Below are 57,671 nucleotides of genomic sequence, written 5' to 3'. Positions count from 1 at the left end.
CGCGACTGACCGGACTCGTCTATCAGGGGCTGGGCATCATCCGCATCCAGCGTGGCGACGTCGACGGCGGCATGAAGTACCTGGGTCAGTCCCGTGTCTGGATCCAGCGCTCCGGAGATCTCGTTTTATTGGGCGCGGTTGGACACAACATTGGCCGGGCCGAAATCCTGCGTGGCAACTATGCGCAGGCCTTGAGCGAATTCGACCGTTCGATCGAGACATTCGAACGCTTTCGGGTCAACGACTATCTCGCGAATTCATTGGGCGAAAAGGCCGAGTTGCTACTCGCATTGGCCCGGCCCGCCGATGCCTGGGACACCATTCGCCGCGCGCAGCCGCATTTGCCCAAGTTGGAAGACACCCATCTGGCGGCCGAGATCCTGGCGACGACGGCCAGGATTCAGATGGCGCAAGGGCGGATGAGCGACGCCGGCGACACGTTGGCTCGCATCCGGTCGCTGGGCGTACGCGACACCGATCCTGCGCTCCTGGAGTCGTTGCTGCGCCTGCACCTGGCACAGGGCGAGATGGTCGGGGCGCGGAAGCTTGCCCGGAATGCTCCGCCCGCGGCAGGCGGCGACGACAGGTTGATGCTCGTGGCCGTCCAGACCGCGTTGCGCGCCGGCGACCTGCCGGCAGCGAAATCGTGGCTGTCCAGTGACTCGTCGGTTGGCGAGCAGGATGCCCGCTATCACGCAGTGGCCCTGGAGTTGGCGCGGGCACTCATTGCGCGAGCCGAAGGCAATGGGGCGAGTGCGCTTCAGCATGCGGAGCGGGCCGCGGGCGTGACGGGAGTGTCCCCCGACGCAGAGATCCAGACAGGCGTCATGCAGGCGAAGGTCTTGCTCGATGCCCGGCAGTACGACGCTGCTTCGGCCATCATGGGAAGGCTGGAGAAGTACGCGGAAACGGACTATCGCGTCGCCTGGACGATGCTGACGCTCTATCGGGCGCTGGGAGACCAGCGAGCGGCTGCTGCGGCACTTGAGCGCGCAAACGCGCTGCGTGGAGATCGCGATCTAGCGGTTGAGCCGGTGCTGTGACTTGAGGTTTGAAGGGTGGGGCCGCGTCCGAGACCGACAGCGAGACCCCGAACCCCCTCGCCCCGCTTGCGGGGAGAGGGACAGCGTCGCGCCGCGACGCAGGGTGAGGGGCCGTGTCGCGAGCGCGACAGCAAAAGCAAGAGCGCCCCTCATCTGCCCTTCGGGCATCTTCTCCCCGCAAGCGGGGAGAAGAGCTAATAACGATAGAGCGCCGCCCGTCTTCGGGAGATCGTTTCGTCAGCGACCACAAACACAGGTCCGTCGCTGCGTTCGGGCGACGTCTGCGAATGAGTACGCTTGAGTACGGAAACCGCATTGCCGCCTCCTTGGTCATGTATTACGGCGACTGTGAATGAGCTCAGGCATCACCCGCGCGTGAACGCTCCAAGGCCTGGCTGACCAAGGCATCTCCGCTCCATTTCCTTTTCATGACCGCGCCGTTTTTCCCTCTTGTGGGGCAGATGGGCCGGGGCCGAACGTTGATACCCATCGCGATCCCGCACAGACGGGACGCCGTGATGCAGCTGCCTTCGCACTGCGTCGGACTTCGACTCCGGGGAGCGTTCATGCGTCTGAATACCAAGCTGTATGCCGCGGCTGTGCTGGCCACGGCCGTGGGCAATGCGTTGGCGGCCAATTCTTCGCCCACCGGGCGCGCACTCGACCTGCTGAGCAGCCACCCGATCGAGGCGCGATCGTCCTCGCATGACCGGTTCGTCGCCAATGACGTCGTAGTCGACCGGGATGGAACCGAGCATGTCCGATTCGGTCGCACCTACGCGGGCCTGACCGTGATCGGTGGCGATCTGGTGATGCACTCGCGCAAAGGCCAGTACCAGGGCATTTCCGTGACGCAGGGCAGGCCGCTGTACCTGTCGGTGCGGCCGAGCTTCGATTCGAGTGCTGCGATCGTCGCCGCAGGCGCGGAGTTCGGCGCCGACTTCACCGGCACTCCGGAAACCGCTCTGGTGGTGTACGCCCGCGGCCGCGCGCCCCGATTGGCGTGGCAGGTGCGTTTGCAGAACGAACGCGCGGACATGACCTACATCATCGATGCGCAAGGCGGCCGGGTACTAGATCGCTGGAGCAATCGTGAGGGCGCGGTCGCCAACGGCACGGCCCGGACCCTGTATTCCGGTGACGTCGCCCTGACCACCAATTCCACCTTGAGCGGCTTCGAGATGCGCGACCCGACACGCGGCGGCACTCGCACCATCGACGCGTCCAACAGCCGCACCTCCGGTCAGATCTACAAGGATGTCGACAACGTCTGGGGCAACTACGCGGTCTCCGATCTGGCCACCGCCGCCGCCGATGCGCAGTACGGCACGAACGTCACCTGGGACTACTACAAGAACACGCACGGCCGCATTGGCATCGCCAACGACGGCAAAGGCGCCTACAACCGCGTGCACTACGGGTTTTCCTACAGCAACGCCTATTGGTCCGACGGCTGCTTCTGCATGACCTATGGCGACGGCGACGGCGTCCACCTCAACCCGCTGGTTGCGCTGGACATCGCCGGCCACGAGATGAGCCACGGCGTCACCTCTCGCACGGCCAGCCTGATCTACTCGGGTGAATCCGGCGGCCTGAACGAAGCGACCTCGGACATCCTGGGCACGATGGTCGAGTTCTATGCCAACAATCCCAAGGACACTCCGGACTATCTGATCGGCGAGCAAGTCTTTATAGGCAACGTGGCGGGCAGTCCCAGCCAGCGCGCACTGCGCTACATGTTCAATCCATCCGCCGATCACGCCTCGCCCAACTGCTACTACAACGGCATCGGCAATCTGGACGTGCACTACTCCTCTGGTGTCGCCAACCTGTTCTTCTATCTGTTGGCCGAAGGCACCGACGCCAAGACGTATAGCGGCGTGAACCACACACCGCAGCCGACCTGCAACGGCTCGACCTTTGCAGGTATCGGTCGCGCCAAGGCCGAGAGGATCTGGTACCGCGCGCTGAGCGTGTACTTCACTTCCGGCATCGACTACGCCGGTGCGCGCACAGCCACGATCAGCGCCGCGAACGACCTGTACGGCTCCACTTCGGCCGAAGCGAGCGCGGTTGCGACCGCCTGGTCCGCCGTCAGCGTCAACTGAACCTAGGGGGGGCGCCGCGGGGCGCCCGGGAAATCGGGCGTCCCGCGACGCAATGCCCCACCTGGCACCTACAAGAACGATAACGCTCAGCAGGGGAAGCAATGACCGGATCCAGCCCGCAACACACCGGCGCGCGTAAGCAGCGCGTTCGCACGACCCCTGCGGTCGCTCCCGTTACCCGCGCCATCCGCGCCGCCCTGGCCATGTCGGCCACGATGCTGGTGCTGTCCGGACCAGTGCTGGCGGCCGATACCTGCAGCTACACGGCGGTTGCACGCAACAGCTACGTTTGCGACGGGCGTTTCGTCCAGACCGGTCACGATGCAGGCTTGCTGCCGCCCATCGATCTGACCCGGGTGCGGGGCGAAGAGGCACCTGTCAGCGTGATTCCGGCGGTGGGGGCCGCCGGTTGGGCCGGCGATGTCTCGCGCCCCCACCTGGGCAGCCTCGGCGAAGAGGCTGACGCGAGCATCGCAATTTTGGAAGCCGGCACGGTCGACGATGTCACGGTGATCGGCGGTAATGGCATTGACGCCGCAAGCGCGGCCCAGCTCTTCTCGGTCGCCAACAGCAATGACATCAGTGTCAGCGGCTCTGACTGGCAGTACGGCATCCGCGAGAACGACTTCTACTACGACGTCACCGTCGTCAACAGTGGCGACCTCGACGTCGATTCGTCGGGTGTAGGCGGCCCGTATTCGCCCGGCAATCATGCGTTTGGCATCCGCGCGAGTTCCTTCTACGGCAACGTCGATGTAACCAACATCGGTGCGATCAGCGCCCGCGCCAGCAATGATCCCGACTCTGGCTACTCCTATGCCAGAGGCATCGTCAGCCTGTCCTATTACGGGGACGCCAGCATCACCAACGCAGGCGCTATCGACGTCGCCGCCGATGGCGAGGATTGGGCGCTCGCGTTCGGCATCTACAACATCGCTTCGGGCTTCCACGAATCGACGGTGGACAACAGCGCGTCGATCACCGCGAGCGCCACCACCGATGGCAGCGGCAATTACCAGTGGGCGTGGGCCGCCGGTGTAAGGGCCACAGCCATTTATCCCGCATACGGTGCCGTGGCGGGGTACGACGACGTGCTGCTGCACAACTCCGGCGACATCACCGCCTCGGCCAGCGTCGAAGGGCACGACGGCAACGCCGTGGCCTGGGGTGCCTACACGATGTCGCTCAATCCGGGCGGCACGTCCACGCTCGTCAACGACGGCACGATCTCCAGCTACGCCCATGCCGGCGTCGCGGATTCCAGCTACAGCTACGCCGCCGGCATCATCGCCGCCAATCGCCACGGCAGCTCGGTAGCGGTGAACAACGGCTATGTGGATGCCGTCGCCCGCAACGATGCCGCGGACGGCGCCGCCCAGGCCATCGGGATCAAGTCGATCTACCTCAGCATCGGCTACGGCGACTCGAGCATCATCAATGATGGAGACGTCGAAGCGCATGCCTCGGGATACGGCGGCCGTGCCCTGTCGACCGGTCTCTCCACCGGGGGCTCCTACAGCGGCAGAACCAGCACGATCGACAACTCCGGCCGTGTGATCAGCACGGCCGACATCGACACCGCCGGCATCGCCTTCGCGACCGGCATCAGCGGCAGCAGCAGTTACGGCGCCGATGTCCTCAACAGCGGTTACGTCACTGCGGACGCGACCGTCGTGGACGGTCGCGCCTTCGCCACGGGCGTTTACGGCAAAAGCGACAGCGGCGGCTACACCACGATTACCAACCTGGGCGACATCGATGCCAACGCGGTCGTCACCGGCAGCGACGCCTACAACCTGAGCCACGCTACCGGCATCCGCGCATCGGGCTACGACGCCGCGTCCGTCAACAACGCGGGGCTGATCGACGCAAGCACCATCGCCAACACCGGTGATGTCACGGCCTATGGTGCGGTCAGTTCCTCGTATCACTTCGCTTATCTGACCAACGCTGCCGACGGCATCATCGACGTCAGCGCCAGCACCCTGGACGGCAACGCGCTCGCCGTCGGTGCCCTGGTCGCCGGCTACGATGTGGCCACGCTCAACAACTACGGTGACATCTCCGCTCTCGCCACCAGTGCGGACGGCAACGCGCAGGCGTATGCCGCTGTCGTCAACGGCACCAACGTGGGCATCGGCCTGCTGATCAACGGTGGCGATCTCAACGCCGAGGCTTCGACCGGTACGGGCGGTACCGCGTACGCAACCGGCGCCTACGTGTACGGAAACGTCGCAAGTGTCTTCAACGACGCACACAGCAGCGCCACGGCCACGGCTGGCGCCGGCGGCACGGCCACGGCGCGCGGCGCACGCGTCTACGGCATGTACACGGCGGTCTCCAACTACGATGCGCTCACGGCCAGCGCTACCGCCGACGGCGGCACCGCCATGGCCAAGGGCGCGGAATCGATCGGCTATTTCGGGTCGTCCGTTGACAACGCCGCCGACATCCTGGCGGTCGCCAATGCAGATGGCGGTGTGGCGACGGCGATGGGTAGCTATTCGCTGGGCTTCATCTTCAGTTCCTACACCAACAACACCGGAACGATCGTTGCCGATGCCAGTGGCGCCAGCGCCGATGCGCTGGGCGTCCTCAATGCGGCCCTGTACCTCGGGGATGCAATCACGACCAACGACGGCGACATCCATGCGATCGCCGAAGGCACGGTGGCGCCTTACGGAGAAGAAGAGGCCGTAGCCATCGGCGTCTACAACTTCGCGATGTACTACGACTCGGCTGTGGACAACCGCGGGTCGATCTTTGCCAGCGCCGAGGCGACGGAGGACATCTTCGGCACTTACGGGTTCCTCCAGGCCAAGGCAATTGGCGTGCAGGCGCTGGCTGCGTATGGCTACGGCGAGACGTCGATCGTCAATACCGGAGACATCAACGCGGCGGCCCTCACCAGTCAGGGCTATGCATCCGCCTGGGGCGCCGTTGCCCAGTCGGGCGCGTACGGCTCCGCGGCGATCGAGAACGACCGTCTGATCACCAGCTATGCCCATTCCGAAATCGGTATCGGCACCGCCATCGGCGCCTACGCCCTCACTGTGGCTGGCACCTCGCAGCTCATAAACCATGGCGACATCGTCGCCACGGCGGATGCCGAACGCGGCATCGTCAACGTAACCATCGATTACGCGGATGCAACCGGCGTGCGGGTGTTGAGCATCCCGTACGGCGCCGGCGAAACCATCGTCGACAACTACGGCAACATCCAGGCGCACGCCAGGATCTACGGCGGCTTCGGCTACGCCACGGGCGTCGAGGCGTACAGCCAGAACACGTCGATCCACAACGCCACTGACGCCAACATCCTGGCGACCGTCAACGCTGAACTCTTCGGTGCTGCATTTGCCATGGGCATTGAGGCCGGCGGTACGTACAGCGTCGACGTCGCCAACGACGGGGCGATTACCGCCTACGCCCACGCCAACGCCTATTCGGACGCCAACTACGGTTTCCTCGGTACCACCGCCGCCACCGGCGTCTATGCCAACGCCAGCTACAAGGGCGATGCCATGGTGGTGAACAATGGCGACATCAATGCGATCGCCCTTTCCGAGAACAGCGTCGGCTGGGCCCAGGGCATGGCCGGCGCAACCGGTGTCAACGCCTACGCCAAGTACGACGCGACCATCGTCAATGCCGGCGACATCAACGCCATCGCGGAGTCCGAATTCGGCATCGTCGGTGCCTACGGAGCGGTCGCCCGCGGCAAGTACAGCAGCAACATCATCAATCAGGCCGGCTCCAGCATCGTCGCGTCGGCGACGGTCGGCAGCCTGGCGGGCGACCAGTCCTCGGGGCGTGCCGTCTCCTTCGGCACCCAGATCTTCAAGCGAGGGATGGAGGACGCCGTCACCTACAACGCGGGCAGCATCGTTTCCCACGCCGTGGTAACTCCGGACGGAACGGGGGTGCCGATTGGCAGCATCGCCACCGCCTTCGGCAGTTCCATCGGCTACAACTCCGCGGTCATCCGGGGCGAGGTGACCAACGTCGGCAGCATCGAGGCCCTTGCCAGTGCCGATTTCGGCTACGCATCGGCGTACGGCGCCTTCGTGGCCACCGATCGCGAGGCGCTCATCACCAACGACGGTGACATCCAGACGGGCGCTTCCGCGACCGGCGGCAACGCCTTCGCGGTCGGCACCTACGCGTATGCCTTGCACCGGACGGTGAGCTACAACTGCGACGCCTACGGCTGTGACTGGGCGAATCCCATCGTTGTGATAGACGACGGCAGATCGCTGATCGAAAACACCAACCAGATCACCGTGGCGGCAGCGGCGCAGGGCGGCGTGGGCTACAGCTACGGCGCGGTCGCGCTCGGCGCGTTGAACGCCGACGTCAGCAACTCGGGGCGGATCAGCGCGGTCACCGATGCTGAGGACGCCCTGGCAATCGGTGTCCTCGCGAACAGCTTCTATGGTTCGGCCGGATTGCAGAACGACGGCGACATCATCGCGATCGCGGATGGCGACATTGCCAATGCCTACGGTGCGCAGATCCTGGGTGCCTACGGTGACCTCAGCAACGGCTACCTCGCGGCGACGCTCACCAACTCCGGCAGAATCCTCGCCCGCGCGGACGGCACCACCGTGACCGCCACCGGCGTGCAGGTCACCGGCCGCAACGGCGACGGCATCCGGATCGACAACACCGGCACGATCATGGCCGCGGCCTATGGCGCCGATGCGACGGCTACCGCAATCGCGATGGATTCCTACGGCAGCAACACGCTGACCAACACCGGCACCATCGCCGCGTTCGGCGATGGCATGCGGATCGCCATCGCCTCGGGCAGCGGGGCGATCGCGAACATCAGCAATGGCGGCTCGATCACCGGCGCCATCCTCACCGGTGGCCTGGACGACAGCTTCGACAACACCGCCGGTGCCACCTGGCATGTCGTAGGCGACTCCGACCTCGGTAACGGCGACGATCGCATCGTCAACAACGGCGCGATCTTCCTGGACAACGCGGCGATCCGTCTGGGTGGCTACGTCAACGGCAACACCTTCGACAACTTCGGTCTGATCGGCGTCTCGGGCAGCAACGTGCTCGACATGGACAATCCGTTCCCAGTTTCCAACAACGGCACGATCAGCTTCGTCGACGGCGCACCCGACGACACGCTGACCATCGTTGGCGACTTCGCCGGTGACGGAGCGATCAACCTCGACGTCAGCACGCTGAATCTGGCCAGCGACCGCCTCTACATCGACGGTAGCGTGATCGAACCAACGACGCAGACGATCAACGTGAACCTGACCGGTGCCATCAATGCACCGAGCACCGCTATTCCGCTGGTGAGCGTCAGTGGCAGCTCGACGGCAAGCGACTTCGTGCTGGGTAACGTCGGCTACGGCGCCAACGGCTTCCTGACCCTGGGGTTCAACCTGGAATCCAGCATCGATGCCAGCAATGCGCGCGACGACGTGTTCTCGCTCGGGGTGGACGTCACCGGTCTGAACGACGCCGGCTCGCTCGCCGCCGCCATCGCGCCGGGTGCACAGAGGCTGGTCGATGCGCAGGTCGGGACCTGGCGCCAGCGCATGGGCGTTCTGCCCACCACGAGCGATACCGTGGCGGCCCCGTGGTTGCGCATGTTTGCCAGCAGCGGCGATGTGGATGCGAAGCACGACTCCAACTTTGGTGCGGGCGGCGTGTTCGGATTCCATCAATCGAACCACGGCTGGGAATTCGGCCTGGACTTCCGTGCGTCCGAGCATCTCGCTATTGGCGTGCTGTTCGGCAAGTCGGACGGCAACCAGAGTCTGGACGGTGGCGGCAATGACCGCCTCGATGGCACGGCGTTCGGCGTGTACGCCACATGGCTGAGCGCCAACGGCTTCTACGTCGATCTGTCGCAACGTCGCGTCGATGTAGATGCCCGCCCACGCATGTCGAACGCGGCGGTCCCGAGCGATGCGAAGGCCGATGCATTCAACATCGAGGCCGGCTTCACCGCATGGAAGCTCGCAGGCGTGAATGTGGTGCCGCAGCTGCAATACACCCGCACCCGCATCGACGAACTCGATCCGGTGCAGGACGGCGCTTCAACTTTCGTCAGCGATGGCGGCGTGTCCTCACGCGGTCGCCTGGGTGTGGCTTTCGATAAGAGCTTCCAGGCATCGGGCTTCACGCTGACGCCGTACGGTTCGCTCAACGTCGTGCGCGAATTCGATGGCGAGTACGACTACTCGGTCAACAGCGGTCTGCTCGGGTCGACCCGCACCGATGGCACCAGCTCCATGCTCGAACTGGGCCTGGGCGTGCGCAAGGGCGGGTTGTCGCTGAGCGGCGGCATGAACTGGACCGACGGTGGCGCTCAACAGGGCGTCATGGGCGGTCAGGTGGTGGTGCGTTACGGCTGGTAAATGCGAAGTGCGGGCCGGCGAACGAAATCGCCGGCCCGTGATATCGAAGTTTCAACAACGCCAGACGCTGCGTCTGGCTGGAATCAGGAGTGGCAACACGTGGTAAGCAAGCATCCGCCCGAGGGCAACCAGGACATCGATACCAAGGACGGAAGCAGTGAAGCGCAATTGGAGACAGTAGGAGCCGAACCGGTCGTCGCTTCACAGCAGGCGGCAACGGCCAAGCCGCCGTTGAATCTGGCTCAGCTGAAGGTCGAGAAGAGCTGTTCGCGAGGCTTGGCCGCGTGGCTGGCGGGCAACCGAATTTCGCTTGCCATTTCGTCGTACCAGACCGGGCGTCTCTACCTGGTCGGCAGCGACAAGCAGGGGCGCGTGTCGTTCTTCGAACGCATCTTCGAGCGCGCGATGGGTATCGTCGGCAACGCGCAGCGCATCTATCTCGGCGGCCTGTATCAGTTGTGGCGGTTCGAGAACGTGTTGCGTCCCAACGAGACGATCCGCCAGCAATTCGACAAGTGCTATGTGCCGCGCAACGCACAGACGATCGGCGATCTCGATATCCACGAGCTCGGCATCCGCAAGAACGGCAAGGTGGTGTTCGTCAACACCAAGTATTCGTGCCTGGCCGAACTCAGTCAGACCCACAGCTTCAAGGCGATCTGGAAGCCGGACTTCATCAGCAAGCTCGCGCCCGAGGACCGCTGTCATCTCAACGGCCTGGCGATGGTGGATGGCGAGCCGCGCTATGTCACCGCGGTATGCCGCAGCGACACCGTCGACGGTTGGCGCGATCGGCGTCACGATGGCGGCGTGGTGATCGACATCACCACCAATGAAATCGTGTGCGAAGGTCTGTCGATGCCGCACTCGCCGCGCTGGGCGAACGGCAAGTTGTGGGTGCTCAACGCCGGCACCGGTCATCTGGGTTGGGTCGACTTCGAAACCAGGAAGTTCGTGCCGTTAGTGTTCGTGCCGGGCTTCGCGCGCGGCCTGTCGATCGTCGGCAACGTCGCGGCGATCGGGCTGTCCAAGCCGCGCAATCAGCGCTTCGAAGGGCTGCAACTCGATGAGGAGCTGCGCAAGCGCGATGCCGATCCGTGGTGCGGTGTACAGATCGTGTCGCTGGCTACTGGCGACGTATTGAACTGGATCCGTTTCGAAGGCGACATCACCGAGATCTTCGACCTCAGTTTTCTGCCGAACGTGCGTAATCCCATGCTGGTGGGCCTGCGCACCGCGGAGATCCGCGAACTCATCACTTTCGAATCGGCACTGGACGCGGTGGAGGCGGAGGTCGCATGAGTCGCATAGATCGATTCATGGCCGTGATGGCCGCCGGCATGCTGTTGCTGACGATCGCGGTGGCGAGCCTGCTGTTGTTTGCCGGAACTTCCGGCGCCGCGCAGGCCGCCGAAGCCACCGTTCCGGCCGCCGGCGCGCAACCGGCATCGTCTTCGCGCCTGTTCGACTCGCTGGATCGCAACAAGGACCAGGTGCTGTCGCGCCAGGAATTCCAGTCCGGCTACGCCGGATTGCAGCGATTCATCGTCATGCAGGGGCGCCTTCACGAGCAGTTCGGTGCATTGGACGTCGATCGCAGTGGCGCGATCGATGGCGATGAGTACGCCAATCTCGAGCTGATCAAGCGTCTCGGCAACACGGCGCCATCGCTTTCCATCTTTGATGCCAATCACGACCAGAAGCTGGGATTCGCCGAATACGCGGAGGCGGTCCACAAGCTCGCGATGCCGCAGCCATCGACAAAGAAGTAACCGGCGTGCAGCACCCGGTTGTTCAGGAGACGCAAGTGAGTACCGAAATTTCGTTTGAAATCGTTCCGGTCTGGAAGCGAGTCAGCGCGGAGCTGTCCGCCGAACTGATCGATCTTTGGGGACGCTCGCAGGCCATTCCGGATCCAGCTCGCGCTGCCCAGCGTGCACACCAGGCCGTGTGCATCGCACGCGACCCGTCTGGTGCCCTCTGTGGCGTCGGCACAGCGGTGATTCGCGTCCTGCCACGGCTGCGGCAGCCGCTGTACTACTACCGCCAGTTCTTCGCCCCGGAGTTTCGCGGCCAGAAGCAGGCGATTCCATTCTTCAACGAGGCGCGCCGGCTGCTGGAGCAGCACAACGACTCGCTGCTTGAGCCCGAGAGTCTGGGGATGCTGCTCGAACTGGAGAGTCCGCAGCTGGTAGCGCGATCCGAGCGCGCCTATGAGCCTGCGGCGGATTCGACCTTCATCGGCTATTCGCCTCGGGGACTGCAGTTGCGGGTTTCCTACTTCAAGAACGCACGCTTGTTGTCGGGGCCCGTTCAGCTGCGTGCGTCTGCATGATCTGCGGCGGCTGAAAAACAAAAAGCCCCGCTTCGGCGGGGCTTTTTCTTCGGCGCGTTGGTGGCTATGGGTGGACTCGAACCACCGACCCCAGCATTATGAGTGCTGTGCTCTAACCGGCTGAGCTACATAGCCGCGCGAGAACCGCGAATTATTCCTATCCGAGGGGCTCTCGTCAATCGCCCCCTGCCTTGCTTGTCCGTCGACCGGGCCCGTGGCAGAGTCGGATACAGCGCATTACGGAGTCCGCATCGTGATCGATCCGGACGGTTACCGACCCAATGTCGGCATTGTCCTGATGCACCCGGATGGCCGGGTGTTCTGGGCCCGCCGCGTGCATCGGGATGGTTGGCAGTTCCCGCAGGGCGGGATGAACAGCGACGAGACGCCGCTGGAGGCCATGTATCGCGAGCTGCGCGAAGAAACCGGCCTGTTGCCCGAACATGTGGAGGTCCTCGGCGCCACGCCGGGCTGGCTGCGCTACCGACTGCCGCAGCGGGCAATCCGCCGCCAGGACCGGCTTGTGTGCATCGGCCAGAAGCAGGTCTGGTTTCTGCTCCGCCTGACCGGGCAGGAGAGCGACCTGTGCCTGGACCTGACCGACAAGCCCGAGTTCGATCATTGGCGCTGGGTGGACTTCTGGTACCCGCTTGAACACGTGGTGACCTTCAAACGCGGGGTCTACAACAGCGCCCTGCGCCATCTGGCTCCCGTGGCCCGTCGGGTCGCGGGCTTGCAGGCGGTACCGGTTCCGTCCGGGCCGGATCCGCGGCACGATCCGCGTCGCAACAGCGGGCGTAATCGCCAGCGGCCGCGTTCGCGCTCCGAACCGCCGGCGTGGGGTGGAAGCGGGTCGTCCGACCCCTCGTCTAATTGACAATCATTCGCATTCATGGCGGAATAGTCCCGCAGCCAATCGGGCTGTGCACGACCGCCAGTCCGCCGCATGTACGTCTGCATTTGCAACGGAGTCACCGATCGCGACATCCGCCAGGCTGTTGAAGCCGGCTGCCGCAGCGTGCCCGAACTGACCATGCGCACCGGCGCCGGGGCCACCTGTGGCAGCTGCCTCGACCTCGCCTCGCAGCTGATGGATGAAGCCCGCACCGTGCACGAGTTGCCGGTGCTGTCGCAGGCCGCCTGATTCGCCGCATTCACGCGGCTTTCGATACCTCGCTTCCAGCTGCAAGTGACTCGCGGATGCATTCGATTCGCGTTTCGTCATCGCGCGTGCAACAGGACTAGAGTCGCGTCCTCGACATTGCACGGAGCAGCGCCATGAAGGGCGACGCCAAGGTCATCGAATACCTCAACAAGGCGCTCTACAACGAGCTGATCGCGATCAACCAGTACTTCCTGCACGCCAAGATGCTGAAGAACTGGGGCCTGAAGGAACTCGCCGACCACGAGTACCACGAGTCCATCGACGAGATGAAGCACGCGGACAAGTTGTCCGAGCGCATCCTGTTCCTCGAGGGGCTGCCGAACTTCCAGGCGCTGGGCAAGCTGCGCATCGGTGAAAGCCCGCGCGAAGTGCTGTCCTGCGACCTCGCGCTCGAACTCGAAGCCCTGCCGATGCTGCGCGAAGGCATCATCTACTGCGAAAGCATCAAGGACATCGTCAGTCGTCAGTTGCTCGCCGACATCCTGGCTTCGGAAGAGGAGCACATCGACTGGATCGAGACCCAGCTCGCGCTGATCGACCGCGTCGGCGAGCAGAACTATCTCGCGATGAAGATGGAAAGCTGAGCGGCAACCGCTCACCCGCGAAAAACAGAACGCCACCGCAAGGTGGCGTTCTTGCATCGAGAGTCGTGCCTTGTAGAGCGGAGCTTGCTCCGCTGCTGTTCGATTTCGCTCCCGGCAAAAGCAGCGGAGCAAGCTCCGCTCTACAAAGCAGCCGCTAGGCCGCCCCGAGCCCCGACGGGCCATCGCCCAGCGCCGGCTTGCGCTGCCGGAACAGCTTGCGCCAGACCCACCACAGCAACAGCGCGAACATCGCGGTGATGAACACCACGATCGACAGCGCCAGCCATGGGTGCGCGAATACCAATGCCAGTCCGCCCACGGTCGCCACGTCCTCGGTCACCGAGGCGGTCCAGTTGGTCACCGGTTCCGGCGAGGCATTCAGCAGCGCCCGGGTTCCCGCCTTCAGCGCATGGCTGGTCAGGGCCACCCCGGCCCCGGCCGCGAGGGCACCCGCGCCCAGATGGCCGTCCGGCGACAGGGTCGCGGCGGCTAGGAAGGCGCCGGCCGGGATCCTGAGCAGGGTATGGAGCAGGTCCCAGCCCGAATCGACGCCCGGGATCTTGTCAGCGAAGAATTCCGCGGCGGCCAAAGCCCCGGAGACCCCGATCACCCAGGGCGACTGGGTCACCTGCAGGGCGGCGGGGAGCTCGAGCCAGCCCATCGCGCCGGCCAGGCCGACCCCGAACACGGTCAGATAGACCCGGATGCCGGCCAGCCAGGCCAGCACTACGCCAATTGCGAACAGGTGCGCATCCGACATGGCCCGCTCCGGCTAGACTTCCGCCGCGAGTATAGGGGAAGGGGAAATCCGTCCAGCCCGGCCGCCGCCCTTGGTGAGCGGGGGTTCATGCCGCAGGTCGTGTCCAGTCGTTCCACTGCCCGGCACAACGGACGCGACGCTTCCACAGACATTGGGGAAACCATGTTCAAGAAAGACAACAAGAAGTCGACTGTCGCCCCCGGCCAGGTCGATACCCTGATCGGCCCGCAGGTCGTGATCCGCGGCGATTTCCATTTCTCCGGCGGCCTGTACGTCGAAGGCCGCATCGTCGGCAAGATCATCGCCAGCAATGGCGAAGCCGCACAGATCACCCTCGCCGAAGGCGGCGTGGTCGAAGGCGAGGTCCGTGCGCCCAACGTGATCATCAACGGCCAGCTGGTCGGCGATGCCCACGGCGACCACGTCGAGCTGCACCCGAAGGCGCGCGTCAACGGCAACGTCCACTACAAGGTGATCGAGATGATCGCCGGTTCGACGCTCACCGGCCGACTGATCCATTCCGAAACCGCGGCCGACGGCGCGCATGCCGAGACCGGCAACGTCACCCCGATCAGTCCGGACGTCGCGATCGCCTGATCTCGAGCCCGATGTCGATCAGCCCGATGTCGATCAGCTGATCGGCGTCACAGCATTAACCGCCGGCACACACGGCCGGCGGCCAATGCCGCTACTCTCGGCGGATGTACAAGCGACAGCAGACTTCCTGGTTCGCCGAGCACAAGGGCACGCTGGCCCTGAGCATGGTCGTCCTTGCCGCGCTGGGCTTCGGCGGCTGGGGCGCGTGGCAGGTGTTCGCGCCCAACTCGGGTGACCCGCGCGCGCAGATCGGCAGCCTCAAGCGCGACTACGCCAACCTGCAGGACGAAACCGAGCAGCTGCGCCAGCGCGTGGCCACGTTGACGCGTTCCGACCAGATCAGCCGCGATGCCAACCGCGACCTGCAGGGTGCGATCGGCGACCGTGACGAAGAGATCGCCGGCCTCCGCGCCGACGTCGCCTTCTACGAACGTCTGGTCGGCGCCACTGCGCAACGCCACGGCCTGAGCGTGCACGCGCTCCGGGTACAGGCGCAGAACGGCCCCGCCTGGCACTTCACCGGCACGCTCACCCAGAACCTCAACCGCGGCGCGGTCAGCGACGGCACGCTCACGCTGACCCTGGAAGGCACGCGCGAGGGCAAACTGCAGAAGCTGGCCTGGGGCGACCTGCGCCAGCAGCCCAATGCGCCGGGCGTGCCGTATTCGTTCAAGTATTTCCAGCAGGTAGAAGGCGACTTCTTCGTACCCGCGGGCCTGACCCCGGTGAAGGTCAGCGTACGGCTGCAGCCGCGCTCGGGCGCTGCGATCGAGCAGTCATTTACCTGGGCCGAAGCCGAACGCGGACAGACCGTTGCCGAATAATGGGTTGAATGCGCTGCCCTCGCGCCCCATCCTGAGCGCATGAGCCAGAGCACTACCACCACCCTCGACACCGCCGCGCCCGATTACCAGGCGCTGGACCGCCCGCTGACCTTCACCTCTGCGGCCGCGGCCAAGGTGCGCGAACTGATCGCGGAAGAGGGCAATGCCGAGCTCAAGCTGCGCGTCTACATCCAGGGCGGCGGCTGCTCCGGCTTCCAGTACGGTTTCGAATTCGACGAGCAGCAGGGCGAGGACGACCTGGCCGTGAATACCGACGGGGTCACCCTGCTGGTCGACCCGCTCAGCCTGCAGTACCTGATGGGCGCGGAAGTCGACTACACCGAGAGCCTGCACGGCGCCCAGTTCGTGATCCGTAATCCGAACGCGAAGACGACCTGCGGGTGTGGGTCGTCGTTCTCGGCTTAGGACAAGCTATACACGCCGTATGACGGCATCGCTCAAGGATGAGCAATGTTCTGGGTTTACATGCTTCGCTGCGCCGACCGCAGCTACTACATCGGTCACACCGACAATCTCGACGCGCGCATTGCCCAGCATCACGCCGGGACATTGCCGCGCTACACGCTCGCACGCCGGCCGCTCACGCTGGTGTTCTCGCAGGAGTTCGTGACTCGGGAGGAGGCGCTTGCGGTTGAGCGTCAGTTGAAAGGGTGGAGTCGTGCCAAGAAGGAGGCGCTGATCCAGGCGGATTGGGCGGCCATCAATCGATTAGGCCGAGGGAAACATCGGCATCAGCGGGATGTGGGCTGAAGGCGGCCCTTCGACTTCGGCGCTTCGCGCCTACGCTCAGGGCGAACGGAAGGAATCGCGAGCGCGATCGGTGTAAAGGCGAAAGTGATCGCGAACGGAGCTCTCAGGCCCATGTCCGCTTTTTCCGCAGTCATATCATTGTCCGTTCGCCCTGAGCGTAGGGCCGCAGGCCCGAAGTCGAAGGGGCCCGCGCGCCGCGCAATGCACGGATTCCCGCACATCCCCGATAATCCGCACTCCTCCGCGCCGCGAATCGCCCGATGCCCGCATCCCCGTTCGCCTTCGTCGAAACCGATGCTATCCGCGCCGCGCTCGATCGCGCCGATCATCTCCGCAATGACAACGATGCACTCGCGCGCCTGTGGTCGAATGCGCGTGTCGTCCTGCTTGACGACAACGGTCACGCCTACACCGATGAACAACGCCGCCTGCTCGCGCCCACCGGCGCGCAACTGAGCGCGGGCCCGGGTGGCCCTGGTGCCGCGATCTTCCTCGGCATGGACGCGCAGCAGCAAGCCTGGTTCGCGCTCGACGCCAACCTCACCGCCTTCGAAGCCCCGCAACGCAGCGAACTGCGCGCTGCCGCCACGCACTGGCCGCACTTCGAAGCCTCCGTGTTCGCGCAGGCGCGCGCGGTGCAGCACTGGCGCCAGCGTCACCGCCATTGCGGCGTGTGTGGCGGCGCGCTCGTGTACTCGCGCGGCGGCTGGCTGGGCAGCTGCGCCCAGTGCAAAACCGAACACTACCCGCGCACCGATCCCGCGGTGATCGTCGCGGTGAGCGACGGCGAGCGTCTCCTGCTCGGCCGCCAGGCCGCGTGGCCCGCGCGGCGTTACTCCACCATCGCCGGCTTCGTCGAACCCGGCGAATCGCTCGAACACACCGTCGCCCGCGAAGTGCTCGAGGAAACCGGCGTGCGGGTGAAGTCGTGCCGCTACCTGGCCTCGCAGCCGTGGCCGTTTCCCAGCTCGCTGATGCTCGGCTTCATCGCCGAAGCCCATCCCGACGAGCCGCGCCTGAGCGACGAGCTGGAAGACGCGCGCTGGTTCACCCGCGACGAAGTCATCGAAGCACAGGCCCGCGAAGCCGACCCGGCGCGCGACGACGGCACCGGTCTGCTGGTATCGCCCCGGGTGTCGATCTCGCGCTGGCTGATCGATCGCTGGGTGGAAGCCACGGCCTGAGCCGCGCTGGCCATCGGCACGTCCCTATCGCGTTCATGTCGATAGGGGAAAGTGTCCCAGCGATCGTAGGGCCCACCCGCTAGAATCGACCGTGCCGCTTTCACGTCGAACAGCTGCCCCGTTCCGCAAGGATCCGCCATGGCCGTCACCCTGATCGCCGTCGTTGCCGCCCTGGTCATTGGCCACATGGCGCAGTCGTTGGCCGCCTCGGTGCGGCACTACGACTGGTACGGCAACTGGCTGGGCTGGCTCAATACGCAGTTTCCGGAAGACAGCTTCTGGCGCGGCCGCTGGGGCGTCACGCTGGCGCTGGTGCCGCCGCTGCTCGCCGTCGGCCTGTTCCAGCTCGCGCTGCACGAACCGCTGTACGGCCTGGCCGGTCTCGCTTTCGCGATCATGTTGCTGTTCTACAGCTGGGGCCCGCGCGACCTCGATCTCGATATCGAAGCGATCATCAACGCCCCCGATGCCGCGACGCGGCGCCAGGCCATGACCGTGTTGTGGCCTGATGGAGCGCCGGCCAACATCGACGGCGGCGTGCTGATCTCGGCCGTGTTCCAGAACGCGCTGCGCCGCTGGTTTGGTGTGTTGCTCTGGTTCTTGTTGCTCGGTCCGATGGGCGCGCTGTTGTACCGCCTGGCCGTGCTGTCCTGTGAGGGCAGCTTCGCGCAGCGCCTGTCGATGGATGCCCGCACCGGCGCGCGCACACTGCTCCAGCTGCTCGACTGGCCGGTCGCGCAACTGCTCACGCTGGCATTGGCGCTGGTTGGAAACTTCGACACCGTGCTTGGTGCATGGCGCGAAGCCGGCGGTGCGTCGTTCACGCTCGACCACAACTTCCTCGATGCCGCCGGCCGCGCCAGCGTACGCACCGAACTCGCGGAGGAAGCCGCCGACTACGCCGACGAAGCGAGCGAGCTGGGCGAGGGCGCTGGGATGAGCGCCGCGCCCACCGTGGCCACTGCTACAGAGCTACCGGAACTGCGCGATGCGATGAGCCTGGTCTGGCGCAGCCTGTTGGTGTGGCTGGCCGTGTTGGCGTTGTTCGTGATTGCCGGCTTCGTGTCGTAGGGCGGGTTGATCAGCTTCGCTGCTGAAAGCCAACCCACCAAAGGTGTACCGAAAAGCAGCGTGTCAAAGACCCGCGTTACAGCGCGCCAACTGGCGCCAACCATTCCAGCCCCGGCAGATTGCGCAGCACGCCGAAGACCACCAGCGCGCCTATCCACCAGCGTCCATCGAAGGCCACGCGCGCAACCGGCCGCGGTAGCAGCGACTTTTGCATCAGCCCCTGCGCAGCCATCAGCGCCAGCAGCGGCAGGCTCGTCACCAGAAAGGCGTTCATCGCCAACGCGCGCTTTAAATCGAAATGCACCAGCGCATGCAGCGCGCGGGTAATTCCGCAACCGGGGCAATACCACCCGGTCAGATCGTGAAACACGCACGACGGGAACCAGCTGCCCGTCGCGCTCGGATCGAAATTCCACAACAGCCACACGCCTACCAACATCGCACCCAGCCCCGCCGCCCCGAAGGCGACGGCGGCCGGGCGCCATATGCGCAGCGGCTGCGCGGCCGCGCTCATCAGCGGTGCTGTTCCATCTGCTGAGCCCAGTTCTTCCAGTACGACGCGGAGTCGTAACCGGCGATGCGCATGCCGATGTTGATCAGCAGGCCGAGGATGCACAGGCCGGTGGTGATCTGGCACCACAGCTTGGCCTTCTTCGACGCGTCTTCGGCGCCCGCGCGGTCACCCGACGACAACTTGCTGTTGACCTGCGACGCGAACACGATCGCGACGATGCCGGGAATGGTGCCGACGATGCAGCACAGGCACACCGAAGCGATAGTGATCAGGATCGCCCAGACCAGGTAGTTCGAAACCGGGCCGTACGACGACGACTGTTCCGGCGGAAATGACGGCGGTGTGCTCATGACTTGTCCCCAAAGCGATGATGGATGGATCCCCACAGGCCGTTGCGGCCCTGGGCGGCATCCTAGCAGTGGGGGTTCGGTAGCGTCACCGTGACTTCTGCAAGGCGACGCACGGCCCCTCACCCTGCGTTGCTGCGCAACGCTGTCCCTCTCCCCGCAAGCGGGGCGAGGGAAACTGCTGCAAACGAGATGATCTTGACCTTCTCCCCGCTTGCGGGGAGAAGGTGCCCGAAGGGCGGATGAGGGGGCGCTTTTGCTGTTGTTTCCTACCAACGCGACCTAAGCCGCATCCCCCCGCAATTCCTGCACCTTCCCCTGCAACGACTCCGCACTCACCAGGAACGGATCCAGCGCCGCATCCGCCATCACCTCGACATGCGCGCGGAATCGCCGCGGCACCCGCATGCGACCCATGCGCCCGTCGCGATGGCTCCACATGCTCGCCCACATCCCGCGTAGCGCCATCGGCACCACTGGCACGGGGCGACGTTCGAGAATCTTTTCCACGCCCGATTTGAACTTGGCGATATCACCATTCTTGGTCAGCGCGCCTTCCGGAAAAATCCCGACCATCTCTCCATTCGCCAGCGCCGCATCGATCTCATCGAACGCGCGCTGCATCAATGCCGGATCCTCCTTCGCACCCGCGATCGGGATCGCCTTCGCGGTACGGAAAATCCAACTCATCACCGGAATGCGGAAGATCTTGTAGTACATGACGAACCGCACCGGTCGCGGGATGCTCGCCGACAGCAGCAACGCATCCATGTAGCTAACGTGATTGCACACGATCAGCGCCGCGCCTTCGTCCGGAACGTGCTTCTCGATCCCATGCAATCTCAGCCGGTACAACGTGCGCACCAGCAACCAGCTGACAAAGCGCATCGCGAACTCCGGCACGATCGTGAAGATCCAGATCGCCACCAGCGCATTGACGATCGCGAGGGCCAGGAACATCTGCGGAATCGACCAGTGCAGCACCCGCTGTGCGGCAATGCCAACGCCTGCCGCGAGCACGATGAAGAACGCGTTCTGGATGTTCACGCCCGCGATCACGCGCGACAGTTCGTTCTTGGGCGTGCGGCTCTGGATCAGCGCGAACAGCGGCACCAGGAAGAAGCCGGCGAACAAGCCGATCCCGACCAGATCCATCACGATCCGCCAGCTGCCCGGCTGCTGCAGGAAGGTCGACGCGGTCAGCCCGCTCACCGGTGCCGCACCGCTACGCGCGAAGTACAGATCGAGCAGGAACCCGGTCATGCCCAGCGCACCCAATGGCACCAGGCCGATCTCGACCGTGCGCGCCGACAGCTTCTCGCACAGCAGCGAGCCGACGCCGGTACCGATCGAGAACAGCGCCAGCGCGAACACATAGATCGAGGTGTCGTTGCTGGGCGCACCGAGATTGATCTCGGCGTACGTGGGCAGGTTCGAAGTGATCACCGTGCCGAAGAACCAGAACCACGACACCCCGAGCACCGAGTTGCGCACGCCCAGCTGCTTGCGCGTCAGGCGCATGATCGCGAGCGATTCGGGCAGCGGATTCCAGTTGATCTTCAGATCCGGCGCACCGGCTTCGGCGGGCGGAATGAAGCGGCTCACCACGTTGCCGGTCACCGCCAGCGCAATGATCGAGATCGCCGCCGCGAGCGGTCCGTGCGCGCCGGCCACCTGGAAGATCAGCCCGCCAGCCAGCATGCCGATCAGGATCGAGATCGACGTGCCCATCTCGACCAGGCCGTTGCCGCCGGTGAGTTCCTCCGGCTTGAGCACCGACGGCAGGATCGAGTACTTGACTGGACCGAACAGCGTCGACTGCACGCCCGTTGCGAACAGTGCGATCAGCAGGACGGTCATGTTGTGGGTCACGAAGCCTATCGCCGCGAACGACATGATCACGATTTCCATCGTGGTCGTGATCCGGATCAGCTTCGACTTCTCCAGCTTTTCGGCGATCTGCCCCGCGGTCGCCGAGAACAGGAAGTAGGGCAGGATGAAGATCGCCGGCGCGAGGTTGGTGTAGAGCGTCTTGTCTTCCGAGCTGACGCTGAGGAACCCGAGCAGGCCGATGATCGCGAGCCGATAGACGTTGTCGTTGAACGCGCCCAGGCACTGGGTAATGAAGAACGGCAGGAAGCGACGTTGCCTAAGCAGTTCGAATTGGTTGTGCGCCATGCGGCCCCCGGAGTTTGGCGGGAGCCTAGCAAACGGGAGCGTCTTACCGAAGCCCGGACGGGTTTGCGCGAAACCCGCCCCTCACCCTGCGTTGCTCCGCAACGCTGTCCCTCGCTCTGCCCCCCGGCCCTTGCGCACAGCGCAAGGGCGTTCAGTCGGGCGTGCGCCGGTGGCGCACAAGCGCCCGCCTTCACCCCGCAAGCGGGGCGAGGGATTTGCGACAAGCCCTTCTCCCCACACTGCGGGGAGAAGGTCGGAGCGGGCGATAGCCCGCGGAGGGAAGGGTGGATGAGGGGCGCTCTTGATCCTGCTTCCGCCCCAATAAAGAAAAGGCCCCGCCAAGCGGAGCCCTTTCCAAAGCCAAACAGCAAGCCAAGTTAGTGGTTGCCACCGCCGCTGCGATCACGATCCTTCGAGCCGCTCTGATTGCTGCGATCCGTCTGACCCTGCTGGCGACCGCTCTGGTCGCTGTGGCTGGCCTGACGGCCCTCCTGCTCGCGTCCCATGCCTTCGCGACGCTCACCCGGAGTACCCGGCGTGCCCGTGCGATTACGATCCTGGTTGGTACCCATCGTCTTGTTGACCATCTGTACTAACTCCGTGTCACCGACCTATCGTCAGCGCGGGAATCATGCGCGCGCGCCAAGTAGACGACAGTGAGAGTTACGCGAACATTGTGCAAAGCAGCCGTGCATTCAGGCGCGTCATCGGGCCTTTCACACATTCACGTAGCGGAATTCTTCAGATCACCGGATGCTTTCCGGGGCGACTTGGCGCCCAATGCGCCGCATCCGGTCGATGGATCTCGCCACACAGCGCCCGCAGCGCAATGATCAGCTGCTCCGCCGAATATGGCTTGCCGATCAGAGGTTGCCAGCGCATGTCATGCGGCATGTCGATGCGACGCATCGACGAGGCGAAGAGAAAAGGAACACCGCAGGTGTCGAGCCGGCGTGCCAGCTCGAACGATGGTGCGTCGGCCAGGCAGATGTCGAGGATCGCCGCGTCGATCTTGCTACTCGAAAAAATCGCATCGGCCTCGGCCAGGTCGAACGCATAAGCGCCCTCGAAACCTGCTTCCAACAGGGCATCCGATAACAGTGAGGCGAGTCGTCGATCATCCTCGACGATCAATATGCGTTTCATGGCCGGTCCGTGGGGAGATGCAGCACTAGCTTGGCCAAACGCGCGTATGCATCGCGTCAGCGTCGATCATCGGTGTGCGGCCTCGCTACGTATTCAGCTGCCAGGGGCTGAATAGTTCAGAACGCTGTCCGATGTATTCACGGGCCCATGGCCCCGGCTGTACAACTATCGTGACGACTCAACCGGCCGTCTGCGATGAAAGATCGCGAACTCGTGCAGGCCCTGCTGGACAGCCCCAGCAGCCATGCCATCGTCGTCACCGATCTCAAGGGCGAGGTGATGCTGTGGAACCGAGGTGCCGTACGCATCTTCGGTTACACCTCGCCCGAGATCGTAGGCACGAGTGCCGAACGTCTGTTCGTTCCGAACGACCGCAAGAACGGCATCGCCTTCCAGGAGATGAACAAGGCGCGGGAGGATGGCTGCGCCGGCGACTTCCGCTGGCACATCCGCAAGAACGGCACGATGTTCTGGGGCGACGGCATGATGTATCCGGTGCGCATCCAGGGCCGTCATATCGGCTACATGAAGATCGTGCGTGACGCCACTGCACAGAAACTGCGCGAAGACGAACACGAGCGTCTGGCCTTCGTCGATGCGCTGACCGGTCTGCCCAATCGCGGCGAGCTGTACCGTCGCATGGTCGACATGCTCGGTTCCGCGCAACGCCACGACGAACTGCTGGTGCTGCATCTGATCGACCTGGATGAGTTCAAGGAAGTCAACGACTCCCACGGTCACCCCGCCGGCGACACCGTGCTGATCGAAATCGCCCGCCGCATGGGCGCGGCCTTGCGCACGACCGATCTGCTTGCACGCCTGGGCGGTGATGAATTTGCCGTGCTGCAGCCTGCCGCCCACGACATCCCCGCGTCACTCGTAGTCGCCGAGAAGTTGCTGCACGAAATCATGCGGCCGATATCGATCGGCGAGACCGAAGTAAGCGTGTCCGGCAGCATCGGGATCAGCGTCTATCCCACCGATGCCACGGATATGGAGCAACTGGTGGAGCACGCTGACGTCGCGCTGTATCAGGCCAAGGCCGAGGGGCGGAATCGATACAAGGTCTACGACCCCAGCGATGCGGCCGCGGCGTGCCAGTTGCGGGCGGGCCAAGCGGGTGAAGCGATCCTTGTAGAGCCGAGCCTGCTCGGCTCGCCTTTCCAACCGCCGCGCGGAACCTAAGAGCAAGCCGAGCAGGCTCGGCTCTACAGGAGCAAGCGCGCGGAGGGCGCCTGCCTGAACCGGTTACCCAAGCCCCGCGGGTTTCGCCCGCATTCACGGCCGCACTACCGTCGCGGGCGGAAGGTACTGCTGCGGGGGCTACGCTCGATCACCCCGCAGGAGGTTCCAATGAACCGCATGCTGGTTGCTTTGATCCTCGCCATCGCGGCGACGCTGGCGGCCTGCGCCAGCACGCCGATCGTCTACACCGATCAGGACCCCGCGGCGCAGTTCGGTGGCTACCGCACCTACAGCTGGCGCGAGAAGGCTGAGAAGGCGCCACCCCTCGTCGCACAGCGCATCGTCGACGCCGTCGACACGCAGTTGCGCGCCAAAGGCTGGACACCGGTCGCCAGCGGTGGCGATGTCGTGCTCGCCGCCCATGTCGCCACTCGGCAGGAATACGACCTCGACACCTTTTACGACGACCCGTTCTGGGGCGGCTGGGGCTGGGGCGCCGGCTGGGGCCACTGGGGCCCGGGGTGGGGCATGAACGCCGGCATGCACACCACGCGCGTGCACAGCTACACCGTCGGCACGTTGGTGCTCGACATGTTCGACGCCAATACCAAACAGGCGATCTGGCGCGGCACCGCCGAGGCTGTGGTGCCGCGTGACCCGAAGAAGTACACCGAACAAATCCAGACGGGCGTGACCAAGATGTTTGCCGGGTTCCCGCCGGGGAGTGCGCCGACTCGATAGACGATGTCAGTGCCTTTCGATGCGCGATGTCGATGAGGGGGAGCTACACGCATCGCCTCCGAAGAGGCGATGCGCTGCTACCGCGCTCAGCTGTGGAGCGACCTTACCGCGCCCTTGAACCCGGCCTTGGCCTTCTCCGCGAGCAGCAGGTTGGCCGCCGCATCGGAGTTCTTCCAGGCCTCGTACTTTTCGTCGAGCTGCGCGCGCTCCTCGCTGGAGAACAGCTCGCGGGCCATCCTGAACATGGTCTTTTCTTCTTCCTTGGCGTGGTGATCGACGAATTCGCCGAAGACCTTGGTGCGTCCCGCGAACTCCGGCGTTCCCGGCTCGACCGCGTGCACTTCCGGTATCACGGAGTTCTCGACCGCATGGTGCTCAGCGAGGGCCTCGGCAAGCGTCTGCAGTCCGTCGCGATCGGCACGTTCGCGGAAGGCCGGATAGAAGACCTGCTCTTCCCATTTCGCATGTGGGATGAGATTGGCCTCGATCGCTTCGAGCAGGCCTTCCCGCTTCTTCACACCGCGGTCGGTGGTTTCCTTCAACTCGTCGAACAAGCCGCGAAGGGCGTCGTGTTCGTCCTTGAGGGTCTGCAGGATGTCGCGTGCCATGGCTTGCCTCGAATGACTCTGGAGTGAGAAGTACATTCGCCCCTGCGTAGTGCAGGTCGCGTGTAAGGGCCGGAGTCAGGTGGCGCGCAGACCGCGAAGAACAAGCTTTGATTCAATCTTCGTGCATGTCCTTCTCCCCGCCTTGGCGGGGAGAAGGTGCCCGAAGGGCGGATGAGGGGCGCTTTTGCTGCTGCTTTGCTTACGCCCCCTCACCCTGCGTTGCTGCGCAACGCGGTCCCTCTCCCCGCAAGCGGGGCGAGGGATGTCCAGTGCGAAATTCGGTGCTAAGTCAACACCCGCTGCGGCTGCTCACGCGGCGCCATCGGTTCCCGCTGCGCAATCGCATCCACCGCGCGCAGCGACTCCTGCAACGGCGGCACCGGCGCGGACAGATCCACCTTGGCCCAATAGCCCGGCGTCTTTCCCACCACCCAGGCCTGTCCGTCCATCACCGCCACTTTGTCGAGCTGCGCCACGTCGCGAATCCCGCTCTCCTGCGCCCGTGCCATCACATGCGCCGCCTGGTCGATCGACGTGCCGGCAGGCAACTGCCGCTGGATCGCGTCGAGCAGGCTGGCATCGCGCCCGTTGAGCGGCAGCGCTCGAGCATCCGGCGCGTGCGCTGGCGGAGCGGCCGGCGTCGGTGCCGCAGGCCGCGCAGCTTCCGGCACGACCGGCGCCGGAGCATCCGTCGTCGCCGTACGCGCCGGACGCAACAACGCCGCATTCGGGTCGACATGCAGCAGCCGCTCGATCGCGCCATTGCGGCGCATGTTGAGATCGACGGTGCCGTCGTGATGCGTGGCGCGGACCAGATCGGTGCGATTGACGTCGCTCCAGACCCCGCCGATGTACGACTTGCCGATCCCGTTCCCGTCCATCACCACGAAATCGTCGCCGGCCGCGTACAGCGCCTTCGACTGCGCGTGATGCCGGCCGCGCGCATCGATCACGTCGTAGCCGTAAGTGCCGCCGCGATCCAGCGCGTGCACGAAGGCCGGCGCGTTGTCCGCATGCATGAAGAGATCCTTCACCACCGGATACTGCGACGAGAGATTGGGCCGAGCGGCCACATTCGCCGTCGTGGTCGGATTGATCAGCGGATCGGCGACCACGTCCTGCCAGTTCTGACGCATCGGGTTGCGCGGGTCGGTGTTGCGCAACGCGATGAAGACTTCCGCGCCGTGCAGGGCATGCGTGCTGCCGGACTCGACGTAATCGACCCGGTTGTTGCGATTGGGCAGGATCGCCGCCACGGCATCGCGCACATCATCGACGCTGTTTACTCGCCCGTTCTGGATGTTCCCTAGAATCCGCGGGTAATAGCCATTGCCGCTCTGGTTCTCGAGCTTCATGAAGATCGTCGCCAGCCGCGCCTGGTCGTCGGTCGAGGCGTTGCGATACAACGTGGTCTGCTGCAGCTGATCCACCGCGCCGCCCGCACGCACCAGCCGTCCGACCTGGGCCACATCGCGGTCGTGCACGAAAGTGATGCCGGCGTCGGAGGCCAGGAAGCGATTGAGATGCGACTTGATGCCCGTATCCAGATCGCGGCCGTGCTGCGCCGTGATCGTGTGGCCATTGCGCGACAGGTCGCTGGTCGTCTGCGTCACCTGTGCGGGCGTGAGGGCCCAGTCCGGATGTTCGCGATTGGCCCAGGTCTGATAAGCCGTCACCAGCTCGGTCGCGACTTCCGGATGCTGGCCCAGATCCGTCTGCAGCGTGCCGATCGAATAGCCGCTGTTGCCGACCGGCGTCATGACGCCCTGGCGGATGTTGCCGGCGAAGGACAGGTGGTAGGCGACATTGCGTCCGCCCACGCTGCCTTCCGATGAGACGCCCACCGCAAAGTAGGCGAGGGCGCGCAGCTCGGCATCGGACAGCGTCGCCGGCGCAGCGGCCGGCGTGGTCTCGTTGGTCATGGGTGTTTCCTCCTTGAAACGAAGCGGAATTTACTTGCGCTTGACCTTGCCCTTGCTGCAAAGCCCGATGTTGGTCCGGGCCGCCTTGAGGATGCTCAGGTAGACCTCGGCCTGCGCCGGCGGCCAGTCGTCGACGGACACCTGGTCGTCACTGAGCTTGGCGTCTTCGGCATAGGGCTCCAGCGTCTTCAGGCACTGCGCCTTCAAGCCGTTGCGATACTGCGTGATCGCCAGATCGTTGCGAATGTCGCCTTCTTCCTCGAACGCCAGCGTGGTGACGCAGTTGTCGAGCACCGGCGACAAGGTGGCGAGCGCAGCCTTGTACTGCTTGCCCTGGTATTGCTGCTTGAACGTCGCGCGCGTCTGCGCAAGATCGGCCTGCCCGCAACCCTTGGCGACCTTCAGGTATGTGCCCTCGAAGCCGCCGTTGTAGCCGCAGTAGCTCTTGCACGCGTCCGGCGTCGCTGCCGCCACTTCAAGCGCGCTGGCTCCGGCCTTGAACGCAACGCTGCATGCCTTCGCGTTGGGGTTGCGCGCAACGCCTTTGCCTTTCTTGATTTCTCCCTTGAGATCGCAGACGTCTTCACCCGAACTCGTTTGCAGCGTGAAGGCCAGCGGCCCCTTCGCATTCTGCGTGACCTGCAGATGCCCCCAGCCCTTCTCGGTGATGTATTCGCCGGGTTGGATCTGTGTGGGGCCGGCGGCATCGGCCGCGTTAGCCGTAGCGGTGAGCGCCATCACTGCGGTAAGGACGGCTGCTAAGAGGGGCAGGGCGCGACCTGCCGAGTTCCTTTCCATCATTCACTGTCTCCATGTGGGGGATGCCGTCCCATACAGGCCTCCGGCCGTGCAGCGGAGGCTACCCCATCGAGCCCACAGGGGGTAGGCGGTAACGACCTTCCAGTCAGCCGCTATACCGACCGCGCATACCGCCCCGGCGCCATCCCCACATGCCGCGAGAACGCGGTACTGAACGTACTCGCCGACCCATACCCCACACGCTCGGCCACTTCCGCGATGCCGGCTTCGCCCCGTCGCAGCAGATCCTTCGCCACCGCCATCCGCCACGCCAGCAGATACTCCATCGGCGCCACGCCCACCGTGCGCAGGAAGCGCTCGAAGAACGCCGAGCGCGACAACACCGCCAGCTTCGCCAACTGCGCCACCGTCCACGGCCGCGCCAATTGCCGATGCATCTGCCGCATCGCCGGCGCCAGACGCGCATCGGCCAGGCCACGCAACAAGCCCGCCGGCGCATCCTCGGCCGGCGTCGCGCGCAATGCTTCGATCAGCAGCAGCTCGATCAGTCGTGCCAATACCAACTCCTGTCCCGCGCGCTTCGTATTGGTCTCTTCGGCAACAAAGCGCACCAGCGACGCCAGCCGTTCCACGCCACGCACATGCAGCACCGTCGGCAGCAGCGACACCAGCAGCGCCGGGTCGGGCGAATCGAACACGAAGTAACCACCGAGCAGCCGCACATCCGGCCGCCCCCCGCGCGTGCCGTGCCGCACTTCGCCGGTGGGCGAGGGCGAGGTCTTCGGATCGATCCGCACCGGCGTCACCGGCTCGAAGCCGGACATCGTGAATCCCGGCGTCGCCGGCAGCAGCACGAAATCGCCGCGTTCCAGCGTGAGCGCGCGATACCCATCGACCGCCAACCGGCAACTGCCTTCCAGCACGGCGCAGAAACTCGGCTGGCCGAATTCCGAATAACGCACGCCCCAGCGCCCCGCGCCACTGATGCGCTTGGAGAACACCGCGCGCGGCTGCATCAACGCGACGATCTGCGACAACGGATCGCTCATGGCCGGCTCCTCATCTGGACGCTCGCCAACAAATCACGGACGCATCACTGTAGATCGTCCAACGCGCGGCCGCGACAGTACTCGCACCCCCAACCGCGAGACCCGCATCCATGAAGACCGTCCTCATCACCGGCTGTTCCTCCGGTTATGGCCTCGAGACCGCGCGCCACTTCCACGCCCAGGGCTGGCGCGTGGTCGCCACCATGCGCACCCCGCGCCCCGACCTGCTGCCGCCATCCGAACGCCTGCGCGTGCTGCCCCTCGACGTCACCGACGCCGCCAGTATTGCTACTGCCCTCGAAGCCAGCGGCCCGATCGACGTGCTCGTCAACAACGCCGGCATCGGCCTGCTCGGCGCATTCGAAGCCACCCCGATGGCGACCACGCGCGACATCTTCGAAACCAACACCTTCGGAGTGATGGCGATGACCCAGGCCGTCCTCCCGCAATTCCGCGCGCGCCGCAGCGGCGTGATCGTGAACGTCACCTCCAGCGTCACCCTCGCGCCGATGCCGCTGGTGGCCGTGTACACCGCCAGCAAGACCGCGATCGAAGGATTCACCGGCTCGCTCGCGCATGAACTCAGCCCATTCGGCGTGCGCGTGAAACTGGTCGAGCCCGGCTACGGGCCGGGCACCCGCTTCGCCGAGAACGGCGGCGCGCGCATGCAGGGCCTGATTCCCGAGTCGTATGCGCCCTATGCACAGAGCGTGTTCGCCGCCTTCGCGCAGCCCGCCGCGGTGACGACCGCGCAGGACGTGGCCGAAGCGGTATGGAGCGCCGCCAACGACGGCAGCGATCAACTGCATTACCCCGCCGGGCCGGATGCGTTGGCGTTGGCGCGGGCGGGCTGAGTTTGAGCTTCCCGCCGTGCCCGCCAGTCGATGCTTGTCCTTCTCCCCGCATCGCGGGGAGAAGGTGCCCGAAGGGCGGATGAGGGGCGCTCTTGCTCTTGCTTTCCCCACCACCAACCTGCGAAAACCCCACCGCTCCCACCGACCCGTTCGGCACCGAGCACCCACCGCACGGATCGCGGCGGAGCAAATGGACCGTCCGGCCCAGCCCTTCCAAGGCACGCCCCGGACTCGCTAACGGAAGTAAGGAATAGCCAATGCAAAACCTCGTTTCACTGAACCTCTCGGCCCAGGACCTCGCCGACGTCGACAACGCCATCGCCACCCTGCGCCGCGTCTTCGCCCAGATGATCGCCCTGACGCCCACGCAGCGCCGCGACCTCTACAAGATGGGCGACAAGTCGGAAGTCTTCTGCCGGCAGACGCTGGCCGTGCTGGCCGCCAACCCGCAGATCATCCCGCCCAGCCTCAACCTCGCCGAAGCCCAGGCCGACCTCGCCGCCCTGGACCAGCTGCGCCCGCGCCTGCAGCAGCTGGAGCAACTGGTCGAACGCGCCGACGACACCGCCCTCGCGCTCGGCAGCGACATCATCACCGTCGCCCTGGAGGGCTACGGCCTGCTCAAGGTGTCGGGCAAGAACGAGGCGCTGAAGGGCGCCCGCAAGGAGCTGTCGGCGCGGTTTGCCAAGGGCAGCAAGGCGGCGGAGCCTGTCGCGGCGGCCTGAGGTCGGTACGAACTAGCGATTGAGTGACCAAGCCTGACGGGTGAGGGCCCTGAGCCTTGTCCGTCAGGCTTTTTGCTTTGGCGATGAAGCAATTTGCGTCGAGGGTCGAGGCTCGGGAGCCTCGGGGGAGGCCGGAACTGCTTCGGCGTGGAAGCAGAATGCTTCGGCGTTGAGGCCTGTGAGCCTCAGGCCTGAGGCAGAATGCCTCCGCGGTGGGGCGAGAAGCTTCGAGACTTGCAGCAAAAAGCCTGATCGATCGGGCTTGATGTCTCTGCGAACCAGTCCATCGTTCTACCGTCCAGGCGCTGGGCCTCGCCGTAGCTCACGACGTCTCTGGCGCTCTTTGCCGCTTTCAGTGAAAACCCGGCACTCGCCACCGCCTACACGCGCCGGCATCATTCCTATCCCGGAAACGTCGCGGGTTTGCGAAAAAGAGATAGTTCGTGAGGATCAGTCAAGATTGTTGCGGGTTAGCCCCAGCCCAACGAAGGGGAAAAATGAATGATGGGGAAAAAGTAGTTCATGGCTGACCACAATTATTTCTCGAATCTAATTTGGCAGATTGCAGATCTCCTGCGCGGTCCTTACCGTCCGCCGCAGTACGAGCGTGTGATGCTGCCAATGACGGTGCTTCGTCGTTTCGACTGCGTCCTCGCCGAAACGAAGGCCAAGGTTCTCGCGGCACACGAGAAGCACAAGGGAGGCAAGCTCGCGGGTGATGCACTCGACACTACGCTGAACAAGGTCGCGGGCCAACGCTTCCACAACCACTCACCGCTCGATTTCGAGAAGCTCAAGGGCGACCCGGACAACATCAACAAGCACCTGGTCAGCTACATCAAGGGCTTCTCGACGAACGTCCAGCGCATCTTCGAGTACTTCGAGTTCGAGGCCGAGATCGAGAAGATGCACGAGGCGAACATCCTCTACCTCGTGGTCTCGAAGTTCGCCGACGTCGACCTTCACCCGTCAAACGTGCCGAACGAGCAGATGGGGCTCATCTTCGAGAACCTCATACGCCGCTTCAACGAGCTTGCGAACGAGACGGCCGGCGATCACTTCACGCCCCGCGAAGTGATCCGCCTCATGGTCAATCTGCTTTTCATCCATGACGACAAACTGCTCGCCACGGCAGGTACGGTGCGCAAGCTCCTTGACCCGGCGTGCGGCACGGGCGGCATGCTAGCCGAGGCGCAGCGCTACCTGCGCGATCACAACACCGAGGCGAAGCTCTACGCCTACGGGCAGGACTACAACAAGCGCGCCTTCGCCACGGCGGCTTCCGACATGCTCATGAAGGAGGTGAGCCACAACGGCGGCGGCGACAACGTGCGTTTCGGCGACATCTTCATCGAGGACCGTTTCCCGTCCGAGACCTTCGACTACTTCATCAGCAACCCGCCCTTCGGGGTCGACTGGAAGAAGCAGCAGAAGGAAGTTCAGAAGGAGCATGAGAAGCGCGGCTTCGACGGCCGTTTCGGCGCGGGCCTGCCGCGTGTGAACGATGGCGCACTCCTGTTCCTGCAGCACATGTGGAGCAAGCGCGAGGATGTAAAACCGAAGGAACACAAGGAAGGCTCACGGATGGCGATCGTCTTCTCTGGATCGCCCATGTTCACGGGTGGTGCTGGCTCGGGCGAGAGTGAGATCCGCAAGTGGCTCCTTGAGAACGACTGGCTCGAGGCCATCGTCGCGTTGCCGGAGGCGATGTTCTACAACACCGGCATCGGCACCTACGTCTGGGTCGTGACCAACCGCAAAGAGAAGCGGCGCAAGGGAAAAGTGCAGTTGCTCGACGCGCGCGACGTGTGGACTGCGGGCGGCAGCGAAGACAGCAAGCGCAGCCTCGGCGACAAGCGGCGGCACATGACCATCACGCAGATCGACGAGATCGTGCGGCTCTACGGAAAGTTCGAAGGGGGGGCGCGCTCCAAGATCTTCGACAACGCCGACTTCGGCTACACGCGCGTCAACATCGAGCGCCCGCTTCGCCTGCGGTACCAGATGACGACGGACGACAAGGCGCGCTTCCTCGACGCCTGCCCCCACCTGCTGGACGACGTGCAGGCCATCGACAAGGCGCTTGGCCGCGAGCCGCGCCTGGACTGGCCGGTGACGTGGGACGAGATAGAGGCGCTCCTGAAGAAGCGTGGCAGCCGGTGGAAGGCCACCGAGCAGAAGCTCTTTCGCTCCGTGTTCACGCAGCGCGACACAAAGGCCGAGCCCATACCGGCGGGTGGTCGTGGCGCGGGCTTCGAAGCCGACGCCGATCTGCGAGACTTCGAGAACGTGCCGCTCACGGAGGACGTGAACGCGTACTTCGAGCGCGAGGTGAAGCCGCACGTCCCGGATGCTTGGATGGATCGGAGCAAGGACAAGGTCGGATACGAGATCAACTTTAACCGGCACTTTTACGTCTTCACGCCGCCGCGCAGCTTGCACGAGATCGACGTTGACCTGAAGGCGGCCGAGGACGAGATCGTGCGCCTACTTCGCGAGATGACCAAGTGAGCGTTATCGAGTGGGTAGGAATCACGCCCCCTTCGTGGCCGCTGGCGCGGATCAAGCACCTTTGTCGAACGGCTGGTGGTGGCACGCCCGACAAGGGCAAGCCTGAGTACTGGCAGGGCGACATTCCCTGGGTATCGCCCAAGGACATGAAGTCGGACCGCATCACCGACACCGAAGATCACATCACCACTGAAGGTCTCTCGAACAGCGCGACTCAAATGGTGCCGCTACATTCGGTGTTACTTGTCACGCGCTCGGGAATCCTACGGCACTCGATTCCAGTGGCGATCAATCAGGTGCCGGTTTCGCTGAACCAAGATATGCGGGCGTTCCTTCCTAACGAACGCTTGGCGCCGCGCTTTCTCGCTCGGCTCATTGACGGGCATCAAGCCGAACTTCTGCAAGCGTGGAGCAAGGTCGGCGCCACGGTCGAGAGTCTCGAATCGGATCTTATTGGCGACACCCTGATCCCGCTACCACCGCGACACGAACAGGAAGCGATCATTTCGTTCCTTGACCGCGAGACGTCGCGGCTCGACGCACTGGTCTCTGCCAAGCAGCGCGTCCTTGACCTACTCGCCGAGAAGCGCAAAGCCATCATCGCCACCGCCGTCACACGCGGGATCGACTCGAAGGTGAAACTGCGCGACTCTGGGGTGCCGTGGCTGGGCGAGATTCCTGCGCATTGGGAGATCGAACGCGCCCACTGGCTCTTCCGCGAGCGCGACGTACGCTCGACGACCGGTGAAGAGGAGATGCTCACCGTTTCGCACCTCACAGGTGTCACGCCTCGGTCCGAGAAGGACGTGAACATGTTCGAGGCCGAGACGAACGAGGGCTACAAGCTCTGCGAGCCCGGTGATCTCGTCATCAACACGCTGTGGGCGTGGATGGGCGCGATGGGCATCGCACCTGTGAAGGGCATCGTCAGCCCAGCCTACAACGTCTACGAGCCCGGCCCGCGCCTCGCGCCCGCCTATATCGACGCGCTCGTCCGCCTCCCTGTCTTTGCCCAGGAGGTGACGCGTTATTCGAAGGGCGTCTGGTCCTCGCGCCTTCGCCTCTACCCCGAGGGCTTCTTCGAGGTGTACTTGCCAGTGCCGCCGAAGGGGGAGCAGCGCGCCGTCGTCGAGCACATCGCGTGCGAAACCGCGAAGCTCGACGCCGTGCGGACGGCGACTGAGCGCACCATTGCCCTACTTAAGGAGCGCCGCTCCGCGCTCATCGCTGCCGCGGTGACTGGCCAGCTCAGTAGGGAGGCGGCGCCATGATCGTCACTAGACTCAAGCTCGCCAATGTTCGCGCCGTCGAGGCAGCCGAGTTTTCATTCAAGCCAGGTTTTAACCTGATCATTGGCGTCAATGGTGTGGGCAAGACTACCGCGCTCGAGTCGCTTGCGGTGAGCCTAGCCGCTATCTCGCGCCACATTAACGGGCTGAAGGGGCCGCTACCCAACTTCACTGCCCCTGACATTCGCGCAGGAACTGATGCGCTCACGGTCGAGTCGGAGGTGAGCCTCGCCGGGAAGGTCTACTCCTACCTCATCCATCAGCCGCGCGACGAAGCTATTGCGCAATCCGGCAAGGAGGGCCTGCCGCGCGAGCAGACTATTAGTACACCGACAAAGTCGGTCTTTGTTGGAGACAAGCCACCTGCAGCGGACGGCAAGAGGGTCCTGCGCCCGGTCGCCGTGTTGTTCTCGACTCGGCGTGCGGTTCCCTCGGACCGTGCGCCTACCAAGTCCGCCGCGAAGGGTGGCCATTCCGCCGCTTTCGCCGAGGCCTTCTCGGCTCGGGAGCTGCGCCTAGGCGAGTTCGCGGCGTGGATGCGCGCGCAGGCTGCGCTTGCTATGGAGACGCCTAGCTCGACCCGCGTCCTCGACGCCTTCGAGAAGGCAGTGCGCCGATTCCTCCCCGGGTACACGAACCTGCGCGCTAGTAGCGAGGCTACGCCACGCCTCGTCATCGAGCGGGGAGGTGTAGAGATACCGGTGCGCCAGCTCTCAGACGGCGAACGAGGCTCGCTCGCTCTCGTTCTGGATCTCACGCGTCGTCTTGCACAGGCCAATCCCGGCCTTGATGACCCTGCCGCCGAGGGGGCAGGCGTCGTGCTCATTGACGAAATCGATCTGCACCTACACCCGAAGTGGCAGCGTGAGATCGTGCGCAATCTGCCCGATGCCTTTCCCAAGCTTCAGTTCATCGCGACGACCCACTCGCCGCAGGTGATCGGCGAGGTCGAGCACGACCGCATCCAGGTCCTTGGAAGTGGTCCCGTGTTCTCACCGACGCATTCGTTCGGCGTGGACTCGAGTCGCGTGCTGGAGGAGGTCATGGACGCGCCCCCACGCACGCCCCAGGTGCAGGATCTGATAGATCGGCTCTCGAGGAGCGTCACAGACAAGAAGTTGAAAGACGCATCCCGTCTGATCAGTCAGCTTGCGGCCAGGCTCGGGCCGGACGATGCCGAGGTCATTAGGGCCCGCACGCTTCTCGACTTCTTAGGAGACGCGGGATGAGGGAGATCACTAAAGGCCCGGAGCCGCGCAGCCTTTCCCAGCATCGCGCGACCGCCCACTCCAACTACGCGAACTACAACGAAAAAGACAGCCTGCGTGCCGCGCTCATCCGCGAGCAGCGTGGCCTGTGCTGCTACTGCATGACTCGAATCGAGCCGACTGGCACGGCCATGAAGATCGAGCACTGGCGCAGCCAGTCTCGCAATGCCGACCTCGAACTAGTGTACTCAAACCTGCTCGCGGCCTGCCTGGGTGGACAGGGGCAGCCGGCGACGCGCCAGCACTGCGACACCCGCAAGGGGGAGCAAGAACTAAAGTTCAATCCCGCCAACGTCGCGCACCGCATCGAACAGCGAATCCGCTTCGAGATGGATGGAACCATCGCGTCGAGTGACGCCGACTTCGACGCCCAGCTCAACGACGTCCTGAACCTAAATTTGAAAGTGCTCCAGAATCGCCGGAAGGGGATCGTCGATGGACTGGTGGGTTGGCTCCGCGACTACCGAGCTCGCCATTACCGGGGGCCAGACAACACAACGTTACAACGGAAGCGGAGTCAGTTGATGCCTGCGAATGGGCACCTTGAACCGTACGTGCGCGTCGCTGTCTGGTGGCTAGACCAACGGCTTGCGGGGGGGGCACCATGAGTTCGCCCCGACACTCCGAGACCGCGTTCGAGACGGTCATCGAACACCACCTGCTTGGGCACGGTTACGTCGCGGTCTCGCGCGACGCTTTTGACGGCGAACGCGCCATTTTCCCGGCCGTAGTCCTCGACTTCATTAGGAACACGCAGCCCAAGGAATGGGCAAGGCTCGAAGCGCTGCACGGGCCGAGCACGGGTGAGCAGATCCTCACGGATCTCTGTAAGTGGATGGACACGAATGGCTCGCTCGCGACGTTGCGCCACGGGTTCAAGTGCTACGGACGCACGCTTTTCGTCGCCTACTTCAAGGCCGCGCACGAGCTGAACCCGGAGCTCGAGGAGCGTTACGCCAAGAACCGCCTTGGCCTAACCCGCCAACTTCGCTTCTCGGCGCGCTCGGAAAGGTCGCTCGATGTGACTCTCAGCGTGAACGGCATTCCCATCGCGACGCTCGAGCTTAAGAACGCAATGACCGGGCAGACCGTTGAGGACGCCCGACGCCAGTACAAGCAGGACCGCGATCCGCGCGAGCCCATCTTTGAGTTCAAGAAGCGCACGCTCGTGCACTTCGCCGTCGACACCGATACGGTGCTGATGACGACGCGCCTCGCGGGCAGCGCGACCCATTTCCTGCCCTTCAACAAAGGCGACGGAGGCGGGGCAGGTAACCCTGCCGATCCACGAGGACGGAGCTATCGCACCGCTTACCTCTGGGAAGAGGTGCTCGCCCAGGACAGCTTGCTCGACCTGCTGGCGCGCTTCCTCCATCTGCAAGTCGACGAGAAGCGCGACGACCAGGGTCGGAAGGTGAAGACCGAGCAGATGGTCTTTCCTCGCTACCACCAACTCCAGGCGGTGCGCTTCCTCGTGGAGTCTGCCCGCAAGGAAGGCCCGGGGCACAACTACCTCGTGGAGCACTCAGCCGGCAGCGGCAAGAGCAACACGATCGCCTGGCTCACGCACCGGCTCGCGTCGCTGCACGACGGAGGTAACCGGCGCGTTTTCGACAGCGTGATCGTGGTGACCGATCGCGTGGTGCTCGACCAGCAGCTGCAGGACAACATCTACCAGTTCGAGCACAAGCGCGGCGTCGTGCAGAAGATCGACGAGAGCTCACGCCAGCTCGCCGAGGCGCTCGAGAGCGCCGTGCCGATCATCATCACGACGCTGCAAAAATTCCCTTTCGTCTCACGCCAGCTGCTCAAGATGGCTGACGAGCGCGGCGAGGCCGGTGCAGGAACGCTCCAGACCCGACGTTGCGCGGTAATCATCGATGAGGCGCACAGCTCCCAGGGCGGTGAGACCGCAACGGACCTGAAAGAGGTGCTCGGCGGCGAGGCGCTTCGCAATGAGGCTCAGAAGCGGGCCGCCGAGGAAGGTCGAGAAGATCTCGAGGAACTGTTTCGCAGTATGGCCAAGCGCGGCCGGCAGGCGAATCTGAGCTTTTTCGCCTTTACGGCCACCCCGAAGCACAAGACACTCGCGGCATTCGGACGCAGTGGGAAGCCTGCCCACCGCTACACCATGCGACAGGCGATCGAGGAGGGCTTCATCCTCGACGTGCTCAAGAACTACACGACTTATGCGACGTACTTCCGGCTTCTGAAATCGTGCGAGGACGATCCAAACGTCGAGCGCAAGAAGGCGGCGCGCGCGCTGGCGCGTTTCCTCAAGCTTCATCCGCACAACATTGCGCAGAAGACCGAAGTGATGATTGAGCACTTCCATGCCGCCACCCGCCACAAGATCGGCGGGCGTGCGAAAGCGATGGTCGTTGCGGGGTCGCGCCTCGAGGCGGTGCGCTACAAACAGAGTTTCGACAAGTACATCAAGGAAAAGGGCTACCAGATTAGATCGCTCGTGGCGTTTTCTGGCTTTGTCGAGGACGACAAGCTTCCCAGTGTCTCGTACACTGAAGAGGCAATGAACGACGGGCTTCGCGCCAAGGAGCTTCCCGAACGATTCGCTTCGCAGGAGTACCAGGTGCTGCTGGTCGCGGAGAAGTACCAGACTGGATTCGACCAGCCGCTCCTGCACACGATGTATGTCGACAAGCGGCTCGCCGGCATACAGGCTGTGCAAACGCTGTCGCGACTCAATCGAATCCATCCGCTGAAGGAGGATGCGTTCGTCCTCGACTTCGTCAATGACCGCGAGGAAATCCGCGAAGCGTTCAAGACCTACTATGAAGGCGCTGAGATCGGGGAGGACGTCGATCCCGCCAGGCTCTACGTCATCAAGGGAGAGCTTGACTCCGCTGGCGTCTACTACGAAGAGGAGGTGGCGCGGTTCTCCGAGGTGTACTTCAAACCAAAGCAGAAGCAGAGTGCGCTGGATCATCAGGCGATGAATGCCGCACTTGACCCCGTGGTCTCACGGTACAAGGTCCGCCTGGAGGAAGCGCCCGAGGAAACCGAGCTTTGGCGGGGCAAGCTTCATGCTTTCCTGAATTTGTATGGTTTTCTCAGTCAAGTGATCCCCTACCAGGATTCGGACCTGGAACGTCTGTATGTGTTCGTACGTCATCTTTCGACGAAATTGCCAAAGCGCGATGGCGGCGCGGGCTACCAGTTCGACGATGAGGTCAAGCTGGAGTACTACCGCCTGCAGAAGATCAGCGAAGGCTCTATCACGCTGAAAGGCGACGAACGCTATCCCTTGGAGGGGCCAAGGCAGACGGGTTCAGGCCATGTCCATGACGATCCTCTCGCCCTGTCTCAATTGATTGACGTGATCAATGAGCGTTTCGGTACTGACTTCAATCAGGCCGATCAGTTCTTCTTTGATCAGGTTGTCGAAGCTGCCATGCGCGACGACGTGCTTCAGCAGGCGGCTCTCGTTAATTCGAGCGAGAAGTTCGAGTTGTTGTTCAAAAGCGCGATCGAGCGATTGTTTTCAGATCGTATGGATCAGAACGAGGATATCTTCGTTAGGTTCATGAATGATCTGACATTTCAGAAGCTGGTCACGGCGTGGATGGCCGATGAGGCATACCGACGATTTAGGGGCGCATCGATGCCTGAAATCGTCCAGCCTTAAGTTCTTCAGTCAGGGGAATCTCTTGCCAGTTCCAACATTCGATAAGTTCATCGAACCGATCCTGAGGTTCCTTGGAAGCCATCCGGAAGGTGCAACGGCGCGGGACGTCCACGACGCTGCAGCGGATTCGCTGGGCCTCACGGTGGCGGACCGTCAGGAGCTCATCCCGACAGGCCAGGCCGCTTACAAGAACAGGGCAGGTTGGGCGCACGACAGGCTCAAGCGCAGCGGCTATTCGTCAAGTCCGAAGCATGGTATCTGGAAGCTCACCCCGGATGGCCTGGCTTACGCGGCATCCAACTCCTCGCCTCTTCCGGCAGCGGAGGTCGAGCGCATCGCAAAAAGCTATGTGCCCGCGCCTGCAGGCACCGGCGCGATCGCAACGAGTTCGACCACGCCGGAGCTTGAAGCAGGGGATGCGCAGAGTCCGGACGACCGCTTGCAAGAGGCGCTCAAGGAAATCAACGCATCTGTACGTAGCGAGGTGCTGGAGCTCTTGCTGCAGGTATCACCTAAGTACTTCGAGACGGTAGTGCTGGATGTGTTGCACAAGCTGGGCTACGGCGCCAGCCGTAGCGACCTGCAGCGTGTCGGTGGCAGCGGCGATGCCGGCATCGATGGCGTCATCTCATTAGACCGGCTTGGACTCGAGAAGGTGTATGTCCAGGCGAAGCGCTGGCAGGGCAGCGTGGGGCGTCCCGAGATCCAGGGCTTCTATGGCGCGCTGGCAGGGCAGGGAGCCAACAAGGGTGTGTTCATCACCACATCGACGTTCACCGCGCAGGCGACCGAGTTCGCGAAATCGATCCAGAGGATCGTGCTCATCGATGGAATTCAACTTGCCCAGCTGATGGTGGACTGCGAAGTCGGCGTCGCGTCGCAGCTCGTTAGGATTCCGAAGATCGACAGCGACTATTTCGACGAATGACTTGAGTAGCTCAGCTCCGGTCCAATTTTGTATGCGGTGTCAGGAAATAGTGCAAAAGGGCGCCGGTTCTCCGGCGCCCCTCCACTATTCCGCTCATTACGTGAGATTCATTGCACGCGCGCTTCCTCATAACCATGGAAGACCACGCTGGCCTGCGCCCGCCCCTGCGTAAGCGACCGCAGGGTAGTGGTGTAACCCTCAAGCGCAGCCAGCGGCGCATGAGCAAGGATGTCAGCACGAACGCCTTTGTCCTCAATCGCCGCCACGCGGCCGTTGCGGCGTTGCACGTCGCCGACGACATCGCCCAGGTGCGTCGCGGGCGTGTCGATGGTTACGGCCATCACCGGTTCCAGCAGCGTGGTGCCGGCTTGCGCCAGCGCCGTTTTGACCGCTTCCATCGCGGCGCGTTGGAACGCCTGGTCGGATGAATCCACCGCGTGGGTGTCGCCATCCACTAGGGTCACCGCGACGCCGACGACGGGATGGCCGCGCGGGCCTTCCGTCAGCGCCGCGCGCACGCCCTTTTCGGTCGCCGCCACGAACGCCTTCGGCACTACGCCGCCGACGGTGCGGTCTTCGAACGTGACCAGGCCGTCGTCGCGTGGGGCGATGTCCAGCACCACGCGGGCGTACTGGCCCACACCGCCGTTGCGCTTGACGATCTTGCCTTCCACGCCGTGCAGTGCGGTGCGCGGCGTTTCCTGGTAGGCCACGCGCGGTGTGCCGGTGCGCACCTCGACGTTCCACTCGCTGCGCAGGCGCTCGACCATCACGTCCAGATGCAGCTCGCCCATGCCCCACACCAGCGTTTCGCCGGTATCGGGATCGGACTCGACGCGGAACGACGGGTCTTCCTGCGCCAGCGAAGCCAGTCCCTGGCCGAGCCGGATCAGGTCGGCCGCGTTCTGCGCCGACAGCCGCCACGACAGCACCGCGGGTTGCGCGCGGATGCTTTCGAGCACCAGCGGCACGGTCGGCGCGCTCAGCGTTTCACCGCTGACCGCATCCTTCCAACCGAGGATGGCGACGATCTCGCCGGCCACGGCCTGGGTGACGTCGTGCGTGCGGTCGGCCTGCACGATGGCGAGACGACCGACGCGGCGCGCGCGCTCCTGACGTGAGCACCACACCGAATCGCCCACGCGCAACGTGCCCGAGTACACGCGCACATACGTCACCGGTCCGTGCGCCTGATGCGCGATCTTGAACACCAGCGCCGCGAGCGGGCCGTTGGGATCGGCAGCCAGCTGCGTCTCCACACCGTCGCGTTCGGCTTGGGTTGCCGGACGATCCAGGGGCGAAGGCAGGTAGTGCACAACCGCGTCGAGCAAGGTGTCGACGCCCTTGTTCCGGATCGCCGAACCCGCCAGCACCGGCACGCCGGCACCGGCGAGCACGCCGCGACGCAGGGCTGCACGCAGCATCGCGTCGTCGATCGGGCGCTCGTTGATGTAGGCCTCGGCGAGGGTGTCGTCGTGTCCGGCCACGGCTTCGATCAGTTGTTGCCGGGCAGGGCCGTACGTCGCCACGTCGTGCGCAGACCATGGGGTGCGTTGCGTTTCGCCGGCGTCGTTCCAGCGCACTACGGTGCGGTGGACCAGATCGACCCAGCCGTCGAACGCGCCATCGCTGCCCAGCGGAATGCCGAGCGGCCACGGTTGCGCATCGAGCTTGTCGCGCAGCTGCGTCAGCACGCGGGCGAAGTCCGCGCCGGGGCGATCCATCTTGTTGACGAAGGCGATGCGCGGCACGCCGTGCCGTTGCGCCTGGCGCCACACGGTTTCGGATTGCGGTTGCACGCCGTCGACGGCCGAGAAGACCGCGACCGCGCCGTCGAGCACGCGCAGCGAGCGTTCGACTTCGATCGCGAAGTCGATGTGGCCAGGGGTGTCGATGAGCGTGAGTCGATGCAGCGGTTCGCCGTGCGGCGTCCAGTCCAGACGCACGGCGGCCGCGCCGATGGTGATGCCGCGGCGACGTTCGATGTCCGAGAAGTCGGTGGTCGCGGCGCCGTCGTGCACTTCGCCGATGCGGTGGATCGCGCCGGAGGCCCATAGCAGGCGTTCGGTGAGCGTGGTTTTGCCGGCGTCGATGTGGGCGATAACGCCGATGTTGCGCCAGCGGGAAAGGAGAGTGCGGGTGTCCATATGAGTTGAGTTCTTGTTGCCAACATGCGGGGCCGCACACCCCGGTTGGCGGAGGAGCGTGCGGCTAGGGTTCGGTCTCGGTGAGCTGGTGCATGGCACGTTCTCCTTGGGGTTTGATGCGCTGTGGAAGATGGGTTCGGTGTCACTGGTTCGCGTATGCGAAGCGGGGGAGAGCAACTACAAAAGCACCCCTCCCCAGCCCTCCCCTTCGCCTTCGGCGAAAGGGAGGGAGCAGAAAATCACGGGCAATAAAAAAGCACCCGGGCGGGTGCTTGTTCGTTTCGTGGATCGCGCGGAAGGATCAGTGAGATCCGTCGCGTCCAATCACGAAAGGCAGGCGCACCCGACCCGCGCTTGCGCGCTGGTAGTTCAGCATGATCAGTAGCGGATTCCGCGTCATGTCCGTTGGCCGGGTGGTGGAAGAAGGCGCGCATCTTGAGCGTCGTTGTGCTGATGGTCAAGCGGGTTTGTGCGGGGGACAGTTTCCCAGCGGTGGGATGGTTCGTAGGGCCGGGGCATACTTTGACGTCGAGGTTCACCAGGGCACAGCCATGCGACAAGTGGGGCGCGTTTCCGACTGGAACGATGACAAGGGGTTTGGCTTCGTCGTGCCGCACGACGGTGGCAGCCGCGCCTTCGTTCACGTCAAGGCATTCCAGTTCGGCTCACGTCGACCGGTGGACGGCGACCTGATTTCATACGAGCCTTCCAAGGATGCGCGGGGGCGTACCAATGCCACCAATGTGCGCTTTGCGGGGCAGAGAATCGAGAAGCGCGAACCGCACAGGCCGTTGCCGAGATCGGCGCTGGGCGTGATCGTATTTCTTGTGATTCTGGCTGGCGCGTTACTCGGGATCGTCCCGGGCGTGGTCTGCATCGGATACTTGGTGCTCAGCGGCGCGTCCTACCTGATGTACTGGTGGGACAAGACGGCCGCGACAAAGGGCGCGCGGCGCACGCCGGAGAGCACGCTGCATTTCATCGATCTGCTGGGCGGCTGGCCCGGTGCGCTCATCGCGCAGCAGCAGTTCCGGCATAAGACCGTGAAGACTTCGTTCCAGGTGGCGTTCTGGTTCACCGCGATGGTCAACATGGCCGTGGTGATCTGGCTGGTGCGCAATGGTTGGGTGAGTGCTCTGACGGATGCGGTGCTGTGATGCTTCGAAGCGGCGAGCGGCGCAAGCATGAAACCGATGCGTGACGCGCACGGCCTGACGCCCAGTCGTCTGCAACTACCGCCGGGGCCGTGGCGCACGGTGCTCGATTGCCTGTGTGCGCGCTTTCCGGCGATCGCGCGCGAGGTGTGGGTCGATCGCTTCGCGCGTGGAATGGTGCTGGATGCGAGCGGGGCGCCGTTGCCGGTCGATGCGCCGTATCGGTTGGGGGCCGAGATTCGTTATTTCCGTGAGGTCGTGGACGAAGCGGCGATTCCCTTCCAGGAAAACGTGCTGCATGTCGATGCGCATCTGGTGGTGGCGGACAAGCCGCATTTCCTGCCGGTGACGCCCGCGGGTGGCTATGTGCGCGAGACGTTGTTGGCGCGGTTGGTGCAGCGATTGGGGAATCCGGATCTGGTGCCGTTGCATCGCATTGACCGCGATACTGCTGGGCTGGTGTTGTTCTCGGCCAATCCGGCCACGCGTGATGTGTATCAGTCACTGTTTCGTCAGCGTCGCATCCATAAGCGTTACGAGGCGATTGCGCCGGCGTTGCCGGGGTTGGCGTTTCCGTTGGTTCATGCGTCGCGGCTGGAGGCGGGTGAGCCGTTCTTTCGTATGCGCGAGGTTGATGGGGTGGCTAACAGCGAGACGCGCATCGATGTCATCGAGCGCGTGGGCGAGTTGTGGCGTTACGCGCTGGAGCCGGTCACCGGACGCAAGCATCAGTTGCGGGTGCATATGGCGGCGTTGGGGGCGCCGATTCTTGACGATCGGTTGTATCCGCAGTTGGCGCCTGCCGCGGAGGATGACTATGGGCGGCCGTTGAAGTTGTTGGCGCGGTCGTTGGGTTTTGTGGATCCGGTTAGTGGGGTGGAGCGGCGGTTTGAGAGTGGGTTGCGGTTGTAGTCGAAGCAGAGCAAAAGCGCCCCTCATCTGCCCTTCGGGCATCTTCTCCCCGCTGTGGCGGGGAGAAGAGCAAGCGCTGTGGCGGGAGGGAGAGCAATCGCTGTCGCGGGCAATCAGCGCGCCCGACCGCCCAGATCGAACCGGTCGAGGTTCATCACCTTGTTCCATGCCGCCACGAAATCGCGCACGAAGCCGGCTTCGCCGTCGCTGGCGGCGTAGACCTCGCACAAGGCGCGCAGCTGCGCGTTCGAGCCGAACACCAGGTCGGCGATGGTGGCGGTCCACTTCACCGCGTCGGTCTTGCGGTCGCGGCCTTCGAACACACCGTTGCCCTTGTCCGCGCGCTTCCACGCGGTGCGCATGTCGAGCAGGTTGACGAAGAAGTCGTTGCTCAGCGTGCCCGGGCGTTGGGTAAAGACGCCGTGCGACGTGCCGCCGGTGTTCGCACCGAGTGCGCGCAGGCCGCCGACAAGTACTGTCATCTCCGGTGCGCTCAACGTGAGCAGCGCGGCCTTGTCGACCAGGGCAGCGGCGGTGGCGTCTTCGTAGCCGGGGCGGATGTAGTTGCGGAACGCGTCCGCGGCGGGTTCGAGGACTTCGAACGAGTTCGCATCGGTCTGCGCCGCGGACGCATCGGTGCGACCCGGCGCGAACGGCACCGTTACGTCATGACCGCCCTTCTTCGCTGCGGCTTCGACCGCGGCGCAGCCGCCCAGCACGATCAGGTCGGCGAGCGAGATCTTCTTGCCGCCGGATTGCGCGCTGTTGAATTCCTGCTGGATCGCTTCCAGCGCGGTCAGCGCCTTGGCCAGTTCCGCCGGCTCGTTCGCTGCCCAGTCCTTCTGCGGCGCCAGCCGGATGCGGGCGCCGTTGGCGCCGCCGCGCAGGTCGGTGCCGCGGAAGGTCGATGCCGAAGCCCACGCCGTCTTGACCAGTTGCGTGATCGACAGACCCGAAGCGAGCAGCTTCGCCTTCAACGCGGCGATGTCCTTCGCGTCGACCAGCGGATGATCCACGTGCGGCACGGGGTCCTGCCAGATCAGGTCTTCGTTGGGCACGAGCTTGCCGAGGTAGCGCGCCTTCGGTCCCATGTCGCGGTGGGTCAGCTTGAACCAGGCGCGGGCGAAGGCGTCGGCGAACTTGGCCGGATTGGCGAGGTAGTCGCGCGAAATCTTCTCGTACGCCGGATCCATGCGCAGCGCCATGTCCGCGGTGGTCATCATCGGCTGATGCGTCTTGCCGGGGATGTGCGCATCGGGGACGTTGTTGCCGGCGTCGCCCTTGGGTTTCCATTGGTGCGCACCGGCCGGGCTCTTGGTCAGCTCCCACTCGTAACCGAACAGCGTCTCGAAGTAGCTCATGTCCCACTTCGTCGGTGTCGGCGTCCACGCGCCTTCGATGCCACTGGTGATCGTGTGCGCACCGATGCCGCTTTCGAAACTGTTGCGCCAGCCGAAGCCGAGTTCTTCGATGTTCGCGCCTTCCGGTTCAATGCCGACGTGGCTCGCGGGACCGGCGCCGTGCGCCTTGCCGAAAGTGTGACCGCCGGCGGTGAGCGCAACGGTCTCTTCATCGTTCATCGCCATGCGCGCGAAGGTTTCGCGGATGTCGCGCGCAGACTTCAGCGGATCGGGATTGCCATTCGGGCCTTCCGGATTGACGTAGATCAGGCCCATCTGCACCGCGCCGAACGGATTGGCAAGTTCGCGTTCGCCGCTGTAGCGCTCATCGCCCAGCCAGGTGGATTCGGGACCCCAGTCGATCGGCTGCGGTTCCCAGACGTCCTCGCGGCCACCGCCGAAACCGAAGGTCTTGAAGCCCATCGAGTCCAGCGCGACGTTGCCGGCGAGGATCATCAGGTCGGCCCACGACAGCTTGCGGCCGTACTTCTGCTTGATCGGCCAAAGCAGACGACGCGCCTTGTCGAGGTTGCCGTTGTCCGGCCAGCTGTTGAGTGGCGCGAAGCGCTGTTCGCCGGAACGCGCACCGCCGCGGCCATCGAAGATGCGATAGGTGCCCGCGGCATGCCACGCCATGCGGATGAAGAACGGTCCGTAGTGACCGTAGTCGGCGGGCCACCAGTCCTGCGAATCGGTCATCAGTGCACGCAGGTCCTTGACCACGGCATCGAGGTCGAGGGTTTTGAACTCGGCGGCGTAGTCGAAGTCCTCGACCATCGGATCGGAGAGTTCGGATTGCTGGTTCAACAGGCGCAGGTTGAGCTGGTCCGGCCACCAGTTGTCGTTGCTGCGCGTCCGGCGGGAGCCGTGGAATACGGGGCATTTGCTTTCTACGTTCATGCGAGGCTCCTTGGAACGAACGGTTGGGCGACACGGAGTAGGCGGGCGCGCTTGGTTGAGCGTGTGCTGCACGGTTGCAGGCGAGCACGCCGCGTTTTCAGCGGCTGCGAACAGAACGTACGCGCCGGAGTTGGATAAGTGAAATTGAATGTGAGAAACGTTTTGATAGGGTGGGGCTATCAAATAGAGGCGCGAGGAACGCGCTAGGGGACGCCCGGAAAGTCGCAGGGGCTCTTGCTCAGAGCGCGCATCGCGATGTCACGGCCCCTCACCCTGCGTTGCTGCGCAACGCGGTCCCTCTCCCCGCAAGCGGGGCGAGGGAAGCAATCAAGCGGGGCGAGGGAATGTCTATTCGTCGCCTGCATCGTGTGACCCTTCTCCCTGCGCTAGCGGGGAGAAGGTGGCGCGTAGCGCCGGGCGCCCCGAAGGAAGCACCCTTGGGGTGTGAGGGGCGCTTTTGCTGTTGCCGATCAGAAGTGACGTAAGCGCGTCGGAGCCGATCACCCGCGCCGCGCCGCCTCAATCTTCGCAATATCGATCTTGGTCATCTCCATCATCGCGTTAAACGCGCGCTTGGATGCTGCGGGATCCGGATCGGTCACCGCTTCGATCAGCACGCGTGGCGAGATCTGCCAGGACAGGCCCCATTTGTCCTTGCACCAGCCGCACGCGCTTTCCTGGCCGCCGTTGCTGATGATCGCGTTCCACAAGCGGTCGGTTTCGGCCTGGTCGTCGGTTGCGACCTGGAACGAAAACGCCTCGCTGTGCTTGAACGTGGGGCCGCCGTTCAAACCGATACACGGAATGCCCATGACCGTGAACTCGACCGTCAGCACATCGCCCTGCTTGCCCGAGGGGAAATCGCCCGGTGCTCTGTGCACCGCGCCCACTTTGCTGTCCGGGAATGTTTCTGCGTAGAACTTCGCGGCGTCCAATGCGGTGCCGTCGTACCAAAGGCAGATCGTGTTCTTGGGGATCATCTTGCAGCTCCTGAGTTGGGATGGAATAGCTGACGCGCGCTCACGCGACGCTTGTCGATGGGAGGGCGCGTCAGCCTGTAGTACTTGCCGTTAGCGGCGTGACAATCCGCCGCGCCGGCGTCAGTCCTCGATCGCCTCGACGCCTTGTTGCTTCAGGATCTCGAGGTGTTCCCTCATCGTCCGGAGTGCTTCGGGCGAATGGCCTTCCCACTCCGCGACTTCGCCGATGACCAGCAGTGGCTCGCGGGTGCGATACGACTGCGTGGGATTGCCGGGGAATTTGCGGTCGGTCAGGTTGGGGTCGTCGGCGATCGGGCCCATTGGTTCCACTACGTAGATGCGGCCGCGGCCTTCGCCCTGGGCGAGTTCGGCACCCCAGGTCGCTGCGTCCAGCGTGCCGGTCAGATAGACGTAACGCGCTTCCCTGCGCGAGCCGTAGTTGGAGGGAAAGCCGGGCTTGATCAGGTCGCCCGGTTGCAGGTCGGCGCGGGTGCCGTGGTAGTAGCGCTTCGGATTTGCGTCGGTCGCGCTCATTGCAACGCTCCTTGACGCGAGGTTGCGACGGCGGTGCTTCCGGTCTTCAGATGGTTCGATAACAACAGGTTCATCAGCTTCTCCCAATGCGCGGGTCCAGTGTTTCGGCGGCGATTGGGCACTACGGCACTGGGCTTGCTGCAAGCCCCCGGGCTGATAAGATATTGAAGCGGGAAGACGCCGGAAGGCTCTTCCCGTTTTTTTGTGCCCGCGATCGGGCGGAAGAACAGATGCCGCGCTGGGCGCGGCATCCGGGTATGCGTCGTGAAGCTATCGAGACTCGACGTCAGGCTTTGACGCGAACTTCCGCGGCGCAGGTCACCAGCATCAGCGGTTCTCCACATCAGCTCGGAATCCAGCACAAGGCCTTGAGCCGGATCTCGAAGGTCATGCCGGCCATCGTCGCGTCGATGTTGGGGGTCTCGTAGACCTCGACCTCGACCTCAGCGCTCAGTCACTCGATAGCCAAGCGCACTCGATATCGCTTCAACCATCCCACTCGAGCGGTCCGACCCGACTCCGCACATCCATCTCCCATTCCATCTTGCGGGTCACCAGTTCCTTTAGAGACGGACCGGCAGGGCCGCTGAACGTGGTGAGGTGCCGCGATATCAGGTCGCCGGGTTCACCTGCTTCATCGGGAAAGCGTTCCTCACGAAAGATTCCAATGGCGTCCATGCCCGGAACGTCGGCCGCCTTCGGAATGAGGCGGACGCTGTAACGGACCGTGCAATGTGGCATGACGGCAGATCCTGCGCGGGGGAGAGCCGAGTAGGCCACGGTGTAAGCGGTGCCGTGATCACCCGGACGGGGGAAATTCCTGAACGGGTTTACGTGAGGTGTTAGACGCGCGGGATTTGTCTGTCTTCGCGCCAGGTTGCGACGTTTCCTACGCACTGACTCGCGCTGATGCGCGCGCGTTCATGCGCGTAGCAGCGTTAGGCCGCACTCATGGAAACCGGCAATGAAATGCCAAATGCGCTTCAGCGTTCAAACGCTTCAGCTATCCCACACCAACGGCCCGATCCGAGCTCCCACATCCATTTCCCATTCGCGGGTGCGGGTCACCATTCGCTTGAGCTCGTAACCGGCGGGGCCACTGAAGGTGGTAAGTCGGCGCCAGATGAGATTGCCGGGTTGGCCGTGGGAATCTAGGGCGCGTTCCTCGTAAAAGATGGCGACCGCGTCCATCTCCGGGACATCGGCCACCCTCGGCGTGAGGTGGACGTTGTAGCGGACGGTGCAATGCGGCATGGCTCGCATCCTGAATACGGAGGACGAATCAGTAACGCACGCTGCCAGTGGGGGGCGTGAAGTACCCGGATGGGGGAGGGTGTGTGCGGTGGCATGACCACTGGACGTAGTGCTGGAGCGAAAGGTCAAAGGCGCCCCTCATCCGCCCTTTCGGGCACCTTCTCCCCGCGCGCGGGGAGAAGGGGGTTTCACCGTAGCGACAACGCCGATCTCATCCGCTGAGACACCCGCCCTCTAAAACGCAGGCTTCGTCTGGAGCCTGCGATGTCGTCTGCCCTGAGTCTGTTCGCACCACCCCCGTTTCCCACGCCCAAGGCCGACGGCGGCGCGCTCGCCACGCGGTTGTCCGGCAAATACCTGGACCGGGTCACCGGCCACTTCGTGTTGCCGGGGCGCGCGGGTTCCTACGCGGAGCTGCCCACGGAACTCCCCGCGAAACTCGCCGACGCGCTGCGTGCCCGCGGCGTTACCCAGCTCTATGCGCACCAGCGCGAAGCCTGGGATGCGGTGCAGCGCGGCGGGCATGTGGTGGTCGCCACGCCCACGGCATCGGGCAAGTCGCTTTGCTACACGTTGCCGGTGGTTGCGGGTGCGATGACGCGGCAGGCGAAGGCGCTGTATCTGTTTCCGACCAAGGCCTTGGCGCAGGATCAGGTGGCGGAGCTGCTGGAGCTCAACAAGGCCGGCGAGCTCGGCCTGCGGCCGGCGACGTTCGATGGCGATACGCCGGGCGACCAGCGCCAGGCGATCCGGCTCAACGGCGACATCGTCGTGAGCAATCCGGACATGCTCCACCAGGGCATCCTGCCGCACCACACCAAGTGGGCGCAGTTCTTCGAAGGGCTGCAGTACGTCGTCATCGACGAGATCCACAGCTACCGCGGCGTGTTCGGCTCGCACCTGGCCAACGTGCTGCGGCGGTTGCAGCGGGTGTGCGCGTTCTACGGGGCGTCGCCGCAGTTCATCCTGTGCTCGGCCACGATCGGCAATCCCAAGGATCACGCCGAAGCGCTGCTCGAAGCCGAGGTGCATGCGATCACCGAATCGGGCGCGCCCACTGGCGACAAGCATGTGCTGCTGTGGAATCCGCCGGTGGTGAATCCGGATCTGGGCCTGCGCGCATCGGCGCGCTCGCAGAGCAACCGCATCGCGCGCACGGCGATCAGGGCGGGGCTGAAGACGCTGGTGTTCGCGCAATCGCGCACCATGGTCGAAGTACTGACCAAGTATCTGAAGGACGTCTTCGACAGCGATCCGCGCAAGCCGGCGCGGATCCGCGCGTATCGCGGCGGCTATCTGCCGACCGAGCGGCGCGAAGCCGAACGCGCGATGCGCGCGGGCACCATCGACGGGATCGTCTCGACTTCGGCGCTGGAACTGGGCGTGGACATCGGCGCGCTCGATGTTGTGGTGCTGAACGGTTATCCGGGCTCGGTCGCGGCGACGTGGCAGCGCTTCGGGCGCGCGGGTCGTCGGCAGCAGGCGTCGGTGGGCGTGCTGGTCGCGAGTTCCGATCCGCTCGACCAGTACGTGGTGCGGCATCCGGAGTTCTTTTCGCAGGCCACGCCGGAACAGGCGCGCATCGCGCCGGACCAGCCGGTGATCCTGTTGGATCACATCCGCTGCGCGGCGTTCGAATTGCCGTTCCTCAAGGGTGAGCGCTTCGGGCCGGCGGCTCCTTCAGGGGTCGATCCGGAGGTGTATCTGCAGCTGCTCGCCGAAGACGGCGTGGTACATGCCGAAGGCGAACGCTGGGAATGGATCGCCGACAGCTATCCGGCCAACGCGGTGAGCCTGCGCTCGGTGGCGGATGGCAACTTCGTCGTGGTCGATCGCACCGATGGGCGCCAGGTGATCATCGCCGAGGTCGACTTCTCTTCCGCGCCACTGATGTTGTACGAGGGCGCGATCCACATGGTGCAGTCCACGCCTTACCAGGTGGAGCGGCTGGACTGGGAGGGGCGCAAGGCCTACGTGACGCGCACGCATGTCGACTACTACACCGACGCGATCGACTACACCAAGCTGAAGGTGCTGGAGCGTTTCGACGGTTGCATCGCCGGCGCGGGCACCTGCCATCACGGCGAGGTGCATGTGGTCCGGCGCGTGGCCGGCTACAAGAAGATCCGTTACTACACGCACGAGAATATCGGCTATGGACCGGTGAATCTGCCCGATCAGGAGATGCATACGACGTCGTTGTGGTGGCAGTTGCCGCAGCCGGAGTTGGACCTGCGGTTTGCCTCGCGGCAGGACGCGCTGGATGGCTTTCTTGGCGCGGCGTATGCGCTGCATGTGGTGGCGAAGGTCGCGGTGATGGCGGATGCAACGGATCTGCAGAAGGCGGTCGGCAGCGGCGATGGCGCGTGGTTCGCGACCGCGGATGGGCGTGGGCGCGGGCAGTTGCGCGGCGTCGATGGCAGTGCGGTGGATGCGTCGATGCAGGATCGGTTCGTGCCCACGGTGTACCTCTACGACAACTATCCCGGCGGGGTGGGGCAGAGCGAGCCGTTGTGGCGGCGGCAGCAGGAACTGGTGGTACGGGCGCGCGAGCTGGTGGAGCGGTGCGATTGCAAGAGCGGGTGTCCGGCATGTGTGGGGCCGGTGCTCGCGGTGCATGAGGAAGTGGCGACGTCGCCGAAGGGGTTGGCGTTGAGTGTGTTGGCGGCGCTCGACGCTGTCAGCGCAACCTCCACTTCTTGCCCTTCTCCCCGCGCGAGCGGGGAGAAGGTGGCGCGCAGCGCCGGATGAGGGGCCGCTTTTGACCTTCGTTCTTTCTGGCGCGCCGCCACGTCACGGCCCCTCACCCTGCGTTGCTGCGCAACGCGGTCCCTCTCCCCCGCGCTTCTTGTCCTTCTCCCCGCGTCAGCGGGGAGAAGGTCGGAGCGGGCGACAGCCCGCGGAGGGAAGGGCGGATGAGGGGCGGCCTTTGACTTTCGCTCTTTCGAGTGTCCCGCCACGTCACGTCCCCTCACCCTGCGTTGCTGCGCAACGCTGTCCCTCTCCCCGCAAGCGGGGCGAGGGGTTTCAAAGCAAGCGGGGCGAGGGGTTTCAAAGCAAGCGGGGCGAGGGGTTTCAAAGCAAGCAGGGCGAGGGATATCCATGTTGTTGACCCTTACCAAGCTGCAACAGCTGAAACGACAGGCCGGCGGGATATCAGTTTCATCGCTCTCAACCGGCGCTAGCGCGCCAGCTCCATTGGCGCGCACCTCAATCGAACAACTCCGCCAACTGCTACGCGTACGCGCCCCGCAGCGCCCCCTGTTCGAACGCGCACACGATCGCGAGGTCCCCGGCCGCATCCTCGCCCCCGGCCTGCATCTGGTCGAAGCACATCTCCCCGACGAACCGCTGCCACCAGCCTTCTGCGGCGCCTTCGACCGCCGCGACGCGCTCGATCCCACCAGGCTGCTGTTCTTCGACACCGAAACCACCGGCCTCGCCGGCGGCACCGGCACGCGTGCCTTCATGATCGGCGCGGCCGACTGGCAGGAGGGCGCGCTGCGTATCCGTCAGCTCACCATCACCACGACGGCGGCCGAGACCGCGATGCTCGACGCATTCCGCGACTGGCTGACGCCCGACACCGTGCTCGTCAGCTACAACGGCAAGTGCTACGACGCGCCGCTGCTCGCCACGCGTTATCGGCTCGCGCGCCAGACCAATCCGCTCGCCGGACTCGCCCATGTCGACCTGCTGTATCCCTCACGCCGACGTTGGCGTGGCGTGTACGAGAACTGCCGGCTTGCCACCATCGAACGCCAGGTGCTGCGCGTGGTGCGCGAAGACGATCTGCCCGGCGCCGAAGCCCCCGCCGCGTGGCTGTCCTACCTGCGCGGCGGCAGCGCACACACGCTGCGGCGCGTGCTCGCGCACAACCATCAGGACGTGATCAGCCTGTCGCGTCTGCTGCGGCGCTTGAGTAGCGATGGCCATGAGGCCGATGGTTCGGTCGGCGGCAGGCTGGCGTAGGCTAGGCGGCAGTCTCCTGGCACCACGGTGTCGGGAGCGGCCAATCAACCAGGAAGCCGCATGAAATCCCGAGTCAATTCCGCGCAGGACGATGACCAGTCCCGCCTCGCCGTCCTCATCGACGCCGACAACGCCCAGCCTTCGGTCATCGAGGGACTGCTGGCGGAAGTGGCGAAGTACGGGCTGGCGAGCGTGAAGCGCATCTACGGCGACTTCACCTCCAACCAGCAGGCGCAGTGGAAGAAGGCACTGCTCAAGCATTCGATCAATCCGGTCCAGCAGTTCGCCTACACCAGCGGCAAGAACGCGACCGATAGCTCGCTGATCATCGACGCGATGGACCTGATGTACACGCGGCGTTTCGACGGCTTCTGCCTGGTGTCGAGCGACAGCGACTTCACCCGCCTGGCGCAGCGCCTGCGCGAGGAAGGGCTGACCGTGTACGGCTTCGGCGAGCGCAAGACGCCCGATGCCTTCGTGCAGGCCTGCGACAAGTTCGTCTACACCGAAGTGCTGCGTGCCGAGAAGCCGGCTGCGGCAACCGCACCGGTCAAGAAGGCGGCCAAGACGGCCAAGCCCGCGGGAAAGAAGGGGGCGGGCGAAGCGACCGCCCCGGCAGCGCAGGCACCGGCCGTAACACCGGAATCGAAGCCCAAGGGCCCCGAACCCTTACCACTGGAACTGCTGCGCCAGGCGATCGAGGAAGCCTCGGACGAACAGGGCTGGGCGCACATGGGCAGCATGGGCAGCTACTTGAACAAGATCCGTCCCAACTTCGATCCGCGCCTGTACGGACAGAAGAAGTTGAGCGACCTGCTCAAGCAACATCCGCGCCATTTCGCGGTGGAAGAGCGGGTGTCGCCGGGAGGCACAGGCAAGGCGCTGTACGTGCGCGCGCTGTGAACCGGTAGTGTTGCGAGACAGCGTCGCCCATTCCGTCGCGATAACGACCCTGTTGCGACACGTGCATTGAGCCAGCAAAAAGGCCCCGCGGATCCGCGGGGCCTTTCGTCATTCGGTGTGCGTAACAGGCGAGCGTCAGCGCTTACCTTCCGCTGCCTGTTCGATCAGCTTCACGACGGCTTCCGGCTTGGACACATAGATCGCGTGGCTGCCGGCAATCTCGACTACGCTCGCGCCCGCGCGCTTGGCCATCATCTGCTGCGCCGGCGGCGGGATCATCTGGTCGTCGGTGGCGACCAGGTACCAGCTCGGCTTCGACTTCCATGCCGGTACGGTGACCTTTCCGGCGAGGGCTGCCACGCCCCACGGCACCTGCGACGCGCCCATGAACTCGGCCTCCTCGCTCGGTACGTCACCCGCAAACGATGCGGCGAACTTCGAACGATCCAGCAACAGGAAGCCCTCCTGCGGCGGCAGGATCGGCGGAACCGCGGCGCCCGGAGGCGGATTCGCGATCAGCGTCTGCACCGATTCGCCAGCGTCGGCTGCAAAGGCGGCGATGTATACCAGGCGCTCGACCTTGGGATCGGTGCCGGCTTCGGAGATCACCACGCCGCCGTAGGAGTGGCCGACTAGCACGACCGGGCCGTCCTGCTGCGCGATCACACGCTTGGTGAAGGCGACATCGTCCGCGAGTGTCGTGGTCGGGTTCTGGACGATGCTGACGTTGTAGCCGTCCTGCTTCAGCAGGTTGTAGACCTTCTGCCAGCCGGAACCGTCGACGAAGCCGCCATGGACCAGCACGACGTTCTTGATCGGCGGCAAAGGCTTGGCGGACTTGGCAGGCTTGGCGGCATGCGCGGCGGTGGCGAGGGACAGGGCGGCAACCGCAGCGAACGCGAGAGACTTCAGTTTCATGGGATTCTCCAGGGCGATGAGTGGCGGGTCGGACATTCATCGGTGGAATCGGCGATCCACCGTGCGACGCAGATTGCGCGTGCGGCTTCGCGCTCACCATCGGTCGAATGACCGAGGCCCCGGCGGGAAGCCCGTCGCTAGACTACCGGTCCCTGGCTACCGGTACCGACGTCCGTGGACGACTCCGCCGTCCCCCTGCTGGATGTGATCCGCTCCCTCGCGTTCGTGGGCGATCTCTCGATGGGCCAGCCGACCGATCATTCGCCGCGCGCCGCATGGATGGCCGGGCAGTTGGCGAACGCCACGGGTGCGGATCAGGCGACGTGCACGCGCGCCACGACCGTCGCATTGCTGCGCTGGTCAGGCTGTACCGCGAATGCGCCGGAGTTCGCGCAGTTGTTCGGCGACGATGTCGGCGGACGCAAGGCGCTACTCGCCACCCAATCCGCGGGCAGCAGCTTCCGTACTGCTACGCGCAGCAAGCAATCCGCATTCCTTTCGCTGTCGCGCATCCATTGCGAGGTGTCCGGCGATATCGCGGCGCAACTCGGTTTGGACGAAGCGACGCAGTTCGCGCTGCGGCATCTGTTCGAAAGCCATGACGGCAGCGGCGCCCCGGACGGCCTGCGCGGCGAGCAGGTGCCGCCGGCCGTGTACATGGCCTCGCTCGCCGGCGATCTCGACATCTTCAACCGCTTGTATGGGCATGAGCAGGCGTGCCGGATCATCGGCGAGCGCGCGGGCGGGTTGTATCCGCAGGCATTGGCGAGCGTGGTGCTGAAGCACGCTCGCGACTGGCTGGCCGCGCTCGATGACGATCCGATGCTGGCCGGCCCGTGTTCGCTCGATGCGGCGTTTGCGGGCCGCGCGACCTCGCTGGAGTTGCTTGCCGACGTCATCGATCTGAAGCTGCCGTGGATGACCGGCTATTCGCGTCAGGTGGCCAAGCTCGCGCGTGAGGCCGCGTTGCAGCTCGGACTGGATGCGGCCCGCCAGCAGCGCGTGTACCGCGCCGCGTTGATCCATGGCATGGGCCGCGCATCAGTGCCGAACATGATCTGGGATACACCGGGCCGGCTGGCCGAATCGGCGTGGGAGCGGGTGCGCCTGGTCCCGTATTGGACCGGACGCGCGGCGCGGCAGATCGGCTCGCTCGCCGGTGAAGCCGAGATCGCGTCGTACGTGTACGAGCGACCGGATGGCTCGGGCTACTTCCGCGAGATCAAGCACGCAGGGATTCCAATCGAGGGTCGCGTGTTGGCCGCAGCGGCGGCGCTCGTCGCGCTGCGTGCCGCACGTCCGTGGCGCGAGGCGTGTGGGGACGATGTGGCGAGCGAAATGTTGATGAAGGAAGCCGCGGCCGGGAGTTACGACACCGATGTCGTGCACGCGCTCGTGAACAAGCCGCGAGCGGCAATCGCGAAGTCGCCCATCGCCGCATCGGCGGGCCTACTGTCGGAGCGTGAGCGCGAGATCCTGCGTTGGATCAGTCTGGGCGCGAGCAACAAGATGGTCGCGCAGAAACTGTCGATCAGCCCGAGCACGGTCCGCACCCACGTAGAAAGTGTCTTCCGCAAACTGGAGTGTTCGACGCGCGCAGCGGCTACATTAAAGGCCACTCAGCTGGGCCTGCTGTAGCGGACGGAGCGATGTCCGCCGGCGCCGGAACATCCGCCGCGGCCCAAGCGCAAGCAACGCGAATCAGGAGAACGCACGTAATGACCGTCGAAGCCCACGGCCTGCAACTGCTGCCGGTAATCACGCTGTTGGCCGTGGCGGTAGTGGCCGCGCCGCTATTCAAGCGTCTGGGTCTCGGCTCGGTGCTGGGCTATCTCGCCGGCGGCATCGTGATCGGGCCGTTCGGGCTGCGCATGTTCACCGAGCCGGCCTCGATCCTGCAGATCGCCGAGTTGGGCGTGGTGATGTTCCTGTTCGTGATCGGCTTGGAAATGCGGCCGTCGCGGTTGTGGGCGATGCGCAAGCAGATCTTCGGACTCGGCTTCGCCCAGGTGCTCGCCTGTGCGCTGTTGCTGACGCTGGTCGGCGTGGCGACGGGCTTCCCGGTAGCGCCGTCGTTCGTCGCCGGCGCGGGCTTC

The 57,671-nt window shown here is 64.5% G+C and carries 48 protein-coding genes, 1 tRNA gene and 1 pseudogene (2 of these 50 cut by a window edge); 32 read left to right on the top strand and 18 right to left on the bottom strand.

Annotation, left to right across the window (positions count from 1 at the left end):
- The 6 genes from ACYVGK_RS07075 to ACYVGK_RS07050 form a co-directional block, all read left to right on the top strand.
- Positions 1-1,043, top strand: the 3' end of a protein-coding gene (locus tag ACYVGK_RS07075) for a winged helix-turn-helix domain-containing protein (protein WP_460732634.1). Its footprint begins 1,396 nt before the window's first position; the window shows 1,043 of its 2,439 coding nt (coding positions 1,397-2,439); its start codon lies off the left edge, out of view; the stop codon is at positions 1,041-1,043.
- Between the two features lie 566 nt (positions 1,044-1,609).
- Positions 1,610-3,151: a M4 family metallopeptidase gene (locus ACYVGK_RS07070; RefSeq protein WP_460732632.1), complete on the top strand. Its 1,542-nt coding sequence runs from the start codon at positions 1,610-1,612 to the stop codon at positions 3,149-3,151.
- Positions 3,152-3,252: 101 nt separating this feature from the next.
- Entirely contained in the window at positions 3,253-9,540 is a 6,288-nt protein-coding gene (locus ACYVGK_RS07065) for an autotransporter outer membrane beta-barrel domain-containing protein (protein WP_460732631.1), read from the top strand.
- A 99-nt stretch (positions 9,541-9,639) separates the two neighbouring features.
- Positions 9,640-10,842 (top strand): TIGR03032 family protein, encoded by a 1,203-nt coding sequence (locus ACYVGK_RS07060; protein WP_460732630.1) that lies wholly within the window; start codon positions 9,640-9,642, stop codon positions 10,840-10,842.
- Positions 10,839-11,312, top strand: coding sequence for an EF-hand domain-containing protein (locus tag ACYVGK_RS07055; RefSeq protein ID WP_460732629.1), 474 nt, complete (start codon positions 10,839-10,841; stop codon positions 11,310-11,312). Before ACYVGK_RS07060 ends, ACYVGK_RS07055 begins: the two co-directional genes overlap by 4 nt.
- Before the next feature lie 35 nt (positions 11,313-11,347).
- Positions 11,348-11,875 carry a hypothetical protein gene (locus ACYVGK_RS07050; protein WP_460732628.1) on the top strand — a complete coding sequence of 176 codons (528 nt, stop codon included), beginning with the start codon at positions 11,348-11,350 and terminating at the stop codon, positions 11,873-11,875.
- A gap of 58 nt (positions 11,876-11,933) precedes the next feature.
- On the opposite strand, the gene ACYVGK_RS07045 is transcribed toward ACYVGK_RS07050, so the two are convergent.
- A tRNA-Met gene (locus tag ACYVGK_RS07045) sits at positions 11,934-12,010 on the bottom strand.
- A gap of 118 nt (positions 12,011-12,128) precedes the next feature.
- Here ACYVGK_RS07045 and ACYVGK_RS07040 point away from each other — a divergent pair.
- The 3 genes from ACYVGK_RS07040 (at position 12,129) to bfr (ending at position 13,624) form a co-directional block, all read left to right on the top strand.
- Positions 12,129-12,752, top strand: a complete 624-nt coding sequence (locus ACYVGK_RS07040) for an RNA pyrophosphohydrolase (protein ID WP_460732626.1) — start codon at positions 12,129-12,131, stop codon at positions 12,750-12,752.
- Between the two features lie 69 nt (positions 12,753-12,821).
- Positions 12,822-13,019, top strand: coding sequence for a (2Fe-2S)-binding protein (locus ACYVGK_RS07035; protein ID WP_460732624.1), 198 nt, complete (start codon positions 12,822-12,824; stop codon positions 13,017-13,019).
- Between the two features lie 134 nt (positions 13,020-13,153).
- Positions 13,154-13,624 carry a bacterioferritin gene (bfr, locus tag ACYVGK_RS07030; RefSeq protein ID WP_460732622.1) on the top strand — a complete coding sequence of 157 codons (471 nt, stop codon included), beginning with the start codon at positions 13,154-13,156 and terminating at the stop codon, positions 13,622-13,624.
- A gap of 154 nt (positions 13,625-13,778) precedes the next feature.
- On the opposite strand, the gene ACYVGK_RS07025 is transcribed toward bfr, so the two are convergent.
- A complete protein-coding gene (locus ACYVGK_RS07025) occupies positions 13,779-14,384 on the bottom strand; it encodes a DUF4126 domain-containing protein (RefSeq protein WP_460732620.1) in 606 nt (201 codons plus the stop codon).
- A 162-nt stretch (positions 14,385-14,546) separates the two neighbouring features.
- Between ACYVGK_RS07025 and ACYVGK_RS07020 the strand changes: the two are divergent.
- The 6 genes and pseudogenes from ACYVGK_RS07020 to ACYVGK_RS06995 form a co-directional block, all read left to right on the top strand.
- Positions 14,547-14,949, top strand: a pseudogene (locus ACYVGK_RS07020) (bactofilin family protein); the annotation flags it as partial.
- Between the two features lie 136 nt (positions 14,950-15,085).
- Positions 15,086-15,805, top strand: a complete 720-nt coding sequence (locus ACYVGK_RS07015; protein ID WP_460732619.1) for a DUF6776 family protein — start codon at positions 15,086-15,088, stop codon at positions 15,803-15,805.
- Positions 15,806-15,844: 39 nt separating this feature from the next.
- Positions 15,845-16,231 (top strand): iron-sulfur cluster insertion protein ErpA, encoded by a 387-nt coding sequence (gene erpA / locus ACYVGK_RS07010; protein WP_460732617.1) that lies wholly within the window; start codon positions 15,845-15,847, stop codon positions 16,229-16,231.
- Positions 16,232-16,276: 45 nt separating this feature from the next.
- Positions 16,277-16,576, top strand: a complete 300-nt coding sequence (locus ACYVGK_RS07005) for a GIY-YIG nuclease family protein (RefSeq protein WP_460732615.1) — start codon at positions 16,277-16,279, stop codon at positions 16,574-16,576.
- A 260-nt stretch (positions 16,577-16,836) separates the two neighbouring features.
- Entirely contained in the window at positions 16,837-17,760 is a 924-nt protein-coding gene (nudC, locus tag ACYVGK_RS07000; RefSeq protein ID WP_460732613.1) for an NAD(+) diphosphatase, read from the top strand.
- A 138-nt stretch (positions 17,761-17,898) separates the two neighbouring features.
- Complete coding sequence (locus ACYVGK_RS06995; RefSeq protein ID WP_460732612.1) at positions 17,899-18,831, top strand: hypothetical protein; 933 nt, start codon at positions 17,899-17,901, stop codon at positions 18,829-18,831.
- A 76-nt stretch (positions 18,832-18,907) separates the two neighbouring features.
- Here the strand turns inward: ACYVGK_RS06995 and ACYVGK_RS06990 are convergent, their stop codons facing one another.
- The 5 genes from ACYVGK_RS06990 to ACYVGK_RS06970 all read right to left on the bottom strand — a co-directional run bounded on the left by ACYVGK_RS06990 (position 18,908) and on the right by ACYVGK_RS06970 (position 23,016).
- Positions 18,908-19,345 (bottom strand): DUF2752 domain-containing protein, encoded by a 438-nt coding sequence (locus ACYVGK_RS06990; protein WP_460732611.1) that lies wholly within the window; start codon positions 19,343-19,345, stop codon positions 18,908-18,910.
- Entirely contained in the window at positions 19,345-19,695 is a 351-nt protein-coding gene (locus ACYVGK_RS06985; RefSeq protein ID WP_460732609.1) for a CD225/dispanin family protein, read from the bottom strand. The genes ACYVGK_RS06990 and ACYVGK_RS06985 overlap by 1 nt, the downstream gene beginning before the upstream one ends.
- Before the next feature lie 279 nt (positions 19,696-19,974).
- The gene (locus ACYVGK_RS06980) at positions 19,975-21,870 is read right to left on the bottom strand and encodes an MFS transporter (RefSeq protein WP_460732607.1); all 1,896 of its coding nucleotides are present in this window, start codon (positions 21,868-21,870) and stop codon (positions 19,975-19,977) included.
- A gap of 377 nt (positions 21,871-22,247) precedes the next feature.
- Positions 22,248-22,457, bottom strand: a complete 210-nt coding sequence (locus ACYVGK_RS06975) for a hypothetical protein (protein ID WP_460732605.1) — start codon at positions 22,455-22,457, stop codon at positions 22,248-22,250.
- Between the two features lie 154 nt (positions 22,458-22,611).
- Positions 22,612-23,016 (bottom strand): response regulator transcription factor, encoded by a 405-nt coding sequence (locus ACYVGK_RS06970; protein ID WP_460732603.1) that lies wholly within the window; start codon positions 23,014-23,016, stop codon positions 22,612-22,614.
- 195 nt (positions 23,017-23,211) lie between these two features.
- Here ACYVGK_RS06970 and ACYVGK_RS06965 point away from each other — a divergent pair, with 195 nt between their 5' ends.
- Entirely contained in the window at positions 23,212-24,201 is a 990-nt protein-coding gene (locus ACYVGK_RS06965) for a diguanylate cyclase domain-containing protein (protein ID WP_460732601.1), read from the top strand.
- Positions 24,202-24,369: 168 nt separating this feature from the next.
- A complete protein-coding gene (locus tag ACYVGK_RS06960; protein ID WP_460732600.1) occupies positions 24,370-24,942 on the top strand; it encodes a DUF4136 domain-containing protein in 573 nt (190 codons plus the stop codon).
- Between the two features lie 86 nt (positions 24,943-25,028).
- Here the strand turns inward: ACYVGK_RS06960 and ACYVGK_RS06955 are convergent, their stop codons facing one another.
- From ACYVGK_RS06955 to ACYVGK_RS06940, 4 genes are all read right to left on the bottom strand, one after another.
- Positions 25,029-25,550 carry a hemerythrin domain-containing protein gene (locus ACYVGK_RS06955; RefSeq protein WP_460732599.1) on the bottom strand — a complete coding sequence of 174 codons (522 nt, stop codon included), beginning with the start codon at positions 25,548-25,550 and terminating at the stop codon, positions 25,029-25,031.
- A gap of 284 nt (positions 25,551-25,834) precedes the next feature.
- Positions 25,835-27,472: an XVIPCD domain-containing protein gene (locus ACYVGK_RS06950; protein ID WP_460732597.1), complete on the bottom strand. Its 1,638-nt coding sequence runs from the start codon at positions 27,470-27,472 to the stop codon at positions 25,835-25,837.
- Between the two features lie 30 nt (positions 27,473-27,502).
- On the bottom strand, positions 27,503-28,270 hold the full coding sequence (locus tag ACYVGK_RS06945) for a hypothetical protein (protein WP_460732595.1): 768 nt from the start codon (positions 28,268-28,270) through the stop codon (positions 27,503-27,505).
- Positions 28,271-28,383: 113 nt separating this feature from the next.
- Positions 28,384-29,280: an AraC family transcriptional regulator gene (locus tag ACYVGK_RS06940; RefSeq protein ID WP_460732593.1), complete on the bottom strand. Its 897-nt coding sequence runs from the start codon at positions 29,278-29,280 to the stop codon at positions 28,384-28,386.
- A 110-nt stretch (positions 29,281-29,390) separates the two neighbouring features.
- Here ACYVGK_RS06940 and ACYVGK_RS06935 point away from each other — a divergent pair, with 110 nt between their 5' ends.
- The 8 genes from ACYVGK_RS06935 (at position 29,391) to ACYVGK_RS06900 (ending at position 40,501) form a co-directional block, all read left to right on the top strand.
- The gene (locus tag ACYVGK_RS06935) at positions 29,391-30,134 is read left to right on the top strand and encodes an SDR family oxidoreductase (protein WP_460732592.1); all 744 of its coding nucleotides are present in this window, start codon (positions 29,391-29,393) and stop codon (positions 30,132-30,134) included.
- Positions 30,135-30,391: 257 nt separating this feature from the next.
- The gene (locus ACYVGK_RS06930) at positions 30,392-30,859 is read left to right on the top strand and encodes a hypothetical protein (protein ID WP_460732590.1); all 468 of its coding nucleotides are present in this window, start codon (positions 30,392-30,394) and stop codon (positions 30,857-30,859) included.
- A gap of 522 nt (positions 30,860-31,381) precedes the next feature.
- Positions 31,382-33,370 (top strand): type I restriction-modification system subunit M, encoded by a 1,989-nt coding sequence (locus ACYVGK_RS06925; protein ID WP_460732588.1) that lies wholly within the window; start codon positions 31,382-31,384, stop codon positions 33,368-33,370.
- The gene (locus ACYVGK_RS06920) at positions 33,367-34,641 is read left to right on the top strand and encodes a restriction endonuclease subunit S (protein ID WP_460732587.1); all 1,275 of its coding nucleotides are present in this window, start codon (positions 33,367-33,369) and stop codon (positions 34,639-34,641) included. Before ACYVGK_RS06925 ends, ACYVGK_RS06920 begins: the two co-directional genes overlap by 4 nt.
- The gene (locus tag ACYVGK_RS06915) at positions 34,638-35,888 is read left to right on the top strand and encodes an AAA family ATPase (RefSeq protein ID WP_460732585.1); all 1,251 of its coding nucleotides are present in this window, start codon (positions 34,638-34,640) and stop codon (positions 35,886-35,888) included. Before ACYVGK_RS06920 ends, ACYVGK_RS06915 begins: the two co-directional genes overlap by 4 nt.
- Entirely contained in the window at positions 35,885-36,535 is a 651-nt protein-coding gene (locus ACYVGK_RS06910) for a retron system putative HNH endonuclease (RefSeq protein WP_460732583.1), read from the top strand. The genes ACYVGK_RS06915 and ACYVGK_RS06910 overlap by 4 nt, the downstream gene beginning before the upstream one ends.
- Positions 36,532-39,573 (top strand): type I restriction endonuclease subunit R, encoded by a 3,042-nt coding sequence (locus ACYVGK_RS06905; protein ID WP_460732581.1) that lies wholly within the window; start codon positions 36,532-36,534, stop codon positions 39,571-39,573. The genes ACYVGK_RS06910 and ACYVGK_RS06905 overlap by 4 nt, the downstream gene beginning before the upstream one ends.
- Positions 39,518-40,501, top strand: coding sequence for a restriction endonuclease (locus tag ACYVGK_RS06900; RefSeq protein WP_460732579.1), 984 nt, complete (start codon positions 39,518-39,520; stop codon positions 40,499-40,501). Before ACYVGK_RS06905 ends, ACYVGK_RS06900 begins: the two co-directional genes overlap by 56 nt.
- 107 nt (positions 40,502-40,608) lie before the next feature.
- On the opposite strand, the gene fusA is transcribed toward ACYVGK_RS06900, so the two are convergent.
- Positions 40,609-42,648, bottom strand: coding sequence for an elongation factor G (gene fusA / locus ACYVGK_RS06895; RefSeq protein WP_460732578.1), 2,040 nt, complete (start codon positions 42,646-42,648; stop codon positions 40,609-40,611).
- A 374-nt stretch (positions 42,649-43,022) separates the two neighbouring features.
- On the opposite strand from fusA, the gene ACYVGK_RS06890 reads away from it, so the two are divergent.
- Both ACYVGK_RS06890 and ACYVGK_RS06885 read left to right on the top strand, forming a co-directional pair.
- The gene (locus ACYVGK_RS06890) at positions 43,023-43,805 is read left to right on the top strand and encodes a DUF1294 domain-containing protein (RefSeq protein WP_460732576.1); all 783 of its coding nucleotides are present in this window, start codon (positions 43,023-43,025) and stop codon (positions 43,803-43,805) included.
- A 27-nt stretch (positions 43,806-43,832) separates the two neighbouring features.
- Positions 43,833-44,714 carry an RluA family pseudouridine synthase gene (locus ACYVGK_RS06885; RefSeq protein WP_460732574.1) on the top strand — a complete coding sequence of 294 codons (882 nt, stop codon included), beginning with the start codon at positions 43,833-43,835 and terminating at the stop codon, positions 44,712-44,714.
- A gap of 113 nt (positions 44,715-44,827) precedes the next feature.
- Here ACYVGK_RS06885 and katG read toward each other — a convergent pair whose 3' ends face one another.
- The 5 genes from katG to ACYVGK_RS06860 form a co-directional block, all read right to left on the bottom strand.
- Positions 44,828-47,014, bottom strand: coding sequence for a catalase/peroxidase HPI (gene katG / locus ACYVGK_RS06880; RefSeq protein WP_460732572.1), 2,187 nt, complete (start codon positions 47,012-47,014; stop codon positions 44,828-44,830).
- Between the two features lie 500 nt (positions 47,015-47,514).
- Positions 47,515-47,994, bottom strand: coding sequence for a VOC family protein (locus ACYVGK_RS06875; RefSeq protein ID WP_460732570.1), 480 nt, complete (start codon positions 47,992-47,994; stop codon positions 47,515-47,517).
- A gap of 120 nt (positions 47,995-48,114) precedes the next feature.
- The gene (arr, locus tag ACYVGK_RS06870) at positions 48,115-48,528 is read right to left on the bottom strand and encodes an NAD(+)--rifampin ADP-ribosyltransferase (RefSeq protein ID WP_460732569.1); all 414 of its coding nucleotides are present in this window, start codon (positions 48,526-48,528) and stop codon (positions 48,115-48,117) included.
- A 486-nt stretch (positions 48,529-49,014) separates the two neighbouring features.
- Complete coding sequence (locus ACYVGK_RS06865; RefSeq protein WP_460732567.1) at positions 49,015-49,269, bottom strand: hypothetical protein; 255 nt, start codon at positions 49,267-49,269, stop codon at positions 49,015-49,017.
- 258 nt (positions 49,270-49,527) lie between these two features.
- Positions 49,528-49,782, bottom strand: coding sequence for a hypothetical protein (locus tag ACYVGK_RS06860; RefSeq protein ID WP_460732565.1), 255 nt, complete (start codon positions 49,780-49,782; stop codon positions 49,528-49,530).
- 264 nt (positions 49,783-50,046) lie between these two features.
- Between ACYVGK_RS06860 and ACYVGK_RS06855 the strand changes: the two genes are divergently transcribed.
- The 3 genes from ACYVGK_RS06855 (at position 50,047) to ACYVGK_RS06845 (ending at position 54,657) form a co-directional block, all read left to right on the top strand.
- Positions 50,047-52,533, top strand: coding sequence for a DEAD/DEAH box helicase (locus tag ACYVGK_RS06855; protein WP_460732563.1), 2,487 nt, complete (start codon positions 50,047-50,049; stop codon positions 52,531-52,533).
- A gap of 447 nt (positions 52,534-52,980) precedes the next feature.
- Entirely contained in the window at positions 52,981-53,754 is a 774-nt protein-coding gene (locus tag ACYVGK_RS06850) for a ribonuclease H-like domain-containing protein (RefSeq protein ID WP_460732561.1), read from the top strand.
- Positions 53,755-53,814: 60 nt separating this feature from the next.
- A complete protein-coding gene (locus ACYVGK_RS06845; protein WP_460732559.1) occupies positions 53,815-54,657 on the top strand; it encodes an NYN domain-containing protein in 843 nt (280 codons plus the stop codon).
- A 135-nt stretch (positions 54,658-54,792) separates the two neighbouring features.
- Here the strand turns inward: ACYVGK_RS06845 and ACYVGK_RS06840 are convergent, their stop codons facing one another.
- Complete coding sequence (locus ACYVGK_RS06840) at positions 54,793-55,575, bottom strand: alpha/beta fold hydrolase (protein WP_460732558.1); 783 nt, start codon at positions 55,573-55,575, stop codon at positions 54,793-54,795.
- Positions 55,576-55,749: 174 nt separating this feature from the next.
- Between ACYVGK_RS06840 and ACYVGK_RS06835 the strand changes: the two genes are divergently transcribed.
- Entirely contained in the window at positions 55,750-57,213 is a 1,464-nt protein-coding gene (locus ACYVGK_RS06835) for an HD domain-containing phosphohydrolase (protein WP_460732557.1), read from the top strand.
- Between the two features lie 80 nt (positions 57,214-57,293).
- On the top strand, positions 57,294-57,671 hold the 5' portion of the coding sequence (locus ACYVGK_RS06830) for a monovalent cation:proton antiporter-2 (CPA2) family protein (protein WP_460732556.1). 1,437 nt of this gene lie beyond the right edge of the window; only the first 378 of its 1,815 coding nucleotides appear in the window; it begins with the start codon at positions 57,294-57,296; the stop codon falls past the right edge of the window.

This window comes from Lysobacter tyrosinilyticus (assembly GCF_054779815.1).
This window is presented reverse-complemented; position numbering and strand designations above follow the sequence as displayed.

Excerpts from the sequence above, each read along its gene's own strand:
- ACYVGK_RS06930 (WP_460732590.1), top strand. The coding sequence starts at position 30,392 with ATGCAAAACCTCGTTTCACTGAACCTCTCGGCCCAGGACCTCGCCGAC.
- ACYVGK_RS06935 (WP_460732592.1), top strand. The coding sequence starts at position 29,391 with ATGAAGACCGTCCTCATCACCGGCTGTTCCTCCGGTTATGGCCTCGAG.
- ACYVGK_RS06840 (WP_460732558.1), bottom strand. The coding sequence starts at position 55,575 with ATGAAACTGAAGTCTCTCGCGTTCGCTGCGGTTGCCGCCCTGTCCCTC.
- ACYVGK_RS06950 (WP_460732597.1), bottom strand. The coding sequence starts at position 27,472 with ATGACCAACGAGACCACGCCGGCCGCTGCGCCGGCGACGCTGTCCGAT.
- ACYVGK_RS06975 (WP_460732605.1), bottom strand. The coding sequence starts at position 22,457 with ATGGTCAACAAGACGATGGGTACCAACCAGGATCGTAATCGCACGGGC.
- ACYVGK_RS06925 (WP_460732588.1), top strand. The coding sequence starts at position 31,382 with ATGGCTGACCACAATTATTTCTCGAATCTAATTTGGCAGATTGCAGAT.
- ACYVGK_RS06990 (WP_460732611.1), bottom strand. The coding sequence starts at position 19,345 with ATGAGCGCGGCCGCGCAGCCGCTGCGCATATGGCGCCCGGCCGCCGTC.
- katG (WP_460732572.1), bottom strand. The coding sequence starts at position 47,014 with ATGAACGTAGAAAGCAAATGCCCCGTATTCCACGGCTCCCGCCGGACG.
- ACYVGK_RS06970 (WP_460732603.1), bottom strand. The coding sequence starts at position 23,016 with ATGAAACGCATATTGATCGTCGAGGATGATCGACGACTCGCCTCACTG.
- ACYVGK_RS06915 (WP_460732585.1), top strand. The coding sequence starts at position 34,638 with ATGATCGTCACTAGACTCAAGCTCGCCAATGTTCGCGCCGTCGAGGCA.
- ACYVGK_RS06945 (WP_460732595.1), bottom strand. The coding sequence starts at position 28,270 with ATGGAAAGGAACTCGGCAGGTCGCGCCCTGCCCCTCTTAGCAGCCGTC.
- ACYVGK_RS06960 (WP_460732600.1), top strand. The coding sequence starts at position 24,370 with ATGAACCGCATGCTGGTTGCTTTGATCCTCGCCATCGCGGCGACGCTG.
- ACYVGK_RS06905 (WP_460732581.1), top strand. The coding sequence starts at position 36,532 with ATGAGTTCGCCCCGACACTCCGAGACCGCGTTCGAGACGGTCATCGAA.
- ACYVGK_RS07025 (WP_460732620.1), bottom strand. The coding sequence starts at position 14,384 with ATGTCGGATGCGCACCTGTTCGCAATTGGCGTAGTGCTGGCCTGGCTG.
- ACYVGK_RS06865 (WP_460732567.1), bottom strand. The coding sequence starts at position 49,269 with ATGCCACATTGCACGGTCCGTTACAGCGTCCGCCTCATTCCGAAGGCG.
- ACYVGK_RS06910 (WP_460732583.1), top strand. The coding sequence starts at position 35,885 with ATGAGGGAGATCACTAAAGGCCCGGAGCCGCGCAGCCTTTCCCAGCAT.
- ACYVGK_RS06985 (WP_460732609.1), bottom strand. The coding sequence starts at position 19,695 with ATGAGCACACCGCCGTCATTTCCGCCGGAACAGTCGTCGTCGTACGGC.
- ACYVGK_RS06875 (WP_460732570.1), bottom strand. The coding sequence starts at position 47,994 with ATGATCCCCAAGAACACGATCTGCCTTTGGTACGACGGCACCGCATTG.
- ACYVGK_RS06955 (WP_460732599.1), bottom strand. The coding sequence starts at position 25,550 with ATGGCACGCGACATCCTGCAGACCCTCAAGGACGAACACGACGCCCTT.
- ACYVGK_RS06855 (WP_460732563.1), top strand. The coding sequence starts at position 50,047 with ATGTCGTCTGCCCTGAGTCTGTTCGCACCACCCCCGTTTCCCACGCCC.
- fusA (WP_460732578.1), bottom strand. The coding sequence starts at position 42,648 with ATGGACACCCGCACTCTCCTTTCCCGCTGGCGCAACATCGGCGTTATC.
- bfr (WP_460732622.1), top strand. The coding sequence starts at position 13,154 with ATGAAGGGCGACGCCAAGGTCATCGAATACCTCAACAAGGCGCTCTAC.
- ACYVGK_RS06965 (WP_460732601.1), top strand. The coding sequence starts at position 23,212 with ATGAAAGATCGCGAACTCGTGCAGGCCCTGCTGGACAGCCCCAGCAGC.
- ACYVGK_RS06890 (WP_460732576.1), top strand. The coding sequence starts at position 43,023 with ATGATCAGTAGCGGATTCCGCGTCATGTCCGTTGGCCGGGTGGTGGAA.
- ACYVGK_RS06900 (WP_460732579.1), top strand. The coding sequence starts at position 39,518 with ATGAGGCATACCGACGATTTAGGGGCGCATCGATGCCTGAAATCGTCC.
- ACYVGK_RS06940 (WP_460732593.1), bottom strand. The coding sequence starts at position 29,280 with ATGAGCGATCCGTTGTCGCAGATCGTCGCGTTGATGCAGCCGCGCGCG.
- ACYVGK_RS06885 (WP_460732574.1), top strand. The coding sequence starts at position 43,833 with ATGAAACCGATGCGTGACGCGCACGGCCTGACGCCCAGTCGTCTGCAA.
- ACYVGK_RS06845 (WP_460732559.1), top strand. The coding sequence starts at position 53,815 with ATGAAATCCCGAGTCAATTCCGCGCAGGACGATGACCAGTCCCGCCTC.
- ACYVGK_RS07055 (WP_460732629.1), top strand. The coding sequence starts at position 10,839 with ATGAGTCGCATAGATCGATTCATGGCCGTGATGGCCGCCGGCATGCTG.
- arr (WP_460732569.1), bottom strand. The coding sequence starts at position 48,528 with ATGAGCGCGACCGACGCAAATCCGAAGCGCTACTACCACGGCACCCGC.
- erpA (WP_460732617.1), top strand. The coding sequence starts at position 15,845 with ATGAGCCAGAGCACTACCACCACCCTCGACACCGCCGCGCCCGATTAC.
- ACYVGK_RS07065 (WP_460732631.1), top strand. The coding sequence starts at position 3,253 with ATGACCGGATCCAGCCCGCAACACACCGGCGCGCGTAAGCAGCGCGTT.
- ACYVGK_RS06995 (WP_460732612.1), top strand. The coding sequence starts at position 17,899 with ATGGCCGTCACCCTGATCGCCGTCGTTGCCGCCCTGGTCATTGGCCAC.
- ACYVGK_RS06860 (WP_460732565.1), bottom strand. The coding sequence starts at position 49,782 with ATGCCGCATTGCACCGTCCGCTACAACGTCCACCTCACGCCGAGGGTG.
- ACYVGK_RS07035 (WP_460732624.1), top strand. The coding sequence starts at position 12,822 with ATGTACGTCTGCATTTGCAACGGAGTCACCGATCGCGACATCCGCCAG.
- ACYVGK_RS07070 (WP_460732632.1), top strand. The coding sequence starts at position 1,610 with ATGCGTCTGAATACCAAGCTGTATGCCGCGGCTGTGCTGGCCACGGCC.
- nudC (WP_460732613.1), top strand. The coding sequence starts at position 16,837 with ATGCCCGCATCCCCGTTCGCCTTCGTCGAAACCGATGCTATCCGCGCC.
- ACYVGK_RS07005 (WP_460732615.1), top strand. The coding sequence starts at position 16,277 with ATGTTCTGGGTTTACATGCTTCGCTGCGCCGACCGCAGCTACTACATC.
- ACYVGK_RS06980 (WP_460732607.1), bottom strand. The coding sequence starts at position 21,870 with ATGGCGCACAACCAATTCGAACTGCTTAGGCAACGTCGCTTCCTGCCG.
- ACYVGK_RS07015 (WP_460732619.1), top strand. The coding sequence starts at position 15,086 with ATGTACAAGCGACAGCAGACTTCCTGGTTCGCCGAGCACAAGGGCACG.